General features: G+C 61.4%; 76 protein-coding genes and 1 tRNA gene (2 of these 77 only partly in view). 33 read left to right on the plus strand and 44 right to left on the minus strand.

The genetic code is table 11. The annotated features are described in order from the left end of the window. From CR917_RS17410 to CR917_RS17515, 24 genes are all read right to left on the minus strand, one after another. Positions 1 to 1,135, minus strand: the 5' portion of a protein-coding gene (locus CR917_RS17410; protein WP_104572702.1) for a DUF2213 domain-containing protein. It extends 26 nt beyond the left edge of the window; 1,135 of the gene's 1,161 nt are visible here — the first part of the coding sequence; it begins with the start codon at positions 1,133 to 1,135; the stop codon falls past the left edge of the window. 25 nt (positions 1,136 to 1,160) lie between these two features. Beyond that, the gene (locus CR917_RS17415; protein WP_104572703.1) at positions 1,161 to 1,976 is read right to left on the minus strand and encodes a minor capsid protein; all 816 of its coding nucleotides are present in this window, start codon (positions 1,974 to 1,976) and stop codon (positions 1,161 to 1,163) included. A 2-nt stretch (positions 1,977 to 1,978) separates the two neighbouring features. Then, the gene (locus CR917_RS17420) at positions 1,979 to 3,355 is read right to left on the minus strand and encodes a DUF1073 domain-containing protein (RefSeq protein ID WP_256589706.1); all 1,377 of its coding nucleotides are present in this window, start codon (positions 3,353 to 3,355) and stop codon (positions 1,979 to 1,981) included. 15 nt (positions 3,356 to 3,370) lie between these two features. Beyond that, entirely contained in the window at positions 3,371 to 4,921 is a 1,551-nt protein-coding gene (terL, locus tag CR917_RS17425) for a phage terminase large subunit (protein ID WP_104572704.1), read from the minus strand. After that, positions 4,921 to 5,394: a DUF2280 domain-containing protein gene (locus CR917_RS17430; protein ID WP_104572705.1), complete on the minus strand. Its 474-nt coding sequence runs from the start codon at positions 5,392 to 5,394 to the stop codon at positions 4,921 to 4,923. The genes terL and CR917_RS17430 overlap by 1 nt, the downstream gene beginning before the upstream one ends. 31 nt (positions 5,395 to 5,425) lie before the next feature. Next, on the minus strand, positions 5,426 to 6,034 hold the full coding sequence (locus CR917_RS17435; protein WP_173925057.1) for a putative metallopeptidase: 609 nt from the start codon (positions 6,032 to 6,034) through the stop codon (positions 5,426 to 5,428). Between the two features lie 48 nt (positions 6,035 to 6,082). Next, positions 6,083 to 6,346, minus strand: a complete 264-nt coding sequence (locus CR917_RS17440) for a hypothetical protein (RefSeq protein ID WP_104572707.1) — start codon at positions 6,344 to 6,346, stop codon at positions 6,083 to 6,085. A 1-nt stretch (position 6,347) separates the two neighbouring features. Continuing rightward, complete coding sequence (locus CR917_RS17445; protein WP_104572708.1) at positions 6,348 to 6,671, minus strand: peptidase M48, Ste24p; 324 nt, start codon at positions 6,669 to 6,671, stop codon at positions 6,348 to 6,350. Between the two features lie 142 nt (positions 6,672 to 6,813). Then, positions 6,814 to 7,404: a hypothetical protein gene (locus CR917_RS17450; RefSeq protein ID WP_104572709.1), complete on the minus strand. Its 591-nt coding sequence runs from the start codon at positions 7,402 to 7,404 to the stop codon at positions 6,814 to 6,816. Continuing rightward, entirely contained in the window at positions 7,395 to 7,526 is a 132-nt protein-coding gene (locus tag CR917_RS27770; RefSeq protein WP_255001108.1) for a hypothetical protein, read from the minus strand. Before CR917_RS27770 ends, CR917_RS17450 begins: the two co-directional genes overlap by 10 nt. After that, complete coding sequence (locus CR917_RS17455) at positions 7,523 to 8,122, minus strand: recombination protein NinG (protein ID WP_104572710.1); 600 nt, start codon at positions 8,120 to 8,122, stop codon at positions 7,523 to 7,525. Before CR917_RS17455 ends, CR917_RS27770 begins: the two co-directional genes overlap by 4 nt. Beyond that, the gene (locus CR917_RS17460) at positions 8,122 to 8,520 is read right to left on the minus strand and encodes a recombination protein NinB (RefSeq protein WP_104572711.1); all 399 of its coding nucleotides are present in this window, start codon (positions 8,518 to 8,520) and stop codon (positions 8,122 to 8,124) included. The genes CR917_RS17455 and CR917_RS17460 overlap by 1 nt, the downstream gene beginning before the upstream one ends. 159 nt (positions 8,521 to 8,679) lie before the next feature. Continuing rightward, complete coding sequence (locus CR917_RS27305; protein WP_158255594.1) at positions 8,680 to 8,853, minus strand: hypothetical protein; 174 nt, start codon at positions 8,851 to 8,853, stop codon at positions 8,680 to 8,682. After that, positions 8,850 to 9,194: a hypothetical protein gene (locus CR917_RS17465; protein ID WP_104572712.1), complete on the minus strand. Its 345-nt coding sequence runs from the start codon at positions 9,192 to 9,194 to the stop codon at positions 8,850 to 8,852. The genes CR917_RS27305 and CR917_RS17465 overlap by 4 nt, the downstream gene beginning before the upstream one ends. Further along, positions 9,194 to 9,436, minus strand: a complete 243-nt coding sequence (locus CR917_RS17470; protein ID WP_046787146.1) for a hypothetical protein — start codon at positions 9,434 to 9,436, stop codon at positions 9,194 to 9,196. The genes CR917_RS17465 and CR917_RS17470 overlap by 1 nt, the downstream gene beginning before the upstream one ends. Beyond that, positions 9,436 to 9,627 (minus strand): hypothetical protein, encoded by a 192-nt coding sequence (locus CR917_RS17475; protein ID WP_104572713.1) that lies wholly within the window; start codon positions 9,625 to 9,627, stop codon positions 9,436 to 9,438. Before CR917_RS17475 ends, CR917_RS17470 begins: the two co-directional genes overlap by 1 nt. Further along, complete coding sequence (locus CR917_RS17480; protein ID WP_104572714.1) at positions 9,624 to 10,049, minus strand: phage protein NinX family protein; 426 nt, start codon at positions 10,047 to 10,049, stop codon at positions 9,624 to 9,626. Before CR917_RS17480 ends, CR917_RS17475 begins: the two co-directional genes overlap by 4 nt. Beyond that, positions 10,049 to 10,855 carry an ATP-binding protein gene (locus CR917_RS17485; protein WP_104572715.1) on the minus strand — a complete coding sequence of 269 codons (807 nt, stop codon included), beginning with the start codon at positions 10,853 to 10,855 and terminating at the stop codon, positions 10,049 to 10,051. Before CR917_RS17485 ends, CR917_RS17480 begins: the two co-directional genes overlap by 1 nt. Then, positions 10,845 to 11,651: a hypothetical protein gene (locus CR917_RS17490; protein ID WP_104573189.1), complete on the minus strand. Its 807-nt coding sequence runs from the start codon at positions 11,649 to 11,651 to the stop codon at positions 10,845 to 10,847. Before CR917_RS17490 ends, CR917_RS17485 begins: the two co-directional genes overlap by 11 nt. Further along, positions 11,651 to 11,890, minus strand: coding sequence for a hypothetical protein (locus tag CR917_RS17495; RefSeq protein WP_100633220.1), 240 nt, complete (start codon positions 11,888 to 11,890; stop codon positions 11,651 to 11,653). Before CR917_RS17495 ends, CR917_RS17490 begins: the two co-directional genes overlap by 1 nt. After that, complete coding sequence (locus tag CR917_RS17500; protein WP_371920454.1) at positions 11,887 to 12,612, minus strand: Rha family transcriptional regulator; 726 nt, start codon at positions 12,610 to 12,612, stop codon at positions 11,887 to 11,889. The genes CR917_RS17495 and CR917_RS17500 overlap by 4 nt, the downstream gene beginning before the upstream one ends. A 171-nt stretch (positions 12,613 to 12,783) precedes the next feature. Next, positions 12,784 to 13,020 (minus strand): hypothetical protein, encoded by a 237-nt coding sequence (locus tag CR917_RS17505; protein ID WP_016487782.1) that lies wholly within the window; start codon positions 13,018 to 13,020, stop codon positions 12,784 to 12,786. Between the two features lie 20 nt (positions 13,021 to 13,040). Next, the gene (locus tag CR917_RS17510) at positions 13,041 to 13,235 is read right to left on the minus strand and encodes a hypothetical protein (protein ID WP_016487783.1); all 195 of its coding nucleotides are present in this window, start codon (positions 13,233 to 13,235) and stop codon (positions 13,041 to 13,043) included. Positions 13,236 to 13,265: 30 nt separating this feature from the next. Beyond that, positions 13,266 to 13,505, minus strand: a complete 240-nt coding sequence (locus tag CR917_RS17515) for a hypothetical protein (RefSeq protein ID WP_104572716.1) — start codon at positions 13,503 to 13,505, stop codon at positions 13,266 to 13,268. A gap of 38 nt (positions 13,506 to 13,543) precedes the next feature. Between CR917_RS17515 and CR917_RS17520 the strand changes: the two genes are divergently transcribed. The 27 genes from CR917_RS17520 (at position 13,544) to CR917_RS17645 (ending at position 29,385) form a co-directional block, all read left to right on the plus strand. Then, positions 13,544 to 14,341 carry an XRE family transcriptional regulator gene (locus tag CR917_RS17520; protein ID WP_371920441.1) on the plus strand — a complete coding sequence of 266 codons (798 nt, stop codon included), beginning with the start codon at positions 13,544 to 13,546 and terminating at the stop codon, positions 14,339 to 14,341. A 2-nt stretch (positions 14,342 to 14,343) separates the two neighbouring features. Next, positions 14,344 to 14,592: a hypothetical protein gene (locus CR917_RS17525; protein ID WP_104572718.1), complete on the plus strand. Its 249-nt coding sequence runs from the start codon at positions 14,344 to 14,346 to the stop codon at positions 14,590 to 14,592. Positions 14,593 to 14,739: 147 nt separating this feature from the next. Then, positions 14,740 to 15,900 (plus strand): hypothetical protein, encoded by a 1,161-nt coding sequence (locus CR917_RS17530; RefSeq protein WP_104572719.1) that lies wholly within the window; start codon positions 14,740 to 14,742, stop codon positions 15,898 to 15,900. Between the two features lie 267 nt (positions 15,901 to 16,167). Then, positions 16,168 to 16,476 carry an outer membrane protein assembly factor BamE gene (bamE, locus tag CR917_RS17535; RefSeq protein ID WP_104572720.1) on the plus strand — a complete coding sequence of 103 codons (309 nt, stop codon included), beginning with the start codon at positions 16,168 to 16,170 and terminating at the stop codon, positions 16,474 to 16,476. Between the two features lie 534 nt (positions 16,477 to 17,010). Next, entirely contained in the window at positions 17,011 to 17,190 is a 180-nt protein-coding gene (locus CR917_RS17540) for a hypothetical protein (RefSeq protein WP_100633213.1), read from the plus strand. Between the two features lie 63 nt (positions 17,191 to 17,253). Continuing rightward, positions 17,254 to 17,427 (plus strand): hypothetical protein, encoded by a 174-nt coding sequence (locus CR917_RS27310; protein ID WP_158255595.1) that lies wholly within the window; start codon positions 17,254 to 17,256, stop codon positions 17,425 to 17,427. A gap of 303 nt (positions 17,428 to 17,730) precedes the next feature. Next, positions 17,731 to 17,994, plus strand: a complete 264-nt coding sequence (locus tag CR917_RS17545; protein ID WP_104572721.1) for a hypothetical protein — start codon at positions 17,731 to 17,733, stop codon at positions 17,992 to 17,994. Next, positions 17,991 to 18,212 carry a DUF551 domain-containing protein gene (locus CR917_RS17550; protein ID WP_104572722.1) on the plus strand — a complete coding sequence of 74 codons (222 nt, stop codon included), beginning with the start codon at positions 17,991 to 17,993 and terminating at the stop codon, positions 18,210 to 18,212. The genes CR917_RS17545 and CR917_RS17550 overlap by 4 nt, the downstream gene beginning before the upstream one ends. Positions 18,213 to 18,232: 20 nt before the next feature. Then, positions 18,233 to 18,487: a hypothetical protein gene (locus CR917_RS17555; RefSeq protein WP_104572723.1), complete on the plus strand. Its 255-nt coding sequence runs from the start codon at positions 18,233 to 18,235 to the stop codon at positions 18,485 to 18,487. Further along, a complete protein-coding gene (locus tag CR917_RS17560) occupies positions 18,484 to 18,930 on the plus strand; it encodes a hypothetical protein (RefSeq protein WP_104572724.1) in 447 nt (148 codons plus the stop codon). The genes CR917_RS17555 and CR917_RS17560 overlap by 4 nt, the downstream gene beginning before the upstream one ends. Positions 18,931 to 19,218: 288 nt before the next feature. Continuing rightward, a complete protein-coding gene (locus CR917_RS17565) occupies positions 19,219 to 20,343 on the plus strand; it encodes a hypothetical protein (RefSeq protein WP_104572725.1) in 1,125 nt (374 codons plus the stop codon). An 8-nt stretch (positions 20,344 to 20,351) separates the two neighbouring features. Then, positions 20,352 to 21,167, plus strand: coding sequence for an ERF family protein (locus CR917_RS17570; protein WP_256589709.1), 816 nt, complete (start codon positions 20,352 to 20,354; stop codon positions 21,165 to 21,167). Continuing rightward, positions 21,164 to 21,931, plus strand: a complete 768-nt coding sequence (locus CR917_RS17575) for a lambda exonuclease family protein (RefSeq protein ID WP_104572726.1) — start codon at positions 21,164 to 21,166, stop codon at positions 21,929 to 21,931. The genes CR917_RS17570 and CR917_RS17575 overlap by 4 nt, the downstream gene beginning before the upstream one ends. Further along, positions 21,928 to 22,455, plus strand: coding sequence for a single-stranded DNA-binding protein (locus CR917_RS17580; protein ID WP_104572727.1), 528 nt, complete (start codon positions 21,928 to 21,930; stop codon positions 22,453 to 22,455). The genes CR917_RS17575 and CR917_RS17580 overlap by 4 nt, the downstream gene beginning before the upstream one ends. Before the next feature lie 242 nt (positions 22,456 to 22,697). Beyond that, positions 22,698 to 23,213, plus strand: a complete 516-nt coding sequence (locus tag CR917_RS17585; RefSeq protein WP_104572728.1) for a hypothetical protein — start codon at positions 22,698 to 22,700, stop codon at positions 23,211 to 23,213. A gap of 359 nt (positions 23,214 to 23,572) precedes the next feature. Continuing rightward, complete coding sequence (locus CR917_RS17595) at positions 23,573 to 24,136, plus strand: hypothetical protein (RefSeq protein WP_256589710.1); 564 nt, start codon at positions 23,573 to 23,575, stop codon at positions 24,134 to 24,136. Positions 24,137 to 24,210: 74 nt separating this feature from the next. Next, positions 24,211 to 24,813: a hypothetical protein gene (locus tag CR917_RS27775; RefSeq protein ID WP_256589711.1), complete on the plus strand. Its 603-nt coding sequence runs from the start codon at positions 24,211 to 24,213 to the stop codon at positions 24,811 to 24,813. Then, entirely contained in the window at positions 24,810 to 25,352 is a 543-nt protein-coding gene (locus CR917_RS17605) for an NUMOD4 motif-containing HNH endonuclease (RefSeq protein ID WP_104572731.1), read from the plus strand. Before CR917_RS27775 ends, CR917_RS17605 begins: the two co-directional genes overlap by 4 nt. A 47-nt stretch (positions 25,353 to 25,399) precedes the next feature. After that, on the plus strand, positions 25,400 to 25,765 hold the full coding sequence (locus tag CR917_RS17610) for an HNH endonuclease (RefSeq protein WP_104572732.1): 366 nt from the start codon (positions 25,400 to 25,402) through the stop codon (positions 25,763 to 25,765). Further along, the gene (locus tag CR917_RS17615) at positions 25,762 to 26,115 is read left to right on the plus strand and encodes a DUF4884 domain-containing protein (protein WP_104572733.1); all 354 of its coding nucleotides are present in this window, start codon (positions 25,762 to 25,764) and stop codon (positions 26,113 to 26,115) included. The genes CR917_RS17610 and CR917_RS17615 overlap by 4 nt, the downstream gene beginning before the upstream one ends. Then, positions 26,112 to 26,312 carry a hypothetical protein gene (locus tag CR917_RS17620; protein WP_104572734.1) on the plus strand — a complete coding sequence of 67 codons (201 nt, stop codon included), beginning with the start codon at positions 26,112 to 26,114 and terminating at the stop codon, positions 26,310 to 26,312. The genes CR917_RS17615 and CR917_RS17620 overlap by 4 nt, the downstream gene beginning before the upstream one ends. Then, a complete protein-coding gene (locus CR917_RS17625) occupies positions 26,309 to 26,728 on the plus strand; it encodes a DUF2591 domain-containing protein (protein ID WP_104572735.1) in 420 nt (139 codons plus the stop codon). Before CR917_RS17620 ends, CR917_RS17625 begins: the two co-directional genes overlap by 4 nt. Then, positions 26,725 to 27,060: a hypothetical protein gene (locus CR917_RS17630; RefSeq protein ID WP_104572736.1), complete on the plus strand. Its 336-nt coding sequence runs from the start codon at positions 26,725 to 26,727 to the stop codon at positions 27,058 to 27,060. Before CR917_RS17625 ends, CR917_RS17630 begins: the two co-directional genes overlap by 4 nt. A gap of 43 nt (positions 27,061 to 27,103) precedes the next feature. Next, positions 27,104 to 27,463: a hypothetical protein gene (locus tag CR917_RS17635; protein ID WP_104572737.1), complete on the plus strand. Its 360-nt coding sequence runs from the start codon at positions 27,104 to 27,106 to the stop codon at positions 27,461 to 27,463. Between the two features lie 56 nt (positions 27,464 to 27,519). Further along, positions 27,520 to 27,897 (plus strand): hypothetical protein, encoded by a 378-nt coding sequence (locus CR917_RS17640; RefSeq protein WP_058540511.1) that lies wholly within the window; start codon positions 27,520 to 27,522, stop codon positions 27,895 to 27,897. A gap of 37 nt (positions 27,898 to 27,934) precedes the next feature. Beyond that, the gene (locus CR917_RS27780; RefSeq protein WP_256589712.1) at positions 27,935 to 28,336 is read left to right on the plus strand and encodes a hypothetical protein; all 402 of its coding nucleotides are present in this window, start codon (positions 27,935 to 27,937) and stop codon (positions 28,334 to 28,336) included. Then, entirely contained in the window at positions 28,258 to 29,385 is a 1,128-nt protein-coding gene (locus CR917_RS17645) for a tyrosine-type recombinase/integrase (protein ID WP_256589779.1), read from the plus strand. The genes CR917_RS27780 and CR917_RS17645 overlap by 79 nt, the downstream gene beginning before the upstream one ends. A gap of 69 nt (positions 29,386 to 29,454) precedes the next feature. Here CR917_RS17645 and CR917_RS17650 read toward each other — a convergent pair. From CR917_RS17650 to thrS, 9 genes are all read right to left on the minus strand, one after another. Further along, a tRNA-Pro gene (locus CR917_RS17650) sits at positions 29,455 to 29,531 on the minus strand. Positions 29,532 to 29,637: 106 nt separating this feature from the next. Further along, positions 29,638 to 29,994, minus strand: coding sequence for a MerR family transcriptional regulator (locus CR917_RS17655; RefSeq protein ID WP_043860798.1), 357 nt, complete (start codon positions 29,992 to 29,994; stop codon positions 29,638 to 29,640). After that, positions 29,975 to 30,277 (minus strand): integration host factor subunit alpha, encoded by a 303-nt coding sequence (gene ihfA / locus CR917_RS17660; RefSeq protein ID WP_002553164.1) that lies wholly within the window; start codon positions 30,275 to 30,277, stop codon positions 29,975 to 29,977. Before ihfA ends, CR917_RS17655 begins: the two co-directional genes overlap by 20 nt. Positions 30,278 to 30,280: 3 nt before the next feature. Beyond that, a complete protein-coding gene (gene pheT, locus CR917_RS17665) occupies positions 30,281 to 32,656 on the minus strand; it encodes a phenylalanine--tRNA ligase subunit beta (protein ID WP_058541295.1) in 2,376 nt (791 codons plus the stop codon). 35 nt (positions 32,657 to 32,691) lie between these two features. Next, entirely contained in the window at positions 32,692 to 33,708 is a 1,017-nt protein-coding gene (pheS, locus tag CR917_RS17670) for a phenylalanine--tRNA ligase subunit alpha (protein ID WP_054915262.1), read from the minus strand. A 107-nt stretch (positions 33,709 to 33,815) separates the two neighbouring features. After that, positions 33,816 to 34,172, minus strand: a complete 357-nt coding sequence (gene rplT / locus CR917_RS17675) for a 50S ribosomal protein L20 (RefSeq protein ID WP_043860801.1) — start codon at positions 34,170 to 34,172, stop codon at positions 33,816 to 33,818. Positions 34,173 to 34,201: 29 nt separating this feature from the next. Further along, a complete protein-coding gene (gene rpmI / locus CR917_RS17680; protein ID WP_027620572.1) occupies positions 34,202 to 34,396 on the minus strand; it encodes a 50S ribosomal protein L35 in 195 nt (64 codons plus the stop codon). 60 nt (positions 34,397 to 34,456) lie between these two features. Beyond that, positions 34,457 to 35,008: a translation initiation factor IF-3 gene (gene infC / locus CR917_RS17685; protein WP_173925091.1), complete on the minus strand. Its 552-nt coding sequence runs from the start codon at positions 35,006 to 35,008 to the stop codon at positions 34,457 to 34,459. Beyond that, positions 35,008 to 36,930: a threonine--tRNA ligase gene (gene thrS, locus CR917_RS17690; RefSeq protein WP_043860803.1), complete on the minus strand. Its 1,923-nt coding sequence runs from the start codon at positions 36,928 to 36,930 to the stop codon at positions 35,008 to 35,010. Before thrS ends, infC begins: the two co-directional genes overlap by 1 nt. A 370-nt stretch (positions 36,931 to 37,300) precedes the next feature. Between thrS and CR917_RS17695 the strand changes: the two genes are divergently transcribed. Both CR917_RS17695 and CR917_RS17700 read left to right on the plus strand, forming a co-directional pair. Beyond that, positions 37,301 to 37,597, plus strand: coding sequence for a hypothetical protein (locus CR917_RS17695; protein ID WP_043860804.1), 297 nt, complete (start codon positions 37,301 to 37,303; stop codon positions 37,595 to 37,597). A 163-nt stretch (positions 37,598 to 37,760) separates the two neighbouring features. Next, positions 37,761 to 37,973 (plus strand): cold-shock protein, encoded by a 213-nt coding sequence (locus CR917_RS17700; RefSeq protein ID WP_003179963.1) that lies wholly within the window; start codon positions 37,761 to 37,763, stop codon positions 37,971 to 37,973. Between the two features lie 81 nt (positions 37,974 to 38,054). Here the strand turns inward: CR917_RS17700 and CR917_RS17705 are convergent, their stop codons facing one another. After that, the gene (locus CR917_RS17705) at positions 38,055 to 38,375 is read right to left on the minus strand and encodes an I78 family peptidase inhibitor (protein ID WP_043860805.1); all 321 of its coding nucleotides are present in this window, start codon (positions 38,373 to 38,375) and stop codon (positions 38,055 to 38,057) included. 140 nt (positions 38,376 to 38,515) lie between these two features. Then, positions 38,516 to 38,818 carry a hypothetical protein gene (locus CR917_RS17710; protein ID WP_054915264.1) on the minus strand — a complete coding sequence of 101 codons (303 nt, stop codon included), beginning with the start codon at positions 38,816 to 38,818 and terminating at the stop codon, positions 38,516 to 38,518. 324 nt (positions 38,819 to 39,142) lie between these two features. Here CR917_RS17710 and CR917_RS17715 point away from each other — a divergent pair, with 324 nt between their 5' ends. Continuing rightward, on the plus strand, positions 39,143 to 39,373 hold the full coding sequence (locus CR917_RS17715) for a hypothetical protein (protein WP_043860807.1): 231 nt from the start codon (positions 39,143 to 39,145) through the stop codon (positions 39,371 to 39,373). Here CR917_RS17715 and CR917_RS17720 read toward each other — a convergent pair. Genes CR917_RS17720 through CR917_RS17750 form a run of 7 tightly spaced genes read right to left on the minus strand, consistent with a single transcriptional unit; the run spans position 39,345 to position 46,303 of the window. Continuing rightward, positions 39,345 to 40,370 (minus strand): nucleoside hydrolase, encoded by a 1,026-nt coding sequence (locus CR917_RS17720; RefSeq protein WP_054915265.1) that lies wholly within the window; start codon positions 40,368 to 40,370, stop codon positions 39,345 to 39,347. The genes CR917_RS17715 and CR917_RS17720 overlap by 29 nt on opposite strands. 30 nt (positions 40,371 to 40,400) lie before the next feature. Then, positions 40,401 to 40,805 (minus strand): D-ribose pyranase, encoded by a 405-nt coding sequence (rbsD, locus tag CR917_RS17725; RefSeq protein ID WP_104572738.1) that lies wholly within the window; start codon positions 40,803 to 40,805, stop codon positions 40,401 to 40,403. Continuing rightward, on the minus strand, positions 40,802 to 41,719 hold the full coding sequence (rbsK, locus tag CR917_RS17730; protein WP_054915266.1) for a ribokinase: 918 nt from the start codon (positions 41,717 to 41,719) through the stop codon (positions 40,802 to 40,804). The genes rbsD and rbsK overlap by 4 nt, the downstream gene beginning before the upstream one ends. A 12-nt stretch (positions 41,720 to 41,731) precedes the next feature. After that, positions 41,732 to 42,754, minus strand: a complete 1,023-nt coding sequence (locus tag CR917_RS17735) for a LacI family DNA-binding transcriptional regulator (RefSeq protein WP_043860811.1) — start codon at positions 42,752 to 42,754, stop codon at positions 41,732 to 41,734. Positions 42,755 to 42,757: 3 nt separating this feature from the next. Next, positions 42,758 to 43,753, minus strand: a complete 996-nt coding sequence (locus CR917_RS17740; RefSeq protein ID WP_054915267.1) for an ABC transporter permease — start codon at positions 43,751 to 43,753, stop codon at positions 42,758 to 42,760. Next, positions 43,750 to 45,300 carry a sugar ABC transporter ATP-binding protein gene (locus tag CR917_RS17745; protein ID WP_104572739.1) on the minus strand — a complete coding sequence of 517 codons (1,551 nt, stop codon included), beginning with the start codon at positions 45,298 to 45,300 and terminating at the stop codon, positions 43,750 to 43,752. The genes CR917_RS17740 and CR917_RS17745 overlap by 4 nt, the downstream gene beginning before the upstream one ends. A gap of 46 nt (positions 45,301 to 45,346) precedes the next feature. Continuing rightward, complete coding sequence (locus CR917_RS17750; protein ID WP_043860814.1) at positions 45,347 to 46,303, minus strand: sugar ABC transporter substrate-binding protein; 957 nt, start codon at positions 46,301 to 46,303, stop codon at positions 45,347 to 45,349. A 335-nt stretch (positions 46,304 to 46,638) separates the two neighbouring features. Between CR917_RS17750 and CR917_RS17755 the strand changes: the two genes are divergently transcribed. The 3 genes from CR917_RS17755 to CR917_RS17765 all read left to right on the plus strand — a co-directional run bounded on the left by CR917_RS17755 (position 46,639) and on the right by CR917_RS17765 (position 49,325). After that, entirely contained in the window at positions 46,639 to 47,727 is a 1,089-nt protein-coding gene (locus tag CR917_RS17755; protein WP_043860815.1) for an asparaginase, read from the plus strand. Between the two features lie 197 nt (positions 47,728 to 47,924). Continuing rightward, positions 47,925 to 48,170 carry a DUF1654 domain-containing protein gene (locus CR917_RS17760; protein ID WP_043860816.1) on the plus strand — a complete coding sequence of 82 codons (246 nt, stop codon included), beginning with the start codon at positions 47,925 to 47,927 and terminating at the stop codon, positions 48,168 to 48,170. Between the two features lie 87 nt (positions 48,171 to 48,257). After that, the gene (locus CR917_RS17765; protein WP_054915269.1) at positions 48,258 to 49,325 is read left to right on the plus strand and encodes an endonuclease/exonuclease/phosphatase family protein; all 1,068 of its coding nucleotides are present in this window, start codon (positions 48,258 to 48,260) and stop codon (positions 49,323 to 49,325) included. Between the two features lie 43 nt (positions 49,326 to 49,368). Here CR917_RS17765 and CR917_RS17770 read toward each other — a convergent pair whose 3' ends face one another. Next, the gene (locus CR917_RS17770) at positions 49,369 to 50,334 is read right to left on the minus strand and encodes a DUF559 domain-containing protein (protein ID WP_078479643.1); all 966 of its coding nucleotides are present in this window, start codon (positions 50,332 to 50,334) and stop codon (positions 49,369 to 49,371) included. Between the two features lie 145 nt (positions 50,335 to 50,479). Beyond that, on the minus strand, positions 50,480 to 50,978 hold the 3' portion of the coding sequence (locus CR917_RS17775; protein WP_078479642.1) for an FMN-binding negative transcriptional regulator. It continues 170 nt past the right edge of the window; only the last 499 of its 669 coding nucleotides appear in the window; its start codon lies beyond the right edge, outside the window; the stop codon is at positions 50,480 to 50,482.

Below are 50,978 nucleotides of genomic sequence, written 5' to 3' on the forward strand. Positions count from 1 at the left end.
CGGACAAGCTTTGCTTGTGCGCCTGGTATGGGGTCGGTGCGGCGTCGGTGGTAGCAGCCGTGGTCGCGCCGTCCTTGGCCAGTTGCACGAACTGAGCGAGCAGCGCGGCGGTGTCACCGGTGGGCATCTTCGGCTTCTTGTTGCCGCTCTCGCCCTTGTCGTCGTCTTCGTCCTCATCCTTGTCGGACTCGGCGTCGAAGGCGCACTCAACGTAGCCGGCGGACTTGTCCGACCAGTCACGCTTCGGCAGGGCCACGGCAAGCGCGGCACGCTTGATCTCGATAACGTCGAGGCTGTCGCAGGTGAAGCCGTCGCCGGCAACCTTGCGTGCCAGCGCCTGGGTTGCGCTGATTTCCTTGACGCGCTCGCCGATCGCTACATCGCTCGAGGCCTTGCGGGCCTCGGCCAGATCTTCGGCAGCCTTGTCAGCGGTCGCCTGGGCCTTGTCAGCCTTGGTTTCCGCATCGGTGGCACGCTTCAGCAATCGGTCGAACGAGTCGGCGACCACTTGGGCGTTCGCAGGATCAGCAACATCAACGCTGCGCCCGCTATCGGTGGTGATAAGTACAGGCATCGTGTTGCCTCCTGGGGTGTGATCGAAGACGCGAGCAATACCGCCCGCCCTCGCTTTGGTTACCACCGCTTGGTGGTTGATGATGATGTTGCGCTGGGTGTACTCGTAGTCCTGGCCGTCGGCAGTGGTGCCAGGCCCGTGGACGTATTCAGCGGTGTAGCCGGCGGAAAGCTCGCACTTGCCGGCGTTGATGTCGTCGATGGTCTTCTGATCCTTGATGATCAGATCGCAGACCACGAAGTCGCCATCGCGACGGCCCGCGCCGCGCACCTCGCCGACTGACACGGACTTGTAGTTCTTCGAGGTAACCAGCTCTGCAGGGTGGTCATTCGTGACCGTCGCGCCGTTGTAGGTGCCCAGAGAGGCGTCGTTGAACACCTCCTCCTCTGGGCGGTACACGCGGACGATGCGGCTCGGATCACCGTCCAGCCCCAGCTCGCGCGCCAGGTACTCTTGGATCCCGGTGCGAGCCACCCGGCCGGGAACCTTCAGAAACCCCTCGTCGGTGTACTCTCGCTGGGTGATGCGATACCCAGCCCGGTCGAAAACCGTGCACTTCATGTTGCGGCCTCGCGGATTGGATGAATTAGCGGTAGACGCCCGGCGCTGTGCGGCCTGCATCTTGGTTGGCCTTGACCTCGCGTGCGCTCACTGGGCGCGCGATGCAACGGCACTGATAGTCGGAGCCGGGTTTGATCGGAACACCGTCAGAACTCAGCGGCAGGTCGTCCCAGCGGTAGATCCCCTTGCCGTAGGCGGTGACCTTGTTGGCGATCTCCGAATGGCGGTGCCGGACTCGGCTGTCGTCGGAGTCGATCCACTGGAAGTACTCGAAACCGGCGTCCTTCTGCTGCTTCTCGGCCAGCTCGCCCTGGATCTTGGATGTCTGATCGCGGGCGATCATCTTGGCCCGGCGCTGGGTCACGCCAAACTGCTCCTGCAACGCCTTTTCGATGTAGCTAGGCCGCATGCCGGAGCGCATGTTCGCCATCACCAGCGTCTGCACCTCTTCCAGGTACTTGGCCGGTATGGACGTGATGAGCTGGGCGTTCTGCTGGGCCGAGGCATGCAGGTAGTCCTGCATCGTCTTGGAGCCGCTGAACACGTCGATGCCAGCCGACTTCTTCAGGTCGCGCTCTGACTTCTTCAGGGCTGACTGCACGAACTCACCGGCAATGCGGTTGGCGCCTCCAGAAACGCCCTCTGAGCGCCATCTGCTGAACAGGTAGCTCATGGCATTCATGATCAGGTCAGACCACGCATCAGTGGTCGCCACTGCGTCCTGGGTGTACTCAGGCGCCAGATGCCTCACCAGAGGCATGAGCTCCTTGCTGATCGACGCCTTGACCTGCTTCACCAGCCGCTGCAGCTTGGCGTTGTACTGGATGCCGATCATGTCCATGGTCATTCAACCTTGTCGTCGTCATCCACCGGATCGTTGAACATGGCCAGGTCCTCGTCCTCTTCCAGCGCGGCGATCTTCTCGTCGTCGAACTGGTAGAGTTCTTCGGCCTGCAGGCGGCGCTGAATCTGGCTAGTGGTGACGATCCCGCCGTCCTTGTAGATCAGGTCGGTCTCGGCCTTGGATTTGTTGGCGGCGGCGATTTGCACCGCATCAGGCTGCTTGAACGGGTTCCAGACGTAGTTGAAGTCGTCGAGCCAGCGGCCCGTGGCCGAGCGGACCATTACCTCGTCGAGCTGACGCAGACCCGGGTCAATCTGGGTCAGGCGCCGCGATGAGAGGTGGTTGTAGTAGTTGGTGTCGTCACCTTCGCCGTTGTTGCCGAGCCCCTTGGCCGACTCGCCGAACAGGCGGGTGACCGGTATGCCGGCGGCACCTGCAATCCATGTCATCAGCAGGTCGAGCACCGGGGCAACCCCGGACAGGTCCAGGGTCTTGCGGTCGTAGGTCTCTTCGCCGTCCAGCAGCGCCAGGTTGATCGATGACTTCATCATGCTGAACAGGGCGTACCGCGCCGTGATGGCGTCGTCCTGATCGCTGGCAAGCTCATCCGAGAGGCCTTCGCGCTTGATGATGTCGACGTTCGCTTCCTGCATCAGCTCGGCGATGCCGTCCTTGCTGGCTACGATGTCCATCACGTCATCGAGGCACTTGCGCAGCTCTGAGTCGCCCCAGCCCTGCGTCTGCGCCCGCTGGCGGCGCGGCAGCTTGGCACCGGCGAACCGGGCGAAGTGCGTCCAGTGGATCATCTGGGCGCCGGCGGCGATGGTGTAGAACTCCGGCTGCAAGTAGTTCGCGGCCAGGATGTTGGTCTGGTTCAGGTCCATCGCCGTCATGTCGAAGCGGTCTATGACCAGCAGGCGGTAGAGGTCGCCCTTCTTGATCTTCTCCGGCTTGAGTTCCTTGGTCAGGTCCTGATTGGTCAGCATGAGGATGCCAGCGCCACCGTACAGGCGCGCCCAGCTGGTTGCCTCGCTCACCATGGCTGGCAGTTGCAGGCGGTCTTCCTCGGCCCGGATCACGTCCGCGTCGTCGCACTTGAGGGTGCGCCACTCGCGGGTCATGTCCTCGGCCGGGTAGTCCACGATCGCCCGGGCAAGCCAGCTGGTCTGGTATGCCGCGTCCAGCTGCTGGAAGTCGTTCAGGAAGCCGTACTGGAATTGGTTGTGCGACCGTTTTGCCTTCTGCGTGCCGAGACCCGACACGACGTTTACCAAGCCATCAGCAGACGACCGGGTCGATGCCTCGTACTTCTGAGCGGCCTTCACAAGGGCTTTGCCCAGCTTCTTGTCGGCCGGCACGATGCCCTTCTTGCTCATGTAGTCACCAATGGGTCATAGGAGATCGCGAATCGAGCGCTTGCCCTTGATGTAAACCTCGGACAGGGCGTCGATCATCACGTCGGTCTGGTCGTCGTGCTTGTGGCTGTCGTCGGCGGTGAATGAGGCCACCTCGCACACAAACTCGTAGTTCTGCGGGTCGTCGTAGGGCAGGCACACCAGCTTGGCGGCGTGGAAGCCTTGAACGTCCAGGGCTCGGGTCAGCTTGTCGCGCTCCCGCGGTACTGGCGTCACCCTCAGCGGCAGGCGCTTCTCCATCTCCTGGATCAAGCCGGTACCGCTTGATTTGTCCTCGACGTACACCTTTCGCAGGATTCCGTACTGCTTGCCGTTCTTGGCCCAGCAGCCTTTGACGAAGGCTTCGAACTCTCGCCTGAGGGTTTTGGCATCCATCCGCCCGCGCTTGAGGCCAAGCCGATAGATGCGACCCTCGGCCACGCCCCACTCTCCGAACACAGTCCAGTCGTTCCAGGTGTTGGTCTTCTGGGCGGTGTCAGCGGTGACGAAGCGGTAGTCGAACTTCTCCGGCAGCGGCAGATCAGCCCCAGCATCTACGTCGCCGTAGTACTGGAAGTCATCCGCCGAGAAGATCCCGCCGTCGAGCGTGTCTGGGTCCTGCATGTACTGGCTGCTGAAGGTGTACGGGTGAGCCGTGCGGAGCGCGATCAGGTCGTGAACGCTTTCCTTGGCCGGCCAGTACGACCAGTAGCCATCAACCTGCTCAGACCCGCATACGCTCTTGATGCAGCGCTCGCGGATGCCGTCGGGCAGGCTGTCGATGTATTCCTGATTGACCAGGGCCGGGATCTTGATGTGCAGGTCGATCTTCAGGCCCATGCCGCCGGACAGCAGGAACGCAGTCGAGTCGTCGATGTGGCCGCGCTGCTGGATGGCAACGAACGGCGTGCCGCTGTGCGCCTTCCGGCTGCGCAGGGTGTTCACCAGGCGCGTGTGCGACTTGCGCCGCTTCGCCTCACTGAACAGATCGTCGATCTTGTCCCAGTCATCCGCCTGGATGTGGCCGGTGTAGCCGTCGCCCATGTAGCCGCCACGGACGCCCGTGATCTGGCCGCCACTTGAGCGGCTGAACAGCTGGTGGATACGCTTCCCGTCCCGAGCCAGTGTCCAGTCGTCAACCTTGTCCTTCTCGATGTCGAAGGGATAGAACTCGCGGAACTCGGTCGACTTGACCAGGGAGCGGCTGCGCTCGCTGTTCTCGTCTACCAGGCTCTTGGAATAGCTGGTGTTGAGGATTCGCACCCGGCGGTGCTTGACCATCGTGTAGACCGGCAGGTGGACAGACCAGAACTCAGTCTTGGTGCCCCCGGGCGGGATGTTCACGATCAGGTTCTGCGCCTCCCCGGCAAGCATCTTGCGGGCGGCGTAGTCGAAGTAGTGGTGGTGCCAGTTGGTGCGGAAGCTGTCGCCCTGCGTGATGTTGAACCACAGGGAAGTGAAGGCCAGAGGGCTGTGCTCACCAGCCGCTATCAAGGCGGAGCGCTCAGCGTGGCTCAGCGCGTCCCACTCGATAGGTTTGATAGCCATCAGTCCACCAGCTTGTCTACCAGCGCAGAGACCAACGCTTGATCCACCTGCTGGGCCGGCTTGGGCGTCATCGAGCCATCAGATGAGCTCAGGTCAACCTGCTGTTTGTTGGTGTAAGCCCCTCCCGACTCCTTGGCCGCCTGCTCCAGCAGCTGGGCCGCCAACGCGATGTTCTTCATTCCCTCGGCGCGTGCGGCCATACGATCAAGCACGCGAAGACGGTACGCCCTGTTGGCTATCGGGATGTCGGCTGTGTCATCGCGGAAGCGCTTGCGGGTGTCCTCAAACAATACCCGCCACTTCCCAGCCAGATTCGCGCCGGTGCTCTTGGTTGGGTCGTGCTGAGCAACCTGCTGACGGGTGATCTCGATGTTGAATTCTTTCTTTACGGCCTCAGCAACCTGCGTCGGGGTATCGAAGCACGCCAAGGCCTGCACGATGAAGCCTTTGACTTCAGCGGTAAGGATGGCCATAGGACGGATTCCGTATCACGCCCGTGTCATATCAGGCCAGCTTGAGCAGGCATGTACCACAGGCTCTTGAGATGTTGATCTTGGCCACCTCAGGCGGCCGGCTTGCAGCGTCAATCAGCAGCTGTACGTCATGACTGGCGCCGTAGCGACGCACCACGCCGACAAACTCCTCGACGTCATGCCCACGCATCTCAAGCTTGGGCAGGCCGTCTTGGGTGAATGCCGGGGCGCCGTACTTATCGAGCTTGTGCGCTATGTGATAAAGCTCGTGCTCAACCAGGGCGCAGAACTCGGCCTCAGTGCACTGGGCGCAGTAGTCAGCGGCAAGGGTGATCAGGAACTCAGGCTCTTCGCCGAACCAGTCACGCATCTGCTGCTCTTGTCGGGCCTTCTGCCAACCGCCCGCCCGGATCATCAGCTGCTCGGCCTGGCCCAGCACCGTCCTACCCTTCTTCGCGAACGCAGACGACGCCCACAGCACGCCGACATTCGCGTCGATGAGGTGAGCATGCTCTTCGTTGTGGATGCTGCCAGTGGTGGCGAGGATCTCGGCCTGTATCCACTCCCATACATCAGGGGCGGGTTGCAGGGTGAGCCATAGCGACTCGAGCAGGTCGGCCGGTGGCATCGGTCTGCTCATAGCTACTCCCGCGCCACAAAACGGCGCATGTCGATTTTGTGGCGCGGCTTATGTGAAGACGTGCCCGCGACGGGCCCAGGCATAGGCCACCACCCCGGCGTGAAGCATCACGCCGAACGGGTTTACCCATTGCCCCTGCAGGGCGGTAGCGAATGCACCGAACCCGCCGATGGCAACCAGGTAGAAGGCGATGCTCAGCAGGGGCTGGTCAGCCGGGCGGACCTTGCGCAGGTAGTCGCACGCTGCAGCCACCACCAGAACGCACAGGAACACGTCCAGGGCGGTCAGCGCTGAAACCAGGATGTTGTTCATATCAGGCACCTCGCGCCGTGACGAACGACCCCATTGCAGCCTTGATCGCGGGGATGATGTTCATGGCGGTGAGGCCGAGCACGAACGCTACCCCGCACAGCAGGTCATCGGTGACCGCAAGATCAAGCTTTGGGGCAAGCCAGGCGGTAACGGGCTGGGTCAGGTAGACCGAGAAGCCGAAGCCAGTGGCGACCGCAGTTGCGGCCTGGAAGCGGGTCAGATCCTTCAGGAAGCCAAGCGACAGGATCGAGCCGATGAATGCAGCCATCACCACCCCGTACTTGCCCAGCACTACGCTCGCGGCGGCGCTTGTTGGTTCGGCCATAGGGGTGTCCTTGGAAATTCAGGGCCTCTTTAGGGCCTATTCGGGCAATAAAAAACCCGGCGATAAGGCCGGGTTTTGTGTGACGTTTGCCATAGGCAAAATTATCAGAATGGCGAAATAGTGCCACCAGCCGGACATTTCGTCAAGCAGCCATTTTCATCTCTTTCAACGCCCGCGAAACGGGCACCAGCGCATCACGGTCGAGGTCGCTGCACGCGGCGAAGCAGGCGTCGATGAAACCCTCCCACTCCCTGCCCCATTGCTCCGACGACAGCTCCAGGCCGTGGATGGCCAGGAGCCAGGCGCGGAACACCTCCGGAGTTGGGCAAGGGTCGATCCCTTCACTCTGCCCGCCTTGGTGCAAGCGGCGGTACCGGTGCAGCACACCAGCGGCGACCGTGCGAGCCTTCTCGAACTTCTTGGCGTACATCTTCGGCCCGGCCTGGTAGGCGGCCATGAACACCAGTTCTTCGGCCTGCTCCCGGTCGTCATCGTTCTCGACCGGGCTGTACATCCAGCTGCCGAAGGCCCGCAGGGACTCGGGCAGCGTTCCGATAGCCTGCTGGATATGCCCGGCCATGGCTTGGTGCATCGAGTGGTTCGCCTTGCGCTGCTTCTGCGTGGCCTGGACCATGGCGCCGAACAGGCCCAAGTTCTCGATGAAAGCGCCCTGGCTATCCCATGCGGTGTACAAGCAATCGTGCCATGCTTGCCGCGCGCTGTTCAGTTGCATGGGCCGCCCTCCTCGCGCTTGCGCTTCATCGCGATCAACTGGCCGCGCCCGAGGCACCAGGTGGAACCGATTGCCATGGCCAGCAGGAACATGCAGGCCGTATCGGTGATAGTCCAAGTCATGCTGCAGCCTCCTTCAGCTGTTTGATCTTTGCCCGGTACTCGGCCTTGATGGCCTTCAGGTCGTCGATGGTGTGCTTGCAGGCCTGATGAGGCCCTTCCAACCAGGCCACCCGGTCGGCACCGATGCGCTGTACCAACCGGATGCGGTACTCGACCGCGTTACCGGACAGGTTGCGATTACACTTCACGCACTGGCGGTGCACGTTGAGCGGCTCGAAGCGCAGCTCCGGGCAGGCGCCCACAGAGCGGTAGTGGCCGGCGTCCCAGCGGCTGCCGGTGATCAGGTCGTGGTCGCTGGGCAGCGAGTCGCAGCTGATGCAGGGCAGGTGCTGGTCGCGCAGGCGGATGTAGGTGTTGAATTCGGCCTGGGCCTCGCGCATGTAGTCGCCGCGGCTCTTCAGCTTCTCCTTGCGCACCTGGATCTCGCGGCGCTCGCGCTGGTCGATGGCCTTGCGGGCCTTCTGCTGGTTGGCCGGGGCATGGGCAAGTGCGCACTTCGGACTGCACACCACCTGCGTGCTGTTGAAGCTCGGCCGGAACTTCCCCCCGCAGGCCTTGCAGGTCTTCTGCTTCACTTCCTTGATGGCAGTCCGCATCAGTACCGCCCTCCCCACCGATCCGGCTCTGTCCAGCGCACGCCATGCTCGGCGCCGAAGGCATGCATCACCTCGAAAAGGTCGCTGAACCACTTCTGCGACTGCTTGCGGGTCGAGACGCCCAGGACGACGAAGCCACCGTCGATGCCCGGCACCGCGTCCTGCTTCTGCACCGCCGCGCTGAAGATGTGCTTCCAATCCTCATCGGTGAGCTTGCGGCCGTACCACTCGACCTGCCGGGAGACGTCGCGGAGCATTGCCCACATCTTCCGGTTGCAGACGTCAGGGCGCTTCTCGTCCTTGATGACCACCACCTTGGGCTTGGTCAGGTCGATGGCGTGGAGAGCGCCGTACAGGCGGTTGAGGTCCTGACTGCTGCGAATGGCGAACTCAGTCATGGCGGATATCCTCCACGGCAGCCTCAAGCACCAATACAGCCAAGTAGCCCCAGAACACCGGCCACAGCAGAACGCAACGGTAGAAGTGCCTGAGGTTGCGCACGGAGCACGCAGTCACAAGTGCTCCAACGAAGTAGACGCAGATCATCTGGTCAGCTGTCATGGCTTGCCCCTTACGCAGCTGGTGCGAACGATGCTGAAAGTGCCTTCAAGTTCCGACTTGGCCTGCACTGCGGCCTGCTGGCACGCCTCGGCAGACTCCATCGGGACGGAGGTCATGGCCGAATCCTTGCCAGCAGTGAACAGAACAATCAGGAAGTAGGCGGCGATCATGGAGCCACCTTCAGGCCGGCTTTCTCCAGCGCATGGACGGTGTAAGCAGGAGTCTTCAAGCACAGGGGGTCGGTAACCTTGCTAGCCTTTTCGGCATCGAACACGGCCCGGCCGCCGCCACAGGCCGCGTAGTCGGCGACCCAGTGCGATGGCGCACACAGCTCCGCCGCAACGGCTTCTCGGCTGGCCTGCCAGAACAACCAGTAACACTGCGCCGCATAGTTCAGGTACTCGCCATCCTCACCCGTGGCCAGGTGGCCGGCGAACAAGCCGCCCTCAGAGCTGAGCGCGAATGTCTCGAACTGCTCACGGCTGATGTCGCGCATGTTGTTGGTGTCCATCAGTGCTTCTCCTGCGTGAACAGCACATCGAATCGCTCGTCCGGGTAAGACACGGCGTAGCCAAGCTTCTTGCCAGTCGCCGCTTCGTCGAGGTCGCACAGGCATTCGCCTTCGTCCAGCTCTCGACCAGACAAGCTGACCAAGTCGGAGGGCTGGCAGCCAAAGGAGCGAGCCAGTTCGTAAACGCTCGTGACCACGTCGCCGGAGCCGTCGAGTTTTTCGGTTTCAGCCCAGGTACACATCACACCCCCTCCCCAGCCGGCTGCCCGGCGCGCTTGAACTCAACGTGATACCCGCGCTTCTGTGTGCCATCGGCCATTACGACACGGCGGTCGGCGCCCTTGGTCATGCGGACGATTTCCCGGCCTTCCACGACCTTTGCGAAGCCCTCGCTCTTGAGCTGGGCGACTGTGATTTCTTGTGCTGGGGTCATTGGGAAAGCTCCTTCGGTACGCTCACCTTCTCGCCAAAAACCGAAGCGACGATCGCTCGGCAAACTGCAACAAGAGTCGTTTCGCCAGTGCCGGCTGAATCTGTTTTCCCGTAGAGCTTTGCGTGAACACATGAGCCAGCGCGCAATACCTCAATCTCAAACCTGTCGATCAGCGGCCCCGCGCACTCCCAATCACCCGAAGGGTTCCAGTGGTATTCAGCGCCGTACGCGCCGAGATAGCTCAGGCTTACAGACCGAGGGAATTCGATTGGCTTGAGCAGGCCTCTCATCTCATGAGTACAGGCCTCAATGACATTGATCGTTGGCTCCAGGCCCATGCCCTTGTATACGGCGCAGAAAGTTGCCCAGTTCAGCTCAACGCCTTTCAGGTCATCGGTCTTCAATTCGACTAGATCGCGCATCAGACGCCCTCCTTGCCGCGGTGCGATTCCCACTCGAACGGAACCACGATCATCCCGCCCTCACGCAAGCGGTCGACACAGCGCTCGCCCATGGCCATTGGCAGCTGGCTGCCATCCAGGTTGGAAATGACCACCGTTGGCTTCACCTGCTCGTAACGGCCGTTGATGATCGCGAACAGGGTGGTCAGCTCGAAGTCGCTCGGCTGCTCCTTGCTCACGCCTACCTCGTCCAGCACCAGCAGGGAGGGTTCGATAAGGCTGGCCATAATGCTCGCCTCGGTCGCCTCGCTGGACCTGTCGTAGGTCGCGCGGATGGCCTGCAGGATCGAGCCAACAGTGCGGTACACGGCCGAATGCGAAGTGCTGCGCATCAGGTCGTTGGCCATCCCGGCGCCAAGGTGGGTCTTGCCGGTGCCAGGCTTGCCCAGCAGCACCATGCAGCGGCCGGTCTCGGCGATCTGGTCGAAGGTCTTCACGTAGTGGCGGCAAAAGCGCAGGGCTTCGGCCTGGCCCTTGTGCTCGGCCTTGTAGTTCGCCAGAGAGCGATCAGCGAAGCGTTTCGGGATCAGCGAGTCACCCAGCTTGCGGGAGATCGCCAGGCGAACGTTCAGGGCCTGCTCGGCCTCGGCCCGGGCCTCTCGCTCCTCCTTGGCAATGCGAGCGCATTCAGGGCAGTGGCTGCGCAGTGCCTTGCCCAGCAGCATGGTGACCTTCTGCTCGAAGGCGCCGTGCTTCTCGCATTCGGCCGGCTGGATACGGGCAACGACCGCGCCTTGGTCGATCTGGACGACTTTTTCAGAGCGCATAGCTGCCGTCCTCCCGACGCTTCAAGCCTGAGGTGTAGTCGCGCTCAGCAAAGCCGTGGTGGCGGCTGGCTGGCAGGTGATGGACGTTGTCAGCAGGGATCTCGACCTCATCCTCCCAGCGCTTCCCGTTGAGCCAAGTCGACGCATGCGGGATGAACTGGCCGTTGTCCTTGGTCCAGCCCGGGGTTACAGAGTGCTTGGCCAGCGCAGCGATGATCTCGTCGAACAGTGGCTGGGTCAGCTTGATCTTCGCCCAGGCCTTCTCGGCTTTGTCCTTGCCAACCTTGCGGGGGTACAGCTTCCAGAACCGCGAAAACAGCTCAGCAGTGTCGGGAGCCGAAGGCGACGTTGTGAGGGAATCAGGAATCAGGAATCCGGAATCAAGAGAGAGGGAATCAGCCGGGAAAGAACCATGCGAGTCTGGTGCTTGCACCGTGCTTGCACCGTGCTCACCCTGCGACCCTTCTAAACCGTGCATCTCAGGGATTGTGCTCTTCGCCTCTTTGACGTGCGGGTTCTGGTGCTTGGCCCAGTTGATCACCTGGATCGCTTTCACATCACCCACGGTGTAACGCTTGATGAACCCCAGATGATCCAGGTCATCCAGCATGCGATTGATGTCGACGTTGTCCGCTGGGAACAGCGCCATTTTCAATCGGCGCGGGCGATCCTCAAGGCGCCCTTCCCGGTCAGCCTCGGTCCACATGCCGATGAACAGCAGGCGAGTGGCAAAGTCCAGCTCTGCCAGGTGCTCGTTCGAGAAGAACCCTGGCTTGATGTTTCGGGATCTGGCCATCATTGGGCCTCCAGCTTGGTGATCAGCTCTCTGGCTGCCTGTGCTGCAGCTTCGAGAGCCTCATGGCGGGGCGGTACACCGTCCTCAATCAGCAGAACTAGGTCTTTGGCGGCCTCCAGCAGCTCGGCATATGAGAAATAGTCACCAATGCCAGCCGCAGTGACGCGTCCGCCCAGCAGGGGCATGCCAAGTCGGATAGGAGTGGTTGGGGCATCTACAACAAGAGTCACAAGTTTCATGGGCGACCCTTCCCTACAAGCTCCACCAGTTCATCGAACCGATCGACATACCAATGAGGCTGGGTTTCGCGCGGGCTGTTAGGGCTGGTCAGGTTCTTGCCGAAATGAAGGCCCTTTTCAGTGATCGCCCAGAATTCCACGACGCCGCGCTTGGTGCTGTTTCGCTGGCATCTCTTGATGAGCCCCTTTTCGGCGAGGTAGCGATTGAACACCCTGGCAGTGCTGCGAATGCTCCGATCTTTCAGCAGATCGGTCAGAGGCAGGGTTTGCATGGATGAGCCGCCAGTAGCATCTGGAGCGGCATCAATGGCGTAGCTAGGCAAGAAGCTGGATTCCAGGCCGTTGTTTGCGGCGATTCTGTTCAGCATGGCCATTTGGCTGGAAGGCGAAGGCTTGAGCAGGCGCGTGTAGCATTCAAAGATCGCAATCTCGCCATTGACCTTGGCACCATTTACCTTCTTGGCTGGATCAAGAACGATCTTCTCCAGTTCCCGCCAACGGCGAATTACGCGCATACGCAGCATGGCGCTGTAGCCAGTCAGCAGGCACTCAGTGTGCTCTCGGTCGAGGAAGTATTCGGTTTGCCTGCGGTTGCGAGCATCCAGGTAAATGTGAGCAAAACCGCTCACATCAACTTTCAGCTCGGAAGCCATTGCCTGAATGTCGCGCTTGACGTCGGGATGGCGTTTTCCGGTGAGTTCGGAAATCTCTCGCGAACTCATGGTTTGCCGCGCCACGTTTTCATTGCCTTCATTTTGTGGCGCGAGACTGATGAGCCCCTTGCCTGGGAGTTTCGATTCCGTCATTATTCACCCTACAGATGAGTTACCACTGTGCTTAGAAGAAGCCGCCCCGCCAGGCGGCTTTTTTGTGTCCGCGATTCGGCGGATTCGCTAATCTGGGCCTTCATCAGTCCCTCCTTTTTCAGGCCCTATTGAGTCCTGATTCCTTTGCGGCACCGGGAGGTTTCGGATTTTTCCGGCTCCTCTCGGCCTGGTCTTCTCGAAGAAGCGCTCTGCTCCCAGCTTTGCGGCGTACTGCTCAGGCGACATGCCTGCCTGTTTTGCCAGTCGCTCAAGCTTTTCGTAGAGGCGTCCATCGATCCCATGGCAGATCGTGGTTTCGGGCACGTAGGCCTCCTTCCGGGCCTTCAGGCCGTCTGGCTTTTGTCGTTAACATCGCTCTCGATGATGCTTTCCAGTTTTTCCTCGACGCACATGCGCACGAAGACAGCCAGCTGAAGCTTGTGCAGCCGAGCTACGGCCTTAAGTGCCTCATAGGTTTCCTCGTCGTAGCGCGACTTAATCTCCCGGTCTTTCAGGTGACTTTGGTCGTGATAGGCCATACGGGTACTGCTCCTTGCGGTTGGAATTGGTTAGGCGGCGGTCTTGGTTGGCGCAGTGGCAGCCAGAAGGCGCTGAGCCTTGAGCGGGTTTCCATTGGCCTTTGCCAGGGCTGCGATCTTTTCGGCGTAGGTTGTTTCGCCGGTGTATTCGGTGCGCGGGAGGCAGCCAGCGGTGAGCCACTTGTAGACGGCGCGCGGCGTTTTCCCGCAAGCGAGCGCAACGGCGGTCACGCCACCTGCGTTATCGATTGCCTTCTTGAGCTCCTGCATGGGGCCTCCAAACGAAATATGAACTGTCAGTACATATTATGTCGGAACTGAAAGTACATGCAAGCGCATGCGATATTGAACCTATGGTTCAGATAGAAGAAATACGAGCGGCCTTTGCGGCGCGTTTGAGAGAAGCCCTGCTTGCCAACGACATTCCTTCGTGGGGCGGCGGCGCTCGCCTTGCGAAACTGGCCGGGGTCACACCCAAGGCCAGCAGCAAATGGTTGAACGGAGAATCGATGCCAGGCGGAGCCAAGATGCTTGCCCTGGCGTCCGCGCTCAAGGTCCGGGTCGAGTGGCTGGAGTACGGGCGCGGTGGAATGCGGGATGGCGTTCATGAGGCCCCGAAGCCATTGGCGTCACAGTCCGCCGACATTCCCGCCTTCCCTACTGAAGATGACGAAGAAGACGCGTACGTCCACATCAAGCAGTACACCGCCCTTGTTTCGGCAGGGTCAGGTCAATCCAATGACCACGTCGAGGTTAGGGGGACGCTCGCATTCAAGCGCGAGTGGATCCGGTTCATGGGCCTTAACCCGAAGAACCTGAAGGTAATTTACGCGCAGGGCTCAAGCATGGAGCCAACCATAAGTGATCGCGACGTATTGCTGATTGATGAATCACGGATCGATCCTGTAGACGGCCAGGTGTTCGCGCTCTTCAGCGAGAACAAGGGTGCCATCGTCAAGCGCCTGATCTTCTCCGACCTGGAGGGATGGATAATTCGCAGCGATAACCCAGACAAAGCACTCTATGCAGATCTCAAGGTTCCGGACGGAGAGATCCATGAGCACCGAATCCTGGGTCGCGTAATTTGGCGTGGCGGAGTTCTGTAGCCATGCCCCTAACCAAGCCCAACCAAGAACTCCGTCGCGACCTCCAAGGCCTGGCCTCTGACCTGAAATGGTCAGCGGTCGAGCTGATGCGAATTGCGGTTCGACTGAGCGAGGCCGGAAACGAGGCCGACGCCCAAGCAGTGATCAGGATCTGCCAGGTGATGCAGGCTGGGGAGGATCGGTTGGTGGGGTATGGGGATGAGGTGAAGGCGGGAAGTATTTCAAGATCTCAGCCAGAAAAAGCACAATGATATGGGAATGCACCTCAGCAGATGACCGAGAGTGGGATCAGCGTGCCAGCGAAGGTGTTTTGGTATTAAGTATTACTTTGAGCTCAAAAATGCCGGACAGTCCGGCTAGCTTATGACGATTTAGCCCCTGGGGAGGGGAATAGGGATATGACCACACTTGAAATACCGGAAATCGAAGTCAAACCTGCTGTCGAATATGACGCGATGATGCTCGGCTCTGCCTTGCATGAATGGGCTAGGAGGCATGGTGCGCTTTCAGCTCGCGAAGCAGCCCAGTCGCCCATTGAAATGTCGCTTGAACGAATTTTCGATACTGATGCTGATGCCGCTAAGCGTATTTCGCAAGCGCTGCATCGGCTGAAGATAACTGCTGTGACCGCTGACAGCGGTAACGGCGCGATCTCGGTCTTGTGCAAGAATGCGATCTCTTCTCAGATCAACAAGAAGCTTCCCAAGAGAGCTCATGGCGTCGATTTTTCCTACATAGGAAAGACCACGATTGAGACGAATCCTCCTCCGGCCCCGTTTTCTGCTGCAGCTGGGGCGCCGATCTGGTTCACCCATTCCGACAGGATTTCTTGCGGATCTTCGGTGACCACGTCTCAAGTATTCGATGCCGGGACCTTAGGGTTCCTTGCCAAGCTCGCAGATGGACGCTTGGTCGGGTTCTCGAACAATCACGTGACCGGCGAATGCAACCATACTCCGCACGGGATGCACATCCTCAGCCCATCACCAATGGATGCGTCACCAGCAAGCCCGCCACCGGTGGCCATCGGCACGCATTTCGCGCTCGCGCCGCTGAATAGCGGCGACCCTAACCAGATAACCCTACAAGAAACCGACGCAGCTATTTTCCTTGTAACCGAGCCGGATAAAGTAAGCTCCATGCAAGGGAATGGCTTCTATGACACACCCAATGAAACTGACGCTCTCAGGGCAGGTCTCAGGGTTAAGAAGGTTGGCAGGACTACCGGACTGAGAGCTGGCATGGTGTTAGGTCAAGTTGTGGTCCCGTTCTTCATCCCATATAAGTCCAACAGGTTCCAGTCTATAGTCTACTTTTCAGGGGTATGGGCTGTGCAAGGAGATGGCGGTAACACCTTCTCCGAAGGGGGCGACAGCGGCTCCCTAGTGGTAACAGAAGACGGATCTAGGTCGGTTGGCGTGGTTTTTGCTGGAGGCAATAATGTCTCTTATATCTTGCCGATCGACAAAATTCTGTCGATTTTCAACATGACGCTAGTGTCAGGACACAACTCGGAGCTAGCCAATGGAACTTCAGCGAGCGGAAGCACTACTGCGTAAGCTCGATCTGACCGAGGGATCGGCCAACGTAGTAGTGAATGACCAGATAGAACCGGCAGAGCTAATAGTGCTGGTTTTCTGTCAGCCTAAACCTATTAGATCTATTGACGTATGGGACGGGCACCCGGTCAGAATTTTATTCACCGGGGCGCCCCCTAGCATCCAGATCCATTGAAATTAGCCCGCCTCGGCGGGCTTTTTCATGCCTGCGTGATGGCTGATGGCCAGGGTGGTAGGATGGCGGCTCAGTTCACAGGGAGGTCACCCATGATTCGCCAGTTCCATCGATTCCTTCTCGCCGCTGTCGTGGTCATCCTGGCCGGGTGCGCGGGAACGCCCTTCACGTTCGGACAAGCCAGCCAGGTTAAAGTGGGCATGACCGAAGACCAGCTCTACGAGATCATGGGCAACCCCTACATGGTCACATCCAGGGAAGAAGGCCAGATGTGGATCTACAGTCACGCCACCGCCTTCAGTGGCGCAAAAACCGTCTCCTTCGAAACCAAGGACGGCAAGGTGACCAAGGTTCCGTACATCCCAAAAGACTTTATCACCAAGCCAAGTCCTGACGAGTGATCCAGCCCTACCAATGAGGCCCGCATAACGCGGGCTTTTTTGTGGTCGCGAGAAAAATATGTACTTTTGGTACTTGACCACTGTGAACCATTGGTACATATTTACTCCATCGAGGCGCTACACAGCCCCTCGGGAGGCCCTCAAGCCTCACCCGCTCTTTAACAACCAGCGCAACAACCAACAGACCGCATTGCCTCTACCGGCGACCGGCGCCAGACAGCCCCGAAAGGCTGCCCACGACAGGGAGAACCCTGTACGGCTGACGAAGGCGAAATGCCTTAACCGTGTGAATGACCTGGCAAGCAATGCGCCCCGCCTTCCCCGGCGGTAGTAGGGAGGAATCAAGCTGTGCCCACCGGTAACCGGCGGCGCGGTGAGTGACCAGACAACAGAGTGCGAACTGGGCAAGGCCCAGGTGGTAACCAAGGCGCACATGAGCCAGCGACCGACGCCAGTAGCGGGTCGCGGCAGATTTCCTCGGTGCCCTTCTCGCGAGGGGTATCCGGGAAATCACCCCAACAGAAAGGAGCTCTCATGAGCGGATTCACGAAAGGCCAGGCCGTCATCTTCACTAACCCTCGCGGTACCGAAAGCCCGGGCAAGTACGTGGGCACCAAGAACCTGGGCCATGGCCGGGGCGGCGGTGAGTACCTGGTGGTGGACGTGGACGGTGTGGAGAAAAAGGCGCGAGCCAGCAAGGTGCGCGCCGCCTGATTTCACTGGCTGGCCTTGGCGACAGGGCCAGACGGGAAATCAACCGCCCTGGAGGGCAAGACGATGCAACGTTTCGTAGTTTCGACCCGACTGCCAAAGTTCTACCGCGATCAGGGCTATCGAGCTGAGATCATTGATCGCAAACACCCAGAGCCAACCGGTCCAGCCCCGGTCGCTATCGCATGGTTCCACAGCAAGCCGGAGGCAGATGCCTTCCTGGCCCAGCACTACAGCTGAACAACCAGCGCCACGTCAGCCTGACGTTAACTGCCCGATGCCCTGCTCCCCATCGCAGGCTGCATCGGTGAACGATCTGGAAAGGCGACTCCATACCGGGTGCGGCTTGTCCCCGCACTGAGCCCTTGAGGCGGCACTGAATGGGCGTCCTTGCGATGACAAGCGCAGATCGTTCACCGATGTATCCCGCATCCCCTTCCCTTCACATACGACCGCATTGGCAGGCGCCAGGCCACCTTTCACGGTGGGTTTGGTCACCCGCGCCTGGCTCCTGGCCAATGCGGTTCTACTGAGGTTTCCAACATGAGCAACGACACAGGCGGGCCGGCTTTCCCGGTCTCATACGACCACGACACCTTCCAGCCATCTCATGTCGACGAGGCCAAGCAGCTCATGTCAGGCATGACCCTGCTCGACTACTTCGCGGCTAAGGCGCTTGTCGGCCTTCTGTCTTGGCCTGGCGACGAGGGAAGCGGAAGCTATCACTCGAACAGCGACCCGGCTCATACCGCAAGCATGGCTTACGAATACGGCAAGGCCATGCTCGCCGCCCGGGTGAAGCCATGAGCGGCTGGATCAAGTGCTCTGAGCGCATGCCTGAGCTGCCCAAGGGCGGCGGCAAGGCTCGGGTGATCGCCTACACACCAGCACGAAAAGCACAGAGCGCCTTCAACGGCGCCCGCTTCCTCTACTGGAACGGCATTGACTGGCGCTACGGGGATGGCTCGCGCTTCGAGCACCGCGTGACGCACTGGCAGCCACACCTCACCCCACCCACCGAGTAACCCACCACCTGGAGGCGACCATGCACCCAAGCATTCAAACCCGGCGCGACATTCTTTCCGTGCTCAAGGAGCGCTCTGTGATTGCCACTGCCGAGTTCTACGAGAAGGTTGGCCGGGTGATGCCGGTGATCCTGTTCCGGCTCCAGGTAAAGCCTGCGGGCCGGGACTTCTTCCATGTGGTGGACAGTGTCAGCGGCAAGGTTGTTGGCTTCCGCCGAGATCACAATGAGGCCTGTGCGTTGGCGCGCCGGCTGGAGACGGAGACAAGGTCATGAGCAACTTCCTCGAAACGCCGGAAGGCCCGAACTGGCTGCACGACTCGATCAACAAGCTGATCTGCGGCGAGAACGTCACGGCGCCGCGCCCGTTTGGCAAAGAGGTCTCGCTGGTAACCCCCCAGTCACTGTACGAGGCCCTCGCGGAGCACTTGGGCGCACAGGAGCACATCGCGCCGCTGCTGACCGACAACCGCGAGTACCCGCTTGAGCGGATGATCTGCGAGGTCATCGCCGACGGTCGCGGCATTCACCGCAAGGCGCACGACCTTGCCTGCGAGGCGGTCGGCCCATCCAAAGCGGGCCACCCTACTGCCCTGCATGACGTGGCTGAAGCCCTGATTCGGCCGTGGGCCAATGAGTATGGCCGGGCCCTAGCCGAAGAGGTCGCTGCTGACCTGGCTATCGATCGGTACGAGCAGGCCAAGGCTGACGCAGCATGACAGGTCTTCAGCGCGCCCGCCGCTTCGCCTTCTGGCGCGGCAGCTTCACCACCCTCTTCATCTGCACTGCCTGGATGCTTGTGAGCGCCCTGGCCGGCACCCTCACTTCCTGAATTCACACCCGGCGCACGGCGGGCCCCATCGGGGATAACCGTACCCCTCCGGGAGCGTAAGCGGCGAGAGCGCGCAACCATCCACCGCAGCCAGGGCCGGGGTCAACCTCATGCCCGGGTGACCTGGCATTCCCCTATTCCAACTGACGGCGCCGGCCTGGCGCGAGGTTTTCCAATGTCCGCAGAACAGAAACTGATCGCGATCGAAGAGATCAGCGAGGCGAACGCCCCGGCCATCTACGTGGCCGGCGGCCTGCAGCAATTCATCGACCTGGTGAAGGGTGAAGTCCAGGGCGAAGTGCCCGACCTGAAAACCCGCAAGGGCCGGGAGCGCATCGCCAGCCTGGCCGCCAAGGTCAGCAAGTCGAAGACCGCCGTCGAGAAGCCCGGGCGCGACTACCTGCGGCGACTCAAGGAAATGCCGAAGGTGGTCGAGGCTGAGCTTCGCGACTTCGTGACCAAGATGGACACGCTGCGGGATGAAACGCGCCGGCCGCTCACCGAGTGGGAAGCTGCCGAGGATGCCCGGATCGACCGCCACAACGACGCCATCGATCACATGAGGGGTCTGGCCGCCGAACTTGGCGCTCTCGATGCAGAGCAGTTGCAGGCACGCATCACCGAGCTGTCCGCGTTCCAGTTGGGCGAAGCCTGGGAGGAGTTCGAGGCCGAGGCCGCCCGGGTCAAAGAGGCTTCGATGGGTGCTCTGCAGGCTGCCCTGGCCGCCCGCCAGAAGTACGACGCCGAGCAGACCGAACTGGCCCGCCTGCGCCGCGAAGCAGAAGAGCGCGCCGAGCAAGACCGCATCCGTCTGGCACAGGAAGCCGCCGTCGAGGCAGAGCGCGAGCGCGTGGCTCAGGCGCAGCAGGCCGAGCGTGAAGCCGCCGCCCGCCGCGAGCAGGAGCTGATGGACCAGGCCGCTGCACAAGAGCGCGAAGCCGAGAACCAGCGCCTGCAGCTCAAATTGCAGGCAGAGCAAGCAGAGCGCGCCAGGGAGCAGGCCGAGGCAGACCGCGTTGCCGCCGAACGGCGGATGGAACAGGAGCGGCAGGCCGCCGCCCGCCGGGCTGAAGAAGCTGCCGAGCAGGCCCGCCAGGAAGAGCGGCGCCGCGCCGATGCAGCAGCTGGCGAGATTGTCCGGCAGCAAGAGGCCCGCGAGCGTGACAAGGCGCACCGGGCCAGCATCAACCGTTCAGCGCTGGAAGCTTTCATCGCCGGCGGCATGCCAGAAGCCTGCGCAAAGCAAGCGGTCACCCTGATCGCGCAGCGCAAGATCCCGAACATCGCCATTTCCTACTGAGGTACGCCATGAGCGCCACAGCTATCGCCGAGCACCGCGAGTCTCGCCAAATCGCCGCGGCTGCGGCCACCCCTGAAGCCACCGCCATGCTGACCATGGTCCAGCGCGCGGCTACCGACCCTTTGTTCGATACCGAGAAGATGCAGGCCATGATGGCCATGTACGAGCGGTACACCGACCGATCTGCTGCGGCCGCCTTCAACGCTGCCATGGTGCGCGCCCAGTCCGATATCGGGCCGGTCTTCCGCGACAAGTACAACAGCCAGACCAACAGCTCCTACGCCGCCCTGGAGTCGATCGACAAGAAGATCGCGCCAACCTACACCCTTCACGGCTTTTCGCTGTCGTTCGGCACCGATGACAGCCCGCTGGCCGGGCACATCCGGACAGTTTGCGACTGCATGCACGAGGCAGGGCATACCAAGCGCTACCACGTCGACTTGCCCATCGACTCGACGGGCATCAAGGGCAGCGTCAACAAGACTGGCGTGCACGCCAATGGCTCCACCTACAGCTACGCCAGGCGATACCTGACGATGATGATCTTCAACGTCGTGCTGACGAACGAGGACAACGACGGGAACGGCGACGGTGACCAGCCTCAAAGCCTCGGCGAGCTGATGAATGAGTGGGTCCCGAAGGCCTACGCAGCTGACTCCAAAGATTCGCTCACGGCCGTCTGGCAAGCGGGCGTCAAGTTCGCCCAAGACCTAAAGGCCACTGACAAGAAGACGGCCGACGAGCTGTACGAGGCCTTGAAAGTAGCGGTTAGCGCTCGAGGCTCTCAGCTCAGCGCGGCCCCACAAGCAGGAGCAAGCCAATGATCATCGTCAATTGCACCCAGGGCTCGCCCGAGTGGCTGCAGGCCCGTGCTGGCGTCATCACCGCCAGCATGTTCAGCACTGCACGCTCCAGGGTGAACGGGCTGAACGCCCAGCAGAAGAAATACGTCGATGCCATGCTTTCCGGCCTTGGCGAAACCAAGGCGATGGAGCTTGCGGGCTATAAGGCCGGGCCAAAGGCTGAAGTAGTGCAGCGTGCCCTAGATGGCGAAAAGGTGGGCGAGCCATCGAATGCCGCCCTCACCTACGCCTTCGAGCTGGCCGTCGAGCGCATCGGGGGCGCCCCGCTCGATGGAGGGTTCGAGACCTGGCAGATGCGCCGCGGTCACGAGTTGGAGCCGGAGGCGCGTATGGAGCATGAAATCCAGACTGGCCTTATCGTCACGCAGGTCGGCCTAGTTAAAACAGACGACGGCTCGTTCGGCGCCAGCGCGGACGGCTTCATCGGTGAAGACGGCGGAAGCGAGTACAAGTGCTTCTTGGCCCCGGACAAGCTCCGCGCCTTCCACATCGACAACGACGCCAGTGAGGTCATCGACCAGGTGCAGGGCTGCATGTGGATCACTGGCCGGAAATGGTGGCACATCGGGATGTACTGCCCCCTCCTCAAGCCGGTAGGCCGCCAGCTCTGGTGGCGTGAGTTCAAGCGCGATGACGACTACATCGAACAGCTTGAGCAGGACCTTTGGGAATTCAAGCTGTTGGTCGACGGCTTCGAGCAACAGCTGAGGAGCAAAGCAGCATGAGAGGCGTCAACAAAGTCATCCTGGTCGGCACCTGCGGCCAGGATCCCGAGGTCCGCTACCTGCCCAACGGCAACGCGGTCACCAATCTAAGCCTGGCCACCAGCGAATCGTGGAACGACAGACAGACCGGCCAGAAGGTCGAGAAGACCGAATGGCACCGCGTGGTGCTGTTCGGCAAGGTCGCGGAGATCGCCGGCGAGTATTTGCGCAAGGGGTCGCAGTGCTACATCGAAGGCAAGCTCAAGACCCGCGAATGGGAGAAGGACGGCATCAAGCGGTACAGCACAGAGGTGCACGTCGATATCAACGGCACCATGCAGTTGCTGGGCGGCCGACAGGACAGCCAGGGCGGCGGCCAGCAGCAAAAGCAGCGACCGCCTCAACAGCAGCGTCAGCAGCCTCGCCAGCAACACAGCTACAACCAGAATGACAACTACGGACAGCAGAGCCAGCAGGCCGCACCGCCGGACAACTTCGACGACGATATCCCGTTCGCCCCGCTCCAATACTTGGTCGGCGCATGATCGCCACGATCGCCCAGCCCGTGCCCGCCGTGAAGTACGCGGCGGCCATGGCCAGATCCACTGGTCAGCCTTGGGGCGTATATCGAGGAAACAAGCGTCTACTGGTGGTTATGCCGTCTGGCTCGACGAAGAAAACGCCCATTGAGGTGTGCCACCCATGAGACGCATCCAGAAACTCACGCAGCAGCGTCGCCGCCAGCTGCACATACACATCCCGCCCAGCGGAATCATGGAGGTACCGTATGGCGATGTCACCCAAGGAGCGCGACGAGAAGCGCCGCGCCAAAGCCGCCCGGTTGCAGGAAGAAGACCTGCGTTTGAAGGTTCGACCAGGGACTAAACAGGCCCTGCTGGAGCTGATGGAGTGGGCCGGTATCGAGGAACAGGGCGAAGCGATGACGCTCATGATTCATCACATCGAAGCGCTCGGGCATCACGCACTGTTCCGGATCGCGCGCCACGAAATCGAAGCTCACCGATCTGTGGCGCGCTCCGAACCACTGCGTTTGTCAGCCAGGAAGAGAACAGGTCAGCACCTCAGGGCGATCTGCGGATGGGCTGATGCCACCTACAGCCAGATGATCGAGGCGCTGATTCACGGCATCCACGCTCTGGGCCGGCTGCACGCGGCGAAGTTTCTCACCCCGCCGCGGCACGAGATCAGCATATCGCCACGCCTAGCCCCGGCCTTCGACCGGAAGAGCATGCTGATGATTCAGCAGGATCCGGGCGATGATGTCCTCAGCCCTACAGCCTAGCTTAGGCCTAGCTTTGCGTATACAGCAGCCCGAACCCTCTCGCACGCCTCGGGCGTCGGATCATCAATGCAGATCACTGCGGTCTCAGAAGCTAACTGAGTCCCGCTGCTCGCACTGGTGACCAGTTCAGCCAATGGGCGGGCCTCATAGATCAAAGTTGGGTTGTCGCCTCGCTGATCCGCAACGTAGATGAGTCGGTATCTTTGCAGAGCAGTCTCCGCGATTTGTCTCTCTTGAATAGCCAGCATCTCATCCTCCCTGACCCGGCCCATGCCGGTCACCCGTAATACCCCATCCAAAACCAAATTGCCACCATGCCGCATCCGGCCACGGAGGGCGGCGCATGCATGGAGAAAGCCATGAGCACCAGCTACCACTACAAGACCACCTCCCCGGCCGTGCTCGAAGCGGTGCGCGCCTGGGATGAGAAACTCAAGGCCTTCCACCTCCAGCGCGAGAAGCTGGCCGAGGTCTTCGGCGGACCAGGCTCCCCGATGTACAGCGGAAACGACAAGTACGTCGGTGGCGTGAAGATCAGCGCCAGCAAGGAGCTGGATGTCCACTGGTGCCGACCTGACGACCACGGCTACCGGTCGCTCCGCAACGCCCCGAAGATACCCAAAGGCACCGAAAAGCCGGTCCGGGCCGAGATCAAGGCGGAGCATGCTCGACTGCAAGCGTTGTGGGTCGAGCACTGCCCGGGGCGCATCAGTGCAGACGACGCCTGGAAGGCCATTGGCCTGGACTGGGGAACGATCTGGCTCAGCGGCGGCGTGTTCTTCGAGCTGGAGGGCACCGTGTACCTGCATCTCGGATTCAAGCTCAGCGATGACGGCGACCAGGTCGAAGGCGCCATGGAGATCATGGCAAGCGAGCTTGAGGCTGCGCGCCAGCAAATCCTTCAGCAACGCAAAGCCGCCTGACCCGCGCTGCCCGCCAGCGCCTTCCCCTATTCAACGATAACGCACCAGGCCGCGCAGGCCGTGGAGGCTTACCCATGCCCACAGAAAACCGATCCAGCAACGCCGAGAGGGTCACCGCTGCGCCAGCTACTGCGCAGCACCGAATCCATATCGAAGTACGAGAGTGCGAAGGATGCAATCACATCGGCATAGATGATGCCCATAGCACGCTTGCCGCCTGTCATGAATGCGATTGGAGCGGACCAGAACCCGTCGAAGACAAGTGCCCTGGCTGCGGACGGGAGAACGTGATGGCGGCGGCGTGCCCGGATTGCGGCAGCCGTTACGTGCTGGCCGCCTCGAAACACTTCGAAATTCCAGCCCCGCAGAACCACCCCGAGCCCATAGCCTGGATGGTTGGTACTGCCATCTGGTGGGCCAGGGCCGAAGCTGAGCGCGATTCTGCTGAGGTTGGCCTGCCTGTGGTCGGCCTGGGGCCAATGGCTGTTTCGGACGAAGTTGAGCAGCTGCAGGCCGCACTGAAGTTCTACGCGGACAGAGACCACTTCTCTGAAGACATAGGCAGCGACTGGGACAGCGTGAGTGGCGAGCCAGCGAACGTCCTCTGGCATGACTCTGAGGCGTGGTTCGTCGAAGACGGCTCAATTGCCCGCGCCGCTCTGGAGCGAAAGCTATGATCGCCGAACGGTCAGAGCGATGGGCACCCATACCAGGCTACCCAGGATATGAAGCCAGTAGTCTTGGACGCATTCGATCATTCATCCGTACAAGGGTCGTAGGCGGGGTCAGGCAGCCGCGAATCCTCAAGCAGAAACCAAACAAAGATGGATACCTGCTTGCCTGTGTCACCCGCAAGCATCGAACAGTTCATCGCCTGGTGGCAATGGCATTCCTCGGTGAATCCGACCTGCCACAGGTGAACCACCTCAACGGAATCAAGGCGGACAACCGAATCGAAAACCTAGAGTGGTGCACCATCTCAGAGAACGTCAGGCATGCAATTGATACAGGCCTTAGGGTTTATGGCACTGGCCTGCAAAGCCGAACTCACAAAGGCTGGGTTCAGGCAGAACGCGGCGGATTCGGCCTAATGCTTCGTGGCCAGCGCGACATGATCTCCATCGGCATGAACCCTTCGGTCGTCACATCCTGCTTGAAGGGCCGGCGCAGAACACACAGAGGCTTCACCTTCTCCCGCAGCAACACCCAGCTGTAACCCCTCTCCCCTCTATTCACTGCCGCGAGTGCGGCCAAGGAGCACCCGTGCGCCTGAAGAAAGCTGAGCGTGAACAGGTCCGCCTGAAGTACGGCGGCCGCTGCGCCTACTGCGGCAACGAGCTTGGCGAGCGCTGGCACGCCGACCACTTCGCCCCGGTGATTCGCCTTCCTGATGAGCGGGTGGCAGAGCAGCTGGAGAACCACAACGTGGCCAACATGATGCCGGCCTGCGTGCCCTGCAATCTGAGTAAGTCCCGAATGCAGCTGGAGGACTGGCGCCGCTGGCTGGCCGGCCACGTCAACAGCCTCAACCAGTACCACCCCATCTACCGCCTGGCCAAGGCCTACGGCTTGATCGCCGAGACCGGTGCCGAGGTCGTTTTCCACTTCGAAAAGGTGAGCCAACCATGACCCGCCTCACCCTCTGCCTCCTCCTGCTGGCCACCCTGGCCGGCTGCCAAGGGGAAGCTGAATCAACCACCCGCGCCGGCTCCGACTTCAAGATAGATCGGCTGTTCAAGGTCGACGGCTGCATCGTCTACCGATTCCACGACGGCGGCCGGGCCCGGTACTTCACCAACTGCTCCGGCACCACCCAGTGGGAAGAGAGCTGCGGCAAGAATTGCTCGCAACAGAGCGGCGTCACCGGCAGCGACTACCAGGCCGGCAACCAGCGCCAGCTCTCCCCGCACGAAACACAACCCGAACCTACACCCGCACTGGCGCCTGGGCGCTGGGTTGATGAGAGGTACCAGCTGTGAGCAAGCCCGATTGGAAGGACGCCCCGCAATGGGCGGAATGGTTGGCCAGGGACAGCTTCGGCGAGTGGTATTGGTTCCAGGCGCTTCCTGACTGCCGACGAGTTCTGTGGCTCGCGGCCTATGACACCGAGCGCACCTTGGCTGGCAAGAGCGCTCCTGGTGGCGACTGGAAGGACTCTCTGGAGAAGCGACCATGACCGACCTGATCGAAGTGAAGACGGCCGACTTGGCCGGCGAAGCGCTGGGCTGGGCTGTCGGCAAGGCCGAAGGGCTGAACCTTGAACTGGTCCCGCCGCAGTACGGCAACCCCTGGCGGGTGTTCGCCCGGTACCAGGGCCAGGCCATCGAGCACACCAAACGCTACAACCCTTGGGAAGACTGGGCGCTGGGCGGGCCGCTGATTGACAAGCACCACGTTCAAACCAGCTTCAATGGAAGCGGCTTCAGTCGCAGCCCTACCGGCGAATACTGGTGCGCCTATGTGTGCAAACCAACCGGACAGCAGGAGCTCCCAAGTGGCGGCGGCCCTAATGCGCTGACCGCAACGTGCCGGGCCATTGCACAGGCCAAGCTCGGCGATACCGGCCAGGTGCCCAAGGAGCTGATGCCATGACCGAACAAAGTCCCAAGGAATTCTACTCTGTCGATCAAGCCTCTCAGCATGCTGCTGAATGGTGCAAGCGCAATCCCGCATGGCGCAGGATCTGTGATATCCCTGATATCTCCGTGTTCGAAAAAACCTACGATGAGATCCCAAAGCGCGAGCGCGCCTACTGGGAAAAGAACGGCGGCGAAGAATGCTGGCGTGAATTCGGCGCCGGGGGAACCAAGGTGCCTACCGGATTCATCTCTGGAAAGGGCGAGTTCTTCGACCACGTCCTCAAAGTTCCGCTCCATCACAACATGATGATGGTTTACCGCGTGGGCAAGAGGTGGAAGCCATGATCGCCCTCGCCTACATGGCCTACCTGATCTGCAGGGGACCGCGATGAGCAACATCTTTGGAATCACTGATGAGGAGTGCTTCGAGATCATGCGGGCGGCCGACGAGGCCCAGACCCAGTACCTTCTGGATCAGCAGGCGCGCAACGCCCCTGTGCTGGAAATGGTGAAGAAGCTGGTTGGAGAAGAGGTGTTCGCCCAGGTAGAGGAAGAGATCGAAGCCGCCGAGAATACCTACGACTACGAGATCGTCGACGAGCCATCCGGCGCCCCTCAAGACAACGGCTTCGCCCTCGGCGACGTTTACATCGATCAGGAGTGCGGGATGTCCGGCGATGACTTCTCCGGCACCGTAGCTCTTCCCCTACCTGACGGCCGTTACTTCCAGTTCGCCTTCAACTGCTAACCCCTCCCCCTACAACTCAAGCCCGCCGACATGCGCGGGCATGGAGAGCTATTGCCATGACGAAACACAAGCACACGCCCGGCCCTTGGGAAGTCCTGAACGAAACCGAGGTCTTCACCGGGCTCGGCGCCGACAGTGGTGATGGCGTGAAGGCGCTCCCCTCTGACGGTTGGATGATCGCTGATTGCGGCGACTGCGTGACCTTCACCGAGATCGGACCTGCTGAACTCAGCCGGGATCTGCGCCGGGCCAACGCCAAGCTGATCGCCGCTGCGCCCCTGCTGCTGAGGGATCTGATCGAAGCCGCTGCCCAGCTGCGCAAGTACGAAGCCCTGCACCGTGCCAAGGGCACCGCCGACAGCCTGGCAAAGGCCGAGGTCAACGCCGAACTGGCTTCGCGCTTCGAGCAGACCATCACTGCGGCCACTGCCTGACCACCAACCTGCCGCCACCGGCGGCGTGGAGAACTATATGGCGAATGCCACAGCAGCAAAGCCTTCAAGCATTCAGCCGCGGTTCATCCGGTTCGGCGATGCGCCTGGGTATCTCGGCATGTGCCGGGATGAGTTCAACAAGACGGTCAGGCCGAACGTTCGGGAATTCCCCATCGGAAAACAGGGCGTGGCCTTTGACCGCCAGGAGCTTGATAAGTGGGCCGACGCCTACATCGAGGCCAAGGCGATTGAAAAAGCCACCGGACAGGACAACAATCGGCCCCGCAGCGAGCGCCGAGGAGATGATACATGGCGCGAAAAACGATCACCGGCCTCTACGAGAAGGGCGGTGTCTGGCAAATCGACAAAGTCTATAGAGGGGAGCGAATTCGAGAGAGTACTGGCACTGGTGACCGGGAAGAGGCAGAGCAGTACCTGATCCACAAGCTCGAGCAGCTACGTCAAAGGAAGGTGTATGGCGTTCGGCAAGTGCACACCTGGGAGGAGGCGGCAATGCGCTACCTCCTTGAGGTCAAGGATCAGCCCTCCATTCACCTGACTGCCCTGTGCATGAAGCAGCTTCACCCTTACCTGGGCCACCTGCCGCTGACGCACATCGATGACCAGGCGCTGGAGCCGTTCATCAGGGATCGGCAGACAGAAAAGGTTCTGCCGGATGGGACCATTGAAAAGGCCGTGAGCAACCGGACGATCAACATCGCCATCGAGCGCGCGGTCCGGGTTTTGACGCTCTGCGCCAGGAAGTGGCGAGACGATGATCGCCGGCCCTGGCTGGACAGTGTGCCCATGCTCAGGAAGCTCGAAGAGAAGAAGTCGAGCCGCAAGCCCTACCCAATGTCATGGGAGGAGCAGTCGATCCTCTTCAACGAGTTGCCGGGCCATCTGCAAACGATGGCCCTGTTCAAGGTAAACACGGGCTGCCGGGAGCAAGAGGTGTGCAAGCTGAGGTGGGATTGGGAGATATCGGTGCCGGAACTGGGAACCAGTGTATTTCTGATCCCCGCTGACTTCGGCGGGAGACACGCCAGGTCGGGCGTAAAGAATGGCGACGAGCGCCTGGTGGTGTTGAACACTGTGGCCAAGTCAATCATTGAAAGGCAGCGCGGGATCAGCAAGGAATGGGTATTCCCATACAACGGCACCGCGATGCACCGAATGAACGACTCGGCCTGGAAGAAGGCACGGGTGAGAGCGGCGAAACTCTGGCAGGAGGAAAACCTTCGCCCCGCTCACCCTGGATATGCCTCTATCAGGATTCACGACTTGAAGCACACATTCGGTCGCCGACTGCGGGCAGCAGGCGTTACTGAAGAGGATCGGAAGTCACTGCTCGGGCACAAGAACGGCAGCATCACCAGTCACTATTCCGGCGCTGAGCTGGGCAAGCTGATTGAGGCTGCAAACATGGTATCAACAACCGACTCGCGCGGGCCGGTGTTGACGATCTTGAAGAGGAAAATCGGATGATGTCCCGAAAAAGTCCCCACACGCATAAATGAAAAAGCCACCCGAAGGTGGCTAAGTCATTGAAATATATGGTCGGGACGGAGTGATTCGAACACTCGACCCCTTGCACCCCATGCAAGTGCGCTACCGGGCTGCGCTACGCCCCGACTGGGCTTGAAGCATGTTCCCCTTGTTGCTGAGAACGATGAAGAATTTACCTTAACCTTTTGAATTATGGAAGCTTTTTTTCCAAAATTCCTGAAACGGCTTCGGTCACTTCTTCAACACCACCAGCACATCCTCCAATTCGACAATCATCTGCCGAATCATCTGTTTGTACTGGGTCGTATCATCCTTGGCTTCATCCCCCGAAAGGCGCAACCGCGCACCGCCGATGGTGAAGCCCTGGTCGTACAACAGCGCCCGGATCTGCCGGATCATCAGCACGTCCTGGCGCTGATAATACCGGCGGTTACCGCGGCGCTTCACCGGGTTAAGCTGGGGAAACTCCTGCTCCCAGTAACGGAGCACGTGCGGTTTTACCGCACAAAGCTCGCTCACTTCACCAATGGTGAAGTAGCGTTTGCCTGGAATCGGCGGAAGCTCGTCGTTATGACTTGGTTCCAGCATAGGCCTCAACTCGGGCTTTCAACTTCTGCCCTGGACGAAAGGTGACGACTCGACGCGCCGTGATCGGGATCTCTTCACCCGTTTTCGGGTTGCGGCCCGGCCGCTGGCGCTTGTCACGCAAGTCAAAGTTGCCGAAACCCGACAATTTGACCTGCTCGTTGTCTTCAAGAGCGTGCCTGATCTCTTCAAAAAACAGCTCGACCAATTCCTTGGCCTCGCGCTTGTTCAGGCCCAGCTCCTCGTACAGCCGTTCGGCCATCTCAGCTTTCGTCAGAGCACCCATACGCTATTTCCTTAACGTGGTGTTCAACCTTTGTTCAAGCGAGGTGAGAATGTTTTGCGTGGTGGCGTTCACCTCATCGTCGTTAAGAGTGCGCGATGGATGCTGCCAGGTCAAGCCGACGGCCAGGCTTTTTCTATCAGGATCAATACCTTTACCCTGATACACATCAAACAGCCTGAGGTCGGTGAGCCACTCGCCTGCGTTTTCACGGATTACATCCAGCACCGCGCTGGCCGCCACATCACGCCCTGCGATCAACGCAAGGTCACGGCGTACTTCGGGGAAGCGCGACAGTTCGTGGAACTTCGGCAGGCGCCCTTCCACTACATCCGCCAGCACCAGCTCGAACACATACACGGTGCGATCCAGGCCCAGGGTCTTGACCAGCTCGGGGTGCAAGGCGCCCAGGTAGCCGACTTCGACGCCGTCACGCTCGATGCGCGCGGTCTGGCCTGGGTGCAGCGCCGGGTGTTTGCCGGGCACGAAGGTGAAGTCGTCGAGCGAACCGGAGAAGCCCAGTACCGCTTCAACGTCGGCCTTCACATCGAAGAAGTCGATGGTGTCGCGGCCGTTGGCCCAGCCTTCCGGCAGGCGGCTGCCGCAGACCACACCAGCCAGCATCGGCTGTTGCTTGAGGTCGCCCAGCTGGCCGACGAAGCGCTGGCCGCTCTCGAACAGGCGCACGCGGTCTTGCTGGCGGTTGAGGTTGTGCTGCAGTGCCTTGACCAGGCCCGGCCACAGGCTGACACGCATGGCCGCCATGTCGCTGGAAATCGGGTTGGCCAGCAGCAGCGGCTCTACGCCAGGGTTAAACAGCTCGAACTGCTTGGGGTCGATGAAGCTGTAGGTGATCGCTTCCTGGTAGCCACGGGCAACCAGCAGGCGACGCAGCGCAGGCAGTTCGCCACGCACTTCAGACCTGGCCTGCGGGGCCAGGCGCGCTTGCGGGTAACGGACCGGCAGGCGGTTGTAGCCGTACAGACGGGCCAGCTCTTCGATCAGGTCCACTTCCAGGCTGATGTCGAAGCGATGGCTGGGCACTTCGACCTGCCACTGCCCGGCCTCACCGCTGGTTTTCAGGCCCAGGCCGTTGAGCAGTTGCTCGACTTCGGCGCTGTCCATCTCCATGCCCAGCATCTGGGTGATGCGCTCGGCACGCAGGGTGACCGGGGCGATGTTGGGCAGGTGCTCTGGGCTGACGGTCTCGATGATCGGGCCGGCTTCGCCGCCTACGATATCCAGCAGCAGGCCAGTGGCGCGCTCCATGGCTTCGCGGGCCAGTTGCGAGTCGACGCCACGCTCGTAGCGGTGCGAGGCATCGGTGTGCAGGCCGTAGGAACGGGCCTTGCCAGCCACCGAGATCGGCTCGAAGAAGGCGCTTTCAAGGAAGATATCCTTGGTGGTGGCCGCAACGCCGCTGTGCTCGCCACCCATCACGCCGGCAATGGCCAGGGCGCGATCGTGGTCGGCGATGACCAGCGTGTCGGCACGCAGGGCAACTTCCTGGCCATCGAGCAGGACGAGCTTCTCGCCCTCCTCGGCCATGCGCACTCGGATGCCACCGTTGATTTCAGCCAGGTCGAAGGCGTGCAGCGGCTGGCCCAGCTCGATCATCACGTAGTTGGTGATGTCGACGGCAGCATCGATGCTGCGCACGTCACTGCGGCGCAGACGCTCGACCATCCACAGCGGGGTCGGGCGTGACAGGTCGACGTTACGGATAACGCGGCCCAGGTAACGCGGGCACGCGGCCGGCGCCAGCACGTCTACCGGGCGCACGTCGTCGATGCCTGGCGCAATGGCCGGAACGGTCGGGCGGGTGACCGGGGCGCCGTACAGGGCACCGACTTCACGGGCGAGGCCGGCCAGGGACAGGCAGTCGCCGCGGTTCGGGGTCAGGTCGACCTCGATGCTGGCATCGTCCAGGTCCAGATACACGCGGATGTCCTGGCCAACCGGGGCGTCTGCCGCCAGTTCCAGCAGGCCGTCGTTCTCTTCGCTGATCTGCAGCTCGGCGGCCGAGCACAGCATGCCGTTGGACTCGACGCCACGCAGCTTGGCCTTCTTGATCTTGAAGTCGCCTGGCAGTTCGGCGCCGATCATGGCGAACGGGATCTTCAGGCCAGGGCGCACATTCGGCGCGCCGCACACTACCTGGAAGGTCTCGCTGCCATTGCTGACCTGGCACACACGCAGCTTGTCGGCGTCGGGGTGCTGCTCGGTGCTCAGCACCTCGCCCACCACGATGCCGCTGAATTGACCGGCGGCCGGGGTTACGCTGTCGACCTCAAGACCGGCCATGGACAGACGTGCCACCAGCTCGTCACGGGATACCTGCGGGTTGACCCAACCGCGCAGCCACTTTTCACTGAATTTCATCCTGCTCTCCTAAAGATTCGTTACGGGTGCGCGACCTAGCGAAATTGCGCAAGGAACCGCAAGTCGTTGTCGAAGAACAGGCGCAAATCGTTGACGCCGTAACGCAGCATGGCCAGGCGCTCGGCCCCCATGCCAAATGCGAAGCCCGAGAACTCTTCGGGGTCGATACCAGACATGCGCAGCACGTTCGGGTGCACCATGCCGCAGCCCATGACTTCGAGCCAACCGGTCTGCTTGCACACACGGCAGCCCTTGCCGCTGCACATCACGCACTGGATATCGACTTCAGCCGAAGGCTCGGTGAAGGGGAAGAACGACGGACGGAAACGTACCGCCAGCTCTTTTTCGAAGAACACGCGCAGGAATTCTTCGATGGTGCCTTTGAGGTCGGCAAAATTGATGTCGCGATCGATCAGCAGGCCTTCGACCTGGTGAAACATCGGCGAGTGGGTAATGTCCGAGTCGTTTCGGTACACGCGACCCGGGCAGACAATGCGAATCGGCGGCTGAGTGGACTCCATGGTCCGCACTTGCACCGGCGAGGTGTGGGTGCGCAGCAGCATGTTGGCATTGAAGTAGAAGGTGTCATGCATTGCCCGGGCCGGGTGGTGGCCGGGAATGTTGAGCGCTTCGAAGTTGTGGTAGTCGTCTTCGACTTCCGGGCCTTCGGCGATGCCGTAGCCGATATGGGTGAAGAACTGCTCGATGCGTTCGAGGGTACGGGTGACAGGGTGCAAACCACCGGAGGTCTGGCCACGGCCAGGCAAGGTGACGTCAATGCATTCGGCAGCCAGGCGAGCGCTGAGCTCGGCTTCTTCATAGGCGGCCTTGCGGGCGTTGAGCACCTCGGTCACGCGTTCCTTGGCTTCGTTGATCAGCGCGCCGACTTTGGGCCGCTCTTCAGCCGGCAGGTTGCCCAGGGTCTTCATCACCTGAGTCAGTTCGCCTTTCTTGCCAAGGAATTGAACCCGGATCTGCTCCAGGGCATTGATGTCTTCAGCGCGCTCCACAGCCTCGAGGGCTTGGGAGACCAACGCATCCAGGTTTTCCATGTACAGACTCCAGATACAAAATAGGGGAAGAGCTTACAGGCTCTTCCCCTATCTATGACGTTTAACATCCGCCGCCGACATCGACGGCGAATGATTGTCGTGGGTACTTAAGCCAGAACGGCTTTAGCCTTTTCGACAATCGCAGCAAACGCCGCTTTTTCGTTCACTGCCAGATCAGCCAGAACTTTGCGGTCGATTTCGATCGACGCTTTTTTCAGGCCAGCGATCAGGCGGCTGTAGGACAGACCGTTGACGCGAGCACCAGCGTTGATACGAGCGATCCACAGAGCGCGGAACTGACGTTTTTTCTGGCGACGGTCGCGGTAGGCGTATTGGCCTGCCTTGATGACCGCTTGCTTGGCAACACGGAATACGCGCGAGCGAGCGCCGTAGTAACCTTTAGCCAGTTTCAGAATTTTCTTGTGACGCTTACGAGCGATGACGCCACGCTTTACACGAGCCATGAGTAATTTCCTCTATCTATAACCAAAAATTAACGAAGGCGCAGCATGCGCTCGACTTTTGCAACGTCCGACGCGTGCAGCAGGCTGCTACCGCGAAGTTGACGCTTACGCTTGGTCGACATTTTGGTCAGGATGTGGCTCTTGAAAGCGTGTTTGTGCTTGATGCCGTTAGCCGTTTTCAAGAAACGCTTGGCTGCACCGCTTTTGGTTTTCATTTTTGGCATGTTCGGATACTCCGCATTCAGTTGATAAACATAACCGCAAGGCCTGCCGTGCCCTGGTGGTTATTTCTTTTTCTTGGGGGCGATGACCATCAAAAGCTGGCGTCCTTCCATCTTAGGATGCTGTTCGACGGTCCCGTATTCGGCAAGATCAGCTTCGATCCGCTTCAACAGTTCCATACCCAGCTCCTGGTGGGCCATCTCACGACCACGGAATCTCAGAGAGATTTTGGTCTTGTCCCCATCAGTAAGGAAACGTACCAGGTTGCGTAGTTTTACCTGGTAATCCCCTTCCTCCGTCCCTGGACGAAACTTGATTTCTTTGATCTGGATGATCTTCTGGTTCTTCTTCGCCGCAGCCTGCTGCTTTTTCTTCTCGAACAGGCTTTTGCCGTAGTCGAGGACTTTGCAGACAGGCGGAACGGCGTCAGCAGAAATTTCTACCAGGTCCAGTTTCGCTTCTTCAGCGATACGAAGCGCTTCTTCAATCGAGACGATGCCCAACTGCTCGCCGTCAGCGCCAATTAACCGAACCTCACGTGCCGAGATATTCTCGTTGATCGGGGCTTTCGGTGCAGCTCGTTTATCTTGTCTCATATCACGCTTAATAGTAATTACTCCGAATCTTGGCGACCACGCCGGGAAACCGCTTGCGCGAGCAGGTCCGCAAATTGGGCGACGGGCATGGAGCCCAGGTCAGCACCTTCGCGGGTACGCACAGCGACAGTTTGCGTTTCGACTTCCCGATCCCCGATAACCAGGAGATAGGGAACCTTGAGCAAGGTATGCTCGCGGATTTTAAAGCCGATTTTCTCATTTCTCAAGTCGGACTTGGCACGGAAGCCGCTTTCGGCCAGAGTTTTTTCCACTTTCTGGGCGAAATCCGCTTGTTTGTCGGTGATATTCATGATCACCGCCTGCGTAGGCGCCAGCCAGGCTGGGAATGCACCTTCGTAGTGCTCGATGAGAATTCCGACGAAACGCTCGAACGAACCGAGGATGGCACGGTGCAGCATTACTGGATGCTTGCGGCCGTTGTCTTCGGAGACGTATTCGGCGCCCAGACGGATCGGCAGGTTGAAGTCGAGCTGCAGGGTACCACACTGCCACACACGGCCAAGGCAATCCTTCAGCGAGAATTCGATTTTCGGGCCGTAGAACGCCCCTTCACCCGGCTGCAGGTCGTACGGCAGGCCGGCGCTGTCGAGCGCGGCGGCCAGTGCGCCTTCGGCACGGTCCCACAGGTCGTCGGAACCCACGCGCTTTTCAGGGCGCGTCGAGAGCTTGAGCTCGATGTCCTTGAAGCCGAAGTCCTTGTACACGTCCAGGGTCAGCTTGATGAACGCGGCGGACTCGGACTGCATCTGTTCTTCGGTGCAGAAGATGTGCGCATCGTCCTGCACGAAGCCGCGCACACGCATGATGCCGTGCAGGGCGCCCGAAGGCTCGTTGCGATGGCAAGCGCCGAACTCGGCCAGACGCAGCGGCAGCTCGCGGTAGCTCTTAAGGCCCTGGTTGAACACCTGTACGTGGCACGGGCAGTTCATCGGCTTGATGGCGTAGTCGCGGTTCTCGGACTGGGTGGTGAACATGTTGTCACCGTAGTTGGCCCAGTGCCCGGACTTCTCCCACAGCGTGCGGTCGACCACTTGCGGGGTCTTGATTTCCAGGTAGCCGTTGTCGCGCTGCACCTTGCGCATGTACTGCTCGAGCACCTGGTACAGGGTCCAGCCATTGGGGTGCCAGAACACCATGCCCGGCGCTTCTTCCTGGAGGTGGAACAGGTTCAGGCGCTTGCCGATCTTGCGGTGATCGCGTTTTTCGGCCTCTTCGATGCGCTGGATGTAGGCGGCCAGCTGCTTCTTGTCAGCCCAGGCCGTGCCGTACACACGTTGCAGTTGCTCGTTCTTGGCGTCGCCGCGCCAGTAGGCACCGGACAGCTTGGTCAGCTTGAACGACTTGAGAAAGCGCGTATTGGGCACGTGCGGGCCGCGGCACATGTCGACGTATTCTTCATGGAAGTACAGGCCCATGGCCTGTTCGTTCGGCATGTCTTCGACCAGGCGCAGCTTGTAGTCTTCGCCACGGGCCTTGAACAGCTCGATCACCTCGGCGCGCGGGGTGACCTTCTTGATGACGTCGTAGTCCTTCTCGATCAGTTGCTGCATGCGCTGTTCGATCGCCGCCAGGTCTTCCGGGGTGAAGGGACGCTCATACGCGATGTCGTAGTAGAAGCCCTCGTCGATGACCGGGCCGATCACCATCTTGGCGGTCGGGTACAGCTGCTTGACGGCATGACCGACCAGGTGAGCGCAGGAGTGACGGATGATCTCCAGCCCCTCTTCGTCCTTGGGCGTGATGATTTGCAGGCTGGCGTCCTGCTCGATCAGGTCGCACGCGTCGACCAGCTTGCCGTCGACCTTGCCGGCCACGGTGGCCTTGGCCAGGCCTGCACCAATGGATGCGGCGACCTCGGCTACGGTTACGGCCTTGTCGAACGAACGTTGACTGCCATCGGGAAGAGTAATAGTGGGCATGGCGCCTCCTCTCCTAGTGGTGACCCCTACCAAAGGTCACGTGGGTTGGGATGAGCCAGTACGCGATTCGACCCTGTCTTTGCAATGCAAAGCCTGCCTCACAGTGGCAGAAGCCCAAGGGCCTGCCAGGGTACGAACCAGAGTGACTGGATACATATATATAGAAAGATTTGAGCGGCAAGACGAATCGGCCAAATCCTGAGCCAGGCATGCTAGCACAAAGCTTTCGGCGCGTAGGGCCATGGGCCGGGGATATGCAGAAATATTCTGAAATTAGACCGATGCGGTGAACTTGAGCGGTTTTTTTCCGCTCAGAGATTAGGAAGCGACCTACTCTAGATACACCCGACCTAATAAAGGAGTGACCGGTATGCGACTTCATTCTCTTCTGGCCTTGGCGGCCACTGGTGCCCTGCTGCTGCCGCTTGGCGCCAACGCAGGCACTGTTCCACCAGGCTACCTGACGTCCTGCGTGGCCACCGCCTCTGCCCAGCCGGGCATGACGAAACAATCCGCCGAAAAGCACTGCAGCTGCAGCGTGAATGTGATCGAAAAAAACTTTTCGGACGCAGAGATCAAAGAGCTCAACAGCACTGACGGCGTAGACCAGAAGCTCATAGACAAGGCAACCCAGCTGGTTACGAAGGCCTGCAAGCCCCAGAAATAAGGGCGCAGGCCATACAAAACTCAGTTAATTTGCGCCAGATCAGCATTCGGCACACGTAAAAGTCACCACAAGCGCAAAATTAGACTATGATGCCTCTGTGCACCTTGTTGGCCTCGGCGACACCGCACTACTGAAAAACATCATGTTTCCTGGAGATACACCCATGTCCAATCGCCAAACCGGCACCGTCAAATGGTTCAACGATGAAAAAGGCTTCGGCTTCATCACTCCACAAGGTGGCGGCGACGACCTGTTCGTACACTTCAAGGCCATCGAGTCTGACGGCTTCAAGAGCCTGAAAGAAGGCCAGACCGTCTCCTTCGTTGCCGAAAAAGGCCAGAAGGGCATGCAGGCTGCACAAGTTCGTCCAGAGTAAGTTCTGACGAATTAAAAAAACCCGTCCTTGGACGGGTTTTTTTGTGCCTGCCGTTTATGCAACGGCAGGCCCGGGGCGGAATCAGCCGCAGTTGACCCGGGTGACCACGCCCTTGTCGTCGGCGTTGAGGTTCAAGCGCTCGGAACGGTACTCCAGGGTGATCATGTCGGTCGGCTTGAGCACGCGGGCGATCTGCGCCCCGCTCGCCTTGCGCGCCTGCTCCAGCAGCTCGGGGGTTGCCGGCTTGCCGACGGTGAATGCGGCGTTGCTGGCATCGCAGCGACCATCGAGGTTCGGTGCTGCCGCTACCTCTGGCGCCTTGGACGATGAGCCATCGGTACTGCAACCTGCCAGAACCACGGCTGCCAACAGGCTCGCCAATGTTGCACGCGTGCGGAACATGAATCCTCCTTTCAAATACTGGAATGCTGTCTGATACGACAGTTTTAAGCACTTTTGGTTGCAAAAACGTCCCAGTCTGCCTGAGACGTGCTCGTCAGGGAAACCTCAATCGTGACGGGATTTTGCCTGAGCGCAGCGGTTCAGTAGATATCGATGTAGTCGCTGGCGGGCTTGGGCCAGTTGCTGGCCAGCACGTTGTACACCTGCATGACCCAGCGTTCGTCGTCGGCGGCAACAGGGCCCACGCAGCCCGAGCCGGCGGCCCAGGTCTCGAGGCGAAACAGCAGGCCATCGAGCTCGCGCCCGCCGGTAATCTGCGACAGGTAGGCAATGCCGCCGCGGGTGACGCGCAACTGGTTGTGGATTCGGTCGTTGCCTTCGGCCAGCAGCTGGCGCACCTGCTGGGGGGTGAGCTGCTCGGGGGTGTTCAAGTCGATCTGCACGGGGTGTCCTCGGGCGTGCGCGGTGGCTGTGGGGTGCAGGGTACATCAGGCGGACTCTGTACGCCCTCTTCGCTGGCAAGCCAGCTCCACGGCTACCGCGCCGACCCAAGTGCCAACGAAGAATCGGTACAGACGTCACGAATAGGCGAACCCAACCACCATTTAGTTTGCCTAGCCCCGCTGCTTATGCATAAGTAGCAGTGCCGGCCCTGTTGCAACATGTTTAACTTGTACCAGTTGGCGGAGCGCAATCATGCCCCCGCTGTAGACGCCAGGGCCCGGCATCTGCACCAAACAGCACGCGTATTTTCGATCGAGACCCCCATGAATAGCCCCACCCTGGACACCAACATCAAGGTCACATGGCCTGACGGCCATCGTTCCTACAGCCCCGGCACCACCGAAGAGCTGTTCATCATCGCCGCCGACCTGCTGCTTCAAGACCTCGGCCACGAAGCTGCCCGCACCTTCGTCGACCAGGTGTTCGAACGCCACTGGCCCGCGACCGAACACCAGCCCACACCCATTACTGCAATCGAGCAAGACGCTCGCTGAGCAAATCGAAAAAGCCCTGGGCATCGCCGCTCTCGATCCACATCACATTGGCCGGTAGCTCGAGCGTGCCGTACCAGTCCGCAATGGTCTGACCAAAGGTCGGGCCTTCGCGGCTATCCACGCTCATGTGAATCTGCCGGCCACTGAACAGCTCGGGCTTGAGCAGGTAGGCAATCACGCTGGCATCGTGCACCGGCCCACCCGGCAGGCCGTAGTGCGCCATGTCCCCCTTGACGTAAGCATCCAGAATATCGCCCACCAGCTTGCTGGCGTGGTTGTTCAACCCGCGAATCTGCTTCAGGCGCGCCTCGCTGGTGAGTACCTTGTGGGTCACATCCAGCGGCAGGTAGGTGAGCTTGACCCCGCTGCGCAACACGACCTCTGCCGCCTGTGGGTCGGCGTACAGGTTGAACTCGGCCACCGGGGTGATATTGCCGCCATTGAAGTGGGCACCGCCCATCACCACCACTTCCTTGATGCCCTTGACGATCTGCGGGGCCTGAATCAGCGCCAGTGCCAGGTTGGTCTGCGGGCCGAGCATGGCAAGGGTGATGCTGTTGGGTTCAGCGCCACCGAGGGTGTCGATCAGGTACTGCACCGCGCTGCCCTGGGCCAGGCCCTTTTTCGGCTCGTGCACCGCCACGCCAGGCAAGCCCTCCTCGCCATGGATGTTCTCGGCATAGATCGGCGTGCGCACCAGCGGCGTGGGCGCGCCGGCGTACACCGGCACCTCTTCGCGCCCCGCCCACTCCCGGGCCAGCCGTGCGTTGCGCGAGGTCTTGTCGAGTCGCACATTACCGGCCACGGTGGTAATGGCGCGCACCTTCAGTTCCTCTGGCGACGCCAGGGCGAACAACAACGCCACCACGTCATCCGCGCCGGGGTCGGTATCGATGATCAGGTCGCGGGGCGCGGCCAGCACGGCAGTACTCGACAGGGCAGACATAAGCACTAAACCTCGTAGCAAACGTTTGGCTTTTTGGACACGTTCAGGCATTGGGCACTCCTTGTGCTCAGGGGACAACAGTCAAAAGGTCACGCCCGCCACCAGCGCGATGTTGGTATAGGGCTGGCATTCGCCGGTGCGCACGATGGCCCTGGCCTGCGCACCGAGCTGCTTGAACGCCGCATGGCTCATCAAATGGCGCGCGCCCAGCTCGCCGCGGGCATGCAGCAGCTCGATGCCTGCCAGGGCCGGCGGCCTGTGTTGCAGGGTCTCGTCGGCCAGCACGTGGCTTTCGACCTGCATTTCGGCCAGCACCGTTTGCAAGGTACTGATGAAATCCGGTATGCCGGGCGTCAGTGCAAGGTCGATCAGCTCGACACCGGCAGGCACGGGCAGGCCGGCGTCGCCGATCAGCACCACATCGCCATGCCCCAGCGACGCGATCAGGCGCGACAGGGCGATATTGAGCAACGGAGTCTTCTTCATGGCGTGCTCCCCTGCAGTTCACTCAGATACGGAATGGAGGGCTGGGCACCGGCGCGGGTGACCGAAATGGCGGCGGCCTGCTGGCCAAAGGCAATGGCCTCGCGCTCCGACCTGCCAGCGGCCAACGCAGCGGCAAAGCCACCGACGAAGGTATCCCCGGCCGCCGTGGTGTCCAGTGGCTGCACCCGCGTCGCCGGAAAATGCGCAAAACCCTGGCCATCGGCGAACAGAGCGCCTTGCGCGCCCAGGGTGACGATCACCTTGCCCACCCCCAGCGCCAGCAGTCGGCTGGCGGCTGCCTGCGCCTCCTGCAGCGAAGCCACCGGCAGCCCGGTCAGGGCGCTGGCCTCGCTCTCGTTGGGGATCAGGTAGTCGATGTTGGCAAACCAGTCAGCCGGCAGCGGCCCGGTGGCCGGTGCCGGGTTGAGGATCACGGTCTTGCCCAGCGCCCGGCCACGGGCCAGGGTGTGTGCCACGGTGGCCTGCGGTACTTCGAGCTGGCAGATGATCACATCGGCAGCCTGCAGCAGGCGGTCCAGGCGCTGTACCGATGCCGGCAGCAAGTGCCCGTTGCCACCGGCCACGATGACGATGGCGTTCTGGCTGCTGGCATCCACCACGATCAGTGCCACACCACTGGAAACACCCGCCGCCGTGTCCACGCCCTGGCAATCGATGCCCTCGTCGAGCAGCGCCTGACGCAACTGCGCACCGTAGGCGTCCTCCCCCACACAGCCGATCATTGCCACCGCTGCCCCCAACCGCGCAGCTGCTACCGCCTGGTTGGCGCCCTTGCCGCCCGGCACGGTGCCGAACCACTCGCCGGCCAGGGTTTCCCCCGCCTGCGGCAGGCGCTCGGCGCGGGTCACCAGGTCCATGTTCAGGCTGCCTACCACCACTACATTCGCTTGCATGGCATGTCGGTCCTAGCGGTAATCATTGAAGAGGTCGGGACGCGGCCCGGTGGACTCGCGCAGCACGATGCTCGGTGCGACGATGCGCTGCTCTACCCCACTGCGCTGCGGCTCACCGATACGCCGCAGCAACAGCTCGGACGCCATCTCGCCCAGCTCGCGGATCGACTGCCCTACCGTGGTCAGCGCAGGGTAGACGTACTGGCTCATCTGGATATCGTCGAAACCGATCACCGACAGTTCGCTCGGCACGCAGATGTTGCGCTCGGCCGCGGCACGCAGCACGCCCATGCCGATCATGTCGTTGGCCGCGAAGATCGCGGTCGGGCGGTCGTGGCCCAGCAGTTGCGCTGCGGCGCCATAGCCGCCCAGGCTGGTGAAGTCGCTGTCCACCACGCGGCCCTCGCGCAGGGGCACCCCGGCCTGGGCCAGTGCCCGGTGAAAGCCGGCCAGGCGCATCTTGGCCACGCTGGTGTGTGCCGGGCCGTTGATGCAGGCGATGTCCTGGTGCCCCAGCTCCAGCAGGTGTCGGGTGGCCAGGTAGGCCCCCTGCTCGTGGTCGATGCGCACCAGGTCGGCGTCGACGCCCGCCAGCGCGCGGTCGACGATCACCATGGGCGTGCGCACGCTGGCCAGGCTGTCGAGCAGGTCGGCCTCCTCGCCCACCGAGGCCACGATCAGACCGTCGATGCGTTTCTCCAGCAGCACGCGCAGGTAGCTGCGCTGCTTGCGCGGGTCGTCGTCGGAGTTGCACAGGATCACGCAGTAGCCATTGCGCTCGCAGCCATCCTCGATGCCCCGCGCCAGTTCGGCGAAATACGGGTTGACGCTGTTGGGCACCAGCAGGCCGATGGTGGCCGTGCAGCGCGCCTTGAGCGAGCGCGCCACCGCACTGGGCACGTAGTCCAGCTCGGCAATCGCCGCTTCTACCTTGCGCCGCACCGGTTCGCTCACCGGGCGGGTCTTGTTCAGCACGTGGGAAACGGTGGTATAGGAAATACCCGCCAGCGCCGCTACATCTTTGATGGTTGCCATTGTTCAGGTCCGCCGGCGCGCGCGCCGGCTGCGGTAAGTGTCGAGAACCACGGCGATCACGATGACCGCCCCGGTGATGATGCGTTTGGTCGGCTCGCTGGCGCCGATCTGCGCCAGCCCTGCGGCCAGCACCGAAATGATCAGCACACCGAAGAAGGTGCTGATGACCGAACCGCGACCGCCCATCAGGCTGGTGCCGCCGATCACCACGGCGGCAATCACCTGCAGCTCCAACCCGGAGCCGGCATTGGGGTCGGCGGCCTCCAGCCGCGAGATCTGGAACAGCGCCGCCAGGCCGGCCAGCAGGCCCATCAGCGAGAACACCAGAATCTTGTACGGGCGCGGATCGATGCCGGCCAGGCGCACGGCCTCTTCGTTGGTGCCGATGCCGATCAGGTAACGGCCGAACACGGTGCGGGTCAGTACCAGTTGCGCCACCACGATCACCAGCAAGGCGATGATGAAGGCCGGCGAAATGCCGAAGGCCACCGGCTCCGACAGCCAGGCAAAGGCATCACCGATGTACGCGGTGCGCGAGTCGGTGAGCTGGTAGGCCACGCCACGCGCCATTTCCAGCACACCCAGCGAGACGATGAACGAAGGGATGCGCCAGGCCACGGTGATCGAGCCGGTAAGGGTCCCGGCCAGTGCCGCGCACCCCATGCCGAGCAGTGCCGCCGGCAGCACGCTCCAGCCCCAGCCCAGAATCGCCACGCTGACCGCCGACGCGGCCAGGGCCAGTACCGAGCCCACCGACAGGTCGATGCCGCCGATGATCAGCACGAAGGTCATGCCCACCGCCAGCACCATCAGGTCGGGGATCTGGTTGGCCAGGGTGCTGAAGGTGCCGTACGATAGAAAGTGGCTGCTCAGCAACGAGAACAGCACCACCATCGCCAGCAGCGCACCGGCCAGGCCCAGGTAGGTCCCCAGGCCGAGGTAGGTACCGCTGCGCCGGGCCGGTGGGCCAGGCGGTGTGTCTATCGGGGAGGTGTTCATGCGGGGTTCCTGGGCACTGCGTCTTGCAGCAGCGCGTCACGTTTCTGATAGCCGGCAAAGGCGGCGGCCAGTAGCTGGTCCTGGCTCCAGTGCTCACGCTCGAAGGTTTCAATCAGGCGCCCTGCCGAAAGCACACCGATGCGATCGCAGATCAGCATCAGTTCGCGCAGGTCGCTGGACACCACCACCAGCGCCTTGCCCTGGCGGGTCAGCTCGGCGAGCAGCCCATAGATGTCGAACTTGGCGCCCACATCGATACCGCGCGTGGGCTCGTCGAACAGCAGCACGGCGCAGTCGCGCTCCAGCCAGCGGCCGATCACCACCTTCTGCTGGTTGCCACCCGACAGCTCCCCCACCGTTTGTGCGGGCCCGGCGCTGCGGATGCGCATGGCCTGGATCTGGCGCTCGGCCAGGGCACGCTCGGCAGCAACGTCCACCAGGCCCGCGCGTGAGATCGCCGGCATGTTGCCCAACGCCAGGTTGGCGCTGACCGACTGCGACAACAGCAGGCCTTCGCCCTTGCGGTCTTCGGTAATCAGGGCCACGCCGTGGCGCACTGCAGCCATGGGCGAGTCGATACGCACCGGGCGCAGCGGGCTGCCCAGCTCGATGCTGCCACTGTCGGCCGTGTCGGCACCGAAGATCAGGCGCAGCAGCTCGGTACGCCCGGCACCGATAAGCCCGGAGATGCCGAAGATTTCGCCGCTGCGCACCTCGAACGAGACGTCCTGCACCTTGTCGCCCCGGCCCAGGCCGCTGACACGCAGTACCGGCTCGCCGATCGTGCGGCGCCCCAGGTCGATATGCTCGCCCAGCTCGCGCCCCACCATCAGGTTGACCAGTTGCTCGCTGCTGTAGCGCTGCATCGGTTCCACGCACACCAGCTTGCCGTCGCGCAGCACGGCAATGCGCTGGGCGATGCGCTTGAGCTCTTCGAGGCGGTGGGAAATGTAGATGATCGACACACCCCGTTGCTGCAGGCGCTCGATCTGGCGGAACAGCAGCTCCACCTCGCGTGCGGTGAGCATCGCGGTGGGCTCGTCGAGAATCAGCACATGGCAGTCGCCGATCAGGTTGCGGGCGATCTCCACCATCTGCTGATGGCCGATGCCCAGCTCGCCGACCAGCGTATCGGGGTCGATCGCTTCGAGCCCCACCTGCGCCATTGCCGCGGTCGCCAGTTGGCGCAGGCGCGTGCGATTGACCCAGCCGGCGCGGCTGGGCAGGTTGTGCAGAAACAGGTTCTCGGCCACGCTCAGGGTGGGCAGCAGGTTGAGCTCCTGCATCACCATGCGCACGCCCAGGCGCTCGGCCGCGGTGCGGCTGGCGGGCTGATACACCTGGCCCTGGTAGAACATCTGCCCGGTGGTGGGGGTTTCGAGCCCGCCGATGATCTTCGACAGGGTGCTCTTGCCCGCACCGTTCTCGCCAGTCAGGGCCAGCACTTCGCCGCGCAGCAGGGACAGTTCGATATCGCCCAGCACGGGCTGGGCGTAGGTCTTGCCGATTGCACTGACCGACAACACGACATCCGCAGTCGCCGACATAAGGTGTTCTCCTGGCGCCCGCACCACGGCAGGCACCGTCAGCGGGCTAGGGCTGCTTGACCAGCTCGACCGGGGTCTGGATGACGTTGTCGGCATCCACGTCCGGCTTCTCGCCGCGCAGCATCTTCAGGGCCGCCTCGATACCGAACACCGCCTGTTTGGCGGCGTATTGATCGGCCGTGGCCAGCACGCGACCGTCGCGCAGCATCGGCTGGATCGCCTTGATGTTGTCGTAGCCCACCACCTGCACCGCGCCGACCTTGCCTGCCGCGCGCACCGCCGACACCGCGCCGAGCGCCATGCTGTCGTTGCCGGCCAGCAGCGCCTTGAGGTCGGGGTATTCGTTGAGCATGGCCGAGGCCACGGCATTGCCCTTGTCGATCTCCCAGTTGCCCGATTGCACCGAGACGATCTTGATCTTGGCTGCCTCCATGGCGTCCTTGAAACCGGCAGTACGCTGCTGGGCGTTGGTGGTGGTCGGCACGCCCTCGATGATGCCGACCTGATCGCCCACGCTCAGGCGCGTGGCCAGGTACTCGCCCACCAGGCGCGCGCCCTTGCGGTTGTCGGGGCCCACGAAGGGCACGCTGAGGTTCTTGCTCTTGAGTACATCCGGGTCGAGGCGGTTGTCGATGTTGACCACGGTGATCCCCGCGTCCATGGCCTTCTTGACCACTGGCACCAGGGCCTTGGAATCGGCCGGGGCAATCACCAGCGCGTTGACGCCGGAGACGATCATCTGCTCGACGATGCGGATCTGGTTGCTGGTATCGGACTCGTCCTTTATGCCATTGGATACCAGGTCGAACTCGCCTGCGTGGTCTCTCTGGTAGGCCTTGGCGCCGTCTTCCATGGTGAGGAAGAACTCGTTGGCCAGCGACTTCATCACCAGGGCCACCTTGGGCTTGGCGGTGTCGGCATGGGCGTGGCTGAAGGGTACGGCGGTGGCGAGGGTGGCCAGCATGGCAACGGCCAGCAGGCGTCCAGCGAAGGGCAGCGTCATGGGTTCACTCCGAATCTTATGATTTTTGTCGGGTCGCAAACGTTTGCGGTTAACAATTATGGAAACGCTACCGGGTTTTGTCAAATCTGCCGACCGCCCTTCATGGCCCCAATAGTGCCGGGAATTATCCTTAAAATCTTCGGAAAACCGAACATCTGGCACCGCAATAATTCGGGTTTCCGAAAGCAGTGCCGGGCAGCACGGGGCATAAGCCCAAATAAATTTCTTATAAATCAATGAATTGACGTCAACGCTCAGTTAATTGGGCAACTGGTACGCTTTCTGCTGAACTTGTGTGGGCAACACAGCAATTTCACTCATAAGGAACAATAACGATGAAAGCTGCGCTTCACTCCTTCGCTCCGGCCGCCCTGGCCCTGTTCATGTTCTTCCCTGCTGGCGCCTACGCCAAGGAAGCCGAAACCCAACAGAAACTCGCCAACGTGGTTATCCTCGCCACCGGCGGCACCATTGCCGGTGCTGGTGCCAGCGCCGCCAACAGCGCTACCTATCAAGCCGCCAAGGTGGGCGTCGACAAGCTGATTGCCGGTGTTCCGGAGCTGGCCAACCTGGCCAACGTACGCGGCGAGCAGGTGATGCAGATCGCCTCCGAAAGCATCACCAACGAAAACCTGCTGCAACTGGGCAAGCGCGTTGCCGAGCTGGCCGACAGCAAGGACGTTGACGGCATCGTGATCACCCACGGTACCGACACCCTCGAAGAGACCGCCTACTTCCTCAACCTGGTGGAAAAGACCGACAAGCCGATCGTGGTCGTGGGCTCCATGCGCCCCGGTACCGCAATGTCGGCTGACGGCATGCTCAACCTGTACAACGCCGTGGCCGTGGCCAGCGACAAGCAATCGCGCGGTAAGGGCGTGCTGGTGACCATGAACGACGAGATCCAGTCCGGTCGCGACGTGAGCAAGTCGATCAACATCAAGACCGAAGCGTTCAAGAGCGCCTGGGGCCCGATGGGCATGGTCGTGGAAGGCAAGTCGTACTGGTTCCGCCTGCCGGCCAAGCGCCACACGATGGATTCGGAATTCGACATCAAGACCATCAGCAGCCTGCCTGCCGTGGACATCGCCTACAGCTACGGCAACGTCAGCGACACCGCCTACAAGGCCCTGGCGCAAAATGGCGCCAAGGCCATCATCCATGCCGGTACCGGCAACGGTTCGGTGTCTTCGCGCGTAGTGCCGGCCCTGCAGGAACTGCGCAAGAACGGCGTGCAGATCATCCGTTCGTCCCACGTCAACCAGGGCGGGTTCGTGCTGCGCAACGCCGAGCAGCCTGACGACAAGAACGACTGGGTAGTGGCGCACGACCTGAACCCGCAAAAGGCGCGCATCCTGGCCATGGTCGCCCTGACCAAGACCCAGGACAGCAAAGAGCTGCAGCGCATCTTCTGGGAATACTGAGTGCAGTAGCCCGGCAGGCCGCCCTTCCTACAGCGGGGCGGCCTAACCTCTTGTAACCTCGCCACTTTTATTTTGCCCACGGTGCAGCAAAGCCTGCGCCGTGTGGTCACATGGGTTCTTTGAGCGACACGCAGTTGCGAAAAGCCTTACAGTAAAATACTGTATGCGCATACAGCAAAAACAAGGAACCTGTACCTGTGGCCACCTCCTCTGCCGCCAAGCCCGTCAGCAGCTACGAGCAACTGGGCATCCGCATTCAGAAAATCATCAACTCGCCAACCGCGCAGAAGTCCCGCGCGGCGCTGATCTTTCGCCTCGAGCACGAGTCGCCTGCCGACTGGGAGACCCTGCTCGAGGAAATCGCCGAAAACGACAACGTCACCCTGGCCTACCGGGATGACGGCGGCGTGCAGATATTCTGGGTTGTGCCCAAGGAAGACTGAAGCCGTCGCCAGGCGCTGCCCGCCCACCCTGCTCCGACTTGTCGCCCTTCTGGGCGATGGTGTTATCCGTAGAATCTGGAAGTAATGATGTTCAAGAATCTTGCAGCTGCAGTGATGCTGCTGATGTTGTTGTGTGGCCAGGTGTTTGCTGAAACGCGTATCGGCACCTGGAACCTGGAACACCTGAGCGACCGCCCCAACAAGGACTTCAAGGCCATTGCCAAGGTCGCCAAAAATGTGGATTTTCTGGCTGTGCAGGAGCTGATGAGCGAAGCGGCCCTGGACAAGCTGGCCAGGGAACTCAGCCGCCAGAGCGGCGAGCCCTGGAGCCACATGGCCTCCGATGCGGTAGGCAGGTCTTCGTACAAGGAAATGTATGGTTTCGTGTGGAAGGACAGCAAGGTCGCCTATGAAGACGGTGCGGTGTCCTACCTGGACCGCAAGAAGATCTTCGAGCGCGAGCCCTACTCCGCGCGCTTCAAGTCACTCACCGACAATGCCTATTTCGTGGTGGCCACGGTGCATATCGTGTACGGGAAAAAGCCGTCTGACCGGGTCGCGGAAATCGATGCGCTGTCGAGCTACTGGACCTGGCTGAAGGAAGTCTACCCCGGCAACAATCACATCCTGCTGATGGGCGACTTCAACATGCCGCCCACTTCGCCTGCCTGGAAGTCGCTCAATGCCGCCGCCAGACCACTGGTGGTCGCAGGCGCCAGCACGCTGTCCACAACCGACGGCAAATTCGCCAACCTTTACGACAATATCTTCGTCAGCCATTCCTCGCCGCTGAAGGTCAACAGCGTGGGCGTGTACGACTACCCGAAACACCTGGGCATGACTCACCAGCAAGGCCGGGCGAACATCTCCGATCACGCGCCGATCTTCCTGCGTGCAGAGCTGGGGCAAGGCAAGGGCACGGCCACGACCGCCGCTTCACCGGCAAGACCCGCCGCACCCGCCAAAACCAAGGCTGCAACTGTGGCCGACGCCACCGGGCAAGTGCGCGGCAACCGGGCCAAGAAGCGCTACCACCGCCCGGACTGCCCGTCGTACAACAGCATTGCCGAAAAGAATCGGGTCGAGTTCAGCAGCGAATCTGCCGCCCAGGCAGAGGGCTACAGCATCGCCGGCAACTGCCAGAAGGCCGGCTGAGGGGATAACGGTGCAGCCTTGACGCCAAGGCTGCACCTGAAGATCACTTGACCAGCTGGAACTGACTGGCGCCCTGCAACTCCAGACGCGGCACGCCCTTGTACTGCTCGATACGCCCTATCACGCACACCGTGCGCCCCTCCAACGGCTGCGCCAGCAACGAGGCGAACGCCGGGCGATGCTCGCCCCATACCACCAGCCCCAACCGTCGCTTGCTGGGGAAGCTGGCACCCAGATCGATCCAGGTCGGCTGGCCCCTGGACGACGGTTTGTAGGTCACCTTCATGATCGGGCCCAGCACCGCAGCGCTCTGCCCGATATGGTCGGCGGCCTGACGCCAGTCCAGCGGGTTGTCGCAGGTGGCGCCCTGCAAGGTGGCGGGTGACGCCGGCGCCGCCACTGCCTGGCTGACCACGGCCGAGCCTGCAACCGACTCGGTGCCCTTGAACGCAAACACCACGATCAGAACCCCGATCAGCGCAGTGAATGACATGATCGTGTACTTCATGACCGAAACCTCCTTGTTGAGCCCTTTGATCCGGCTGCCCTGCGCCTGCGCCAACTGCTGCACGCTGGCGCTCTGGCGCGTGCTCGACAGCAGGTCGTGGGCTTTTTTTCGCTCGGCATCGAGCAGTACGCTGATATCCCGAGCACAACGCTGCGGATGATCCCTGACGTCGCGGTTGGCAAAGCGCAGCACCCGCCAGCCCTGGGAAGTGAGTGCAGACTGCCGCCGCTGCCAGTCGATGAACTCGGGGTGCGACATGCCGGTGCCCGTACCGCTTTTGTCATAGCCATCGATTTCGATGGCGATGCGCACGTCTCCCTCTTCATTGATGACAAGGTCGCAGTAGCGTTGCTTGCCGTCATTGTCCTTGAAGGGATATTGCGCACTCAGCGACTCGTAACGGATGCCCGCCACGAGGCTGAGCACGTTGCTGGCGAACAGTCGTTCGTAGTCACTGCCGAACCGCGCCGCATTGGCCTTCAACCACTCGTCCTGGGTCATGTCCTGTCGTCTGCGCTGGAAAGTCGGGCCGGTGCAAAAGCACCCACTCTCGACCGATGCAGTCAAAAAGCCATAACGCAGCCGAGCCGCCGATTCTGGCCGACTCTGTAGGAAAAGTCGATTTTCAAGTGGGATCAGACGGCGGTCATTCGGGCGACTTCGCCGGCAAGGCCGGCCCGTGCAGGGGGTGACCGGTGGCGCTCAACATGGCTTCGCCCACTGCTGGTTTGCCCGACGCCTTCAACCCCTGGGCGGCGCCCTGGATATCCCGCGCCTCCTTGTTCTGGCCCAGCTTGAACTTGCCGACCAGACGGGTGATCTCGATCTCGAGCCCGACGATGGCCTTGAGCATGTCGCGGATGTAGTCCTTCGGCGCGTCGGACATCTTCCACGGCACGGGCTGGGATGCTTCGTGGGTTCGCGTGAGCAGCGCCACCAGGCCACGCACGTAGTGCTCGTCATCGTGCAAGGTGACGCGGCCATGGGCGTGCACCACCTGATAGTTCCAGGTGGGCACCTGTTTGTGGGTCTCGTGCTTGCTGGGGTACCAGTTGGGCGAGATGTAGGCATCGGCGCCGCGAAAGATCACCAGCACTTCATCGCCATCCTTGAGTTCACGCCACAGCGGGTTGGCCCGCGATACG

This window comes from Pseudomonas sp. BRM28 (assembly GCF_002939405.1).
Lineage (GTDB): Bacteria > Pseudomonadota > Gammaproteobacteria > Pseudomonadales > Pseudomonadaceae > Aquipseudomonas > Aquipseudomonas palmensis.

Excerpts from the sequence above, each read along its gene's own strand:
- CR917_RS17415 (WP_104572703.1), bottom strand. The coding sequence starts at position 1,976 with ATGGACATGATCGGCATCCAGTACAACGCCAAGCTGCAGCGGCTGGTG.
- CR917_RS17420 (WP_256589706.1), bottom strand. The coding sequence starts at position 3,355 with ATGAGCAAGAAGGGCATCGTGCCGGCCGACAAGAAGCTGGGCAAAGCC.
- terL (WP_104572704.1), bottom strand. The coding sequence starts at position 4,921 with ATGGCTATCAAACCTATCGAGTGGGACGCGCTGAGCCACGCTGAGCGC.
- CR917_RS17430 (WP_104572705.1), bottom strand. The coding sequence starts at position 5,394 with ATGGCCATCCTTACCGCTGAAGTCAAAGGCTTCATCGTGCAGGCCTTG.
- CR917_RS17435 (WP_173925057.1), bottom strand. The coding sequence starts at position 6,034 with ATGAGCAGACCGATGCCACCGGCCGACCTGCTCGAGTCGCTATGGCTC.
- CR917_RS17440 (WP_104572707.1), bottom strand. The coding sequence starts at position 6,346 with ATGAACAACATCCTGGTTTCAGCGCTGACCGCCCTGGACGTGTTCCTG.
- CR917_RS17445 (WP_104572708.1), bottom strand. The coding sequence starts at position 6,671 with ATGGCCGAACCAACAAGCGCCGCCGCGAGCGTAGTGCTGGGCAAGTAC.
- CR917_RS17450 (WP_104572709.1), bottom strand. The coding sequence starts at position 7,404 with ATGCAACTGAACAGCGCGCGGCAAGCATGGCACGATTGCTTGTACACC.
- CR917_RS27770 (WP_255001108.1), bottom strand. The coding sequence starts at position 7,526 with ATGACTTGGACTATCACCGATACGGCCTGCATGTTCCTGCTGGCCATG.
- CR917_RS17455 (WP_104572710.1), bottom strand. The coding sequence starts at position 8,122 with ATGCGGACTGCCATCAAGGAAGTGAAGCAGAAGACCTGCAAGGCCTGC.
- CR917_RS17460 (WP_104572711.1), bottom strand. The coding sequence starts at position 8,520 with ATGACTGAGTTCGCCATTCGCAGCAGTCAGGACCTCAACCGCCTGTAC.
- CR917_RS27305 (WP_158255594.1), bottom strand. The coding sequence starts at position 8,853 with ATGATCGCCGCCTACTTCCTGATTGTTCTGTTCACTGCTGGCAAGGAT.
- CR917_RS17465 (WP_104572712.1), bottom strand. The coding sequence starts at position 9,194 with ATGGACACCAACAACATGCGCGACATCAGCCGTGAGCAGTTCGAGACA.
- CR917_RS17470 (WP_046787146.1), bottom strand. The coding sequence starts at position 9,436 with ATGTGTACCTGGGCTGAAACCGAAAAACTCGACGGCTCCGGCGACGTG.
- CR917_RS17475 (WP_104572713.1), bottom strand. The coding sequence starts at position 9,627 with ATGACCCCAGCACAAGAAATCACAGTCGCCCAGCTCAAGAGCGAGGGC.
- CR917_RS17480 (WP_104572714.1), bottom strand. The coding sequence starts at position 10,049 with ATGCGCGATCTAGTCGAATTGAAGACCGATGACCTGAAAGGCGTTGAG.
- CR917_RS17485 (WP_104572715.1), bottom strand. The coding sequence starts at position 10,855 with ATGCGCTCTGAAAAAGTCGTCCAGATCGACCAAGGCGCGGTCGTTGCC.
- CR917_RS17490 (WP_104573189.1), bottom strand. The coding sequence starts at position 11,651 with ATGGCCAGATCCCGAAACATCAAGCCAGGGTTCTTCTCGAACGAGCAC.
- CR917_RS17495 (WP_100633220.1), bottom strand. The coding sequence starts at position 11,890 with ATGAAACTTGTGACTCTTGTTGTAGATGCCCCAACCACTCCTATCCGA.
- CR917_RS17500 (WP_371920454.1), bottom strand. The coding sequence starts at position 12,612 with ATGAGTTCGCGAGAGATTTCCGAACTCACCGGAAAACGCCATCCCGAC.
- CR917_RS17510 (WP_016487783.1), bottom strand. The coding sequence starts at position 13,235 with ATGGCCTATCACGACCAAAGTCACCTGAAAGACCGGGAGATTAAGTCG.
- CR917_RS17515 (WP_104572716.1), bottom strand. The coding sequence starts at position 13,505 with ATGCAGGAGCTCAAGAAGGCAATCGATAACGCAGGTGGCGTGACCGCC.
- CR917_RS17520 (WP_371920441.1), top strand. The coding sequence starts at position 13,544 with ATGTCGGAACTGAAAGTACATGCAAGCGCATGCGATATTGAACCTATG.
- CR917_RS17525 (WP_104572718.1), top strand. The coding sequence starts at position 14,344 with ATGCCCCTAACCAAGCCCAACCAAGAACTCCGTCGCGACCTCCAAGGC.
- CR917_RS17530 (WP_104572719.1), top strand. The coding sequence starts at position 14,740 with ATGACCACACTTGAAATACCGGAAATCGAAGTCAAACCTGCTGTCGAA.
- bamE (WP_104572720.1), top strand. The coding sequence starts at position 16,168 with ATGATTCGCCAGTTCCATCGATTCCTTCTCGCCGCTGTCGTGGTCATC.
- CR917_RS17540 (WP_100633213.1), top strand. The coding sequence starts at position 17,011 with ATGAGCGGATTCACGAAAGGCCAGGCCGTCATCTTCACTAACCCTCGC.
- CR917_RS27310 (WP_158255595.1), top strand. The coding sequence starts at position 17,254 with ATGCAACGTTTCGTAGTTTCGACCCGACTGCCAAAGTTCTACCGCGAT.
- CR917_RS17545 (WP_104572721.1), top strand. The coding sequence starts at position 17,731 with ATGAGCAACGACACAGGCGGGCCGGCTTTCCCGGTCTCATACGACCAC.
- CR917_RS17550 (WP_104572722.1), top strand. The coding sequence starts at position 17,991 with ATGAGCGGCTGGATCAAGTGCTCTGAGCGCATGCCTGAGCTGCCCAAG.
- CR917_RS17555 (WP_104572723.1), top strand. The coding sequence starts at position 18,233 with ATGCACCCAAGCATTCAAACCCGGCGCGACATTCTTTCCGTGCTCAAG.
- CR917_RS17560 (WP_104572724.1), top strand. The coding sequence starts at position 18,484 with ATGAGCAACTTCCTCGAAACGCCGGAAGGCCCGAACTGGCTGCACGAC.
- CR917_RS17565 (WP_104572725.1), top strand. The coding sequence starts at position 19,219 with ATGTCCGCAGAACAGAAACTGATCGCGATCGAAGAGATCAGCGAGGCG.
- CR917_RS17570 (WP_256589709.1), top strand. The coding sequence starts at position 20,352 with ATGAGCGCCACAGCTATCGCCGAGCACCGCGAGTCTCGCCAAATCGCC.
- CR917_RS17575 (WP_104572726.1), top strand. The coding sequence starts at position 21,164 with ATGATCATCGTCAATTGCACCCAGGGCTCGCCCGAGTGGCTGCAGGCC.
- CR917_RS17580 (WP_104572727.1), top strand. The coding sequence starts at position 21,928 with ATGAGAGGCGTCAACAAAGTCATCCTGGTCGGCACCTGCGGCCAGGAT.
- CR917_RS17585 (WP_104572728.1), top strand. The coding sequence starts at position 22,698 with ATGGCGATGTCACCCAAGGAGCGCGACGAGAAGCGCCGCGCCAAAGCC.
- CR917_RS17595 (WP_256589710.1), top strand. The coding sequence starts at position 23,573 with ATGAGCACCAGCTACCACTACAAGACCACCTCCCCGGCCGTGCTCGAA.
- CR917_RS27775 (WP_256589711.1), top strand. The coding sequence starts at position 24,211 with ATGCCCACAGAAAACCGATCCAGCAACGCCGAGAGGGTCACCGCTGCG.
- CR917_RS17605 (WP_104572731.1), top strand. The coding sequence starts at position 24,810 with ATGATCGCCGAACGGTCAGAGCGATGGGCACCCATACCAGGCTACCCA.
- CR917_RS17615 (WP_104572733.1), top strand. The coding sequence starts at position 25,762 with ATGACCCGCCTCACCCTCTGCCTCCTCCTGCTGGCCACCCTGGCCGGC.
- CR917_RS17625 (WP_104572735.1), top strand. The coding sequence starts at position 26,309 with ATGACCGACCTGATCGAAGTGAAGACGGCCGACTTGGCCGGCGAAGCG.
- CR917_RS17630 (WP_104572736.1), top strand. The coding sequence starts at position 26,725 with ATGACCGAACAAAGTCCCAAGGAATTCTACTCTGTCGATCAAGCCTCT.
- CR917_RS17635 (WP_104572737.1), top strand. The coding sequence starts at position 27,104 with ATGAGCAACATCTTTGGAATCACTGATGAGGAGTGCTTCGAGATCATG.
- CR917_RS17640 (WP_058540511.1), top strand. The coding sequence starts at position 27,520 with ATGACGAAACACAAGCACACGCCCGGCCCTTGGGAAGTCCTGAACGAA.
- CR917_RS27780 (WP_256589712.1), top strand. The coding sequence starts at position 27,935 with ATGGCGAATGCCACAGCAGCAAAGCCTTCAAGCATTCAGCCGCGGTTC.
- CR917_RS17655 (WP_043860798.1), bottom strand. The coding sequence starts at position 29,994 with ATGCTGGAACCAAGTCATAACGACGAGCTTCCGCCGATTCCAGGCAAA.
- ihfA (WP_002553164.1), bottom strand. The coding sequence starts at position 30,277 with ATGGGTGCTCTGACGAAAGCTGAGATGGCCGAACGGCTGTACGAGGAG.
- pheT (WP_058541295.1), bottom strand. The coding sequence starts at position 32,656 with ATGAAATTCAGTGAAAAGTGGCTGCGCGGTTGGGTCAACCCGCAGGTA.
- pheS (WP_054915262.1), bottom strand. The coding sequence starts at position 33,708 with ATGGAAAACCTGGATGCGTTGGTCTCCCAAGCCCTCGAGGCTGTGGAG.
- rplT (WP_043860801.1), bottom strand. The coding sequence starts at position 34,172 with ATGGCTCGTGTAAAGCGTGGCGTCATCGCTCGTAAGCGTCACAAGAAA.
- rpmI (WP_027620572.1), bottom strand. The coding sequence starts at position 34,396 with ATGCCAAAAATGAAAACCAAAAGCGGTGCAGCCAAGCGTTTCTTGAAA.
- thrS (WP_043860803.1), bottom strand. The coding sequence starts at position 36,930 with ATGCCCACTATTACTCTTCCCGATGGCAGTCAACGTTCGTTCGACAAG.
- CR917_RS17695 (WP_043860804.1), top strand. The coding sequence starts at position 37,301 with ATGCGACTTCATTCTCTTCTGGCCTTGGCGGCCACTGGTGCCCTGCTG.
- CR917_RS17700 (WP_003179963.1), top strand. The coding sequence starts at position 37,761 with ATGTCCAATCGCCAAACCGGCACCGTCAAATGGTTCAACGATGAAAAA.
- CR917_RS17705 (WP_043860805.1), bottom strand. The coding sequence starts at position 38,375 with ATGTTCCGCACGCGTGCAACATTGGCGAGCCTGTTGGCAGCCGTGGTT.
- CR917_RS17715 (WP_043860807.1), top strand. The coding sequence starts at position 39,143 with ATGAATAGCCCCACCCTGGACACCAACATCAAGGTCACATGGCCTGAC.
- CR917_RS17720 (WP_054915265.1), bottom strand. The coding sequence starts at position 40,370 with ATGCCTGAACGTGTCCAAAAAGCCAAACGTTTGCTACGAGGTTTAGTG.
- rbsD (WP_104572738.1), bottom strand. The coding sequence starts at position 40,805 with ATGAAGAAGACTCCGTTGCTCAATATCGCCCTGTCGCGCCTGATCGCG.
- rbsK (WP_054915266.1), bottom strand. The coding sequence starts at position 41,719 with ATGCAAGCGAATGTAGTGGTGGTAGGCAGCCTGAACATGGACCTGGTG.
- CR917_RS17735 (WP_043860811.1), bottom strand. The coding sequence starts at position 42,754 with ATGGCAACCATCAAAGATGTAGCGGCGCTGGCGGGTATTTCCTATACC.
- CR917_RS17740 (WP_054915267.1), bottom strand. The coding sequence starts at position 43,753 with ATGAACACCTCCCCGATAGACACACCGCCTGGCCCACCGGCCCGGCGC.
- CR917_RS17745 (WP_104572739.1), bottom strand. The coding sequence starts at position 45,300 with ATGTCGGCGACTGCGGATGTCGTGTTGTCGGTCAGTGCAATCGGCAAG.
- CR917_RS17750 (WP_043860814.1), bottom strand. The coding sequence starts at position 46,303 with ATGACGCTGCCCTTCGCTGGACGCCTGCTGGCCGTTGCCATGCTGGCC.
- CR917_RS17755 (WP_043860815.1), top strand. The coding sequence starts at position 46,639 with ATGAAAGCTGCGCTTCACTCCTTCGCTCCGGCCGCCCTGGCCCTGTTC.
- CR917_RS17765 (WP_054915269.1), top strand. The coding sequence starts at position 48,258 with ATGTTCAAGAATCTTGCAGCTGCAGTGATGCTGCTGATGTTGTTGTGT.
- CR917_RS17770 (WP_078479643.1), bottom strand. The coding sequence starts at position 50,334 with ATGACCCAGGACGAGTGGTTGAAGGCCAATGCGGCGCGGTTCGGCAGT.